This window comes from Candidatus Poribacteria bacterium (genome assembly GCA_026702755.1).
GTDB lineage: Bacteria > Poribacteria > WGA-4E > WGA-4E > WGA-3G > WGA-3G.
Window position 1 is genome coordinate 1 of the sequence record JAPPBX010000059.1, and the last position, 57,671, is coordinate 57,671.

Here is a 57,671-nt window from a genome sequence, read left to right on the forward strand (position 1 = left end):
AAAAAACTTGTCTTAACTTTGCTAAATTGTGGTCTAAATAAACGGTAGCACTTCAGTTTATGGCTGACTTTGGGTTGTTGTAAAGCAACTCTCGCGTAAAGATACATAGAACCATAACTGGTGGCGCATTTAGATTTTGCTTTTGAGAAACCAGTTACGCCCCCAGTTTCCGGTGTAAGTTTTACCTCTACCTCTATACATGATAGTGAATCATCATCAGTTTCTTCATCTGCAAAAACATGGTACGTAAAAACTGAAACCAATGCAATCAATAGGCAAGCGAGAGTTGCACGCATTGTTTTGCTTAACATTTCAATTCCTCCTTTTAGGAATTTATAGAGTGAATTAGTAATTTATTTAGATAGGTATTCATACGGGTTAATGCCCGAAGAATTCATATCTAATATTTGCACACCTGAGGGGAGTTTGCCCTCTTTAACCATATCTGTAGCTTTGTTATCATCACCTCCGGGTCCTAAAATTTTAACTAAATCTTTGTTTTCCCATTTGACATAAACAATATTCGGATATAGTAAATATACCTTGCCATCATCCATACTGAAACCGGTAAAACTTCTATCACCTTCATTCCATTTTTTGACGATAACCAGTCCCAATAATTCGCGTTCGGTTAGATTGTTAATGTTTGCGGTTTTCTTATCAGGCTGTAACCAAACCACCGCGAATGGGAAATCACGCGGTACTTCTGCTTGCCTAACTTCTTTACTACCCATTGTTGAACATCCATATATCACGCATAAGCCAAATATACTCATTAAAAGCCCACCATAATATTTCATTTTATCTTCCTTTCTGGAATTATTGAGATAAGAAACTATGAGGATTTATGCCCGCTGAATCCTGATCAATTATTTCTACTCCTGGCGGAAATACGCCATTTAATAGTTGATCTGAAACAGAATCGTCAACAGTAATAACCTCATTGATAGTCCATTCTCCGGAGTCGCCTGATTTATCCCATTTCACATAGGCAACATCGGAATACGTTGGGTATACCTTTCCGTCTGACATGAAAGCACCTGCAAAATTTTGATCGCCTTCATTCCATAATTTAATCATAACCAAACCCATCAATTCTAATTCCTCAAAAAGTTCTGATGGCATTTGATCTAAATGTTCTTGCGGTGTTTCCCAAACAACAATAAATGGAAATCCTACAGGTACTTCTGGATAGTCATTATCATTTAATTCTGAATCTTCCTCTAAGAAAGAATTATCTTCGGTTTCCTCTAATATTTCACTCAAAAACAATTCATCAATAAAATCGTTAGAATCTTTTGATACCACAGATGCTTCGTTATTAGATTCGGGTAGGTTTGAATCTTGATTAAAGTCAACACCTAATTGTGTCTGTGAATCAGGTTTTACATGTGAATTGCTTTCATTCGCTGGGTTAGGCGAAAATTCCACAGCTTTATATGTGATAATAGTTTCAGGTGGAGATTTACGTGATAAAAGAAAACCAGAAATAGAAACTAAAACCAAAATGATTAGAACACTAATTAAGCGTTTTCTTGTTAACATGACTGCCTCCAATTTGACTATTCTATCAACATTAGGTCTATACATGCTTGCTTGAGTCTGGATTCCACTTGACGCACCAATACGCTTATACGGGCCGGAGTGAGATTCAATATTTCTGCTATATCTTTGTTTCTTTTATCCTCACGAATAAGCAGAAACACCTGCCTTTCTCGATCTGAGAACATGGGTAATATTTCCGGCAACGCTTTCTCAAAATTCGCAATTGTCTCATCCCATATCACGTCTTCCACGAAAGAATCTCCATGAGGATCAATCAAATCAGCTATAAAATCCGTATGTTTATCAGTGTCGTTGTCCATATAATTTTGAAAACGACTCATGTGATTCATTTCCTTAATCTTGGCATTCATCAAACTTGCACATATTCTGGGTCTTATGAAAGTTCCAAAACTGGCATGTGACTCATGCTTCGGATTATACTTGGGTCCTTTTTCAACAAGTGTTATAGTGGCAATCTGTTGTAAATCATCTGCAAAATCTGGCATTTTCGGTGGTGCATAAGCCATACAATTTGCACATTTCTTTAAATCAGGTGACAGACTATTAATAGTTCCATTGTTAGGGTGAAAAACATCGCCAATCTTGTAAGAAGGGCACCTACCCTTGTTTGAATAACATTTTAACTTCATTATTCCCCCTACTTGCGTTGAAATATGCACCAGACTATTGATTGATGCCCATTATATACTATATATGATTTAAAGTAAAGAAGTTAAAAGAAGTTAATAGTAAATACCATTTTTTTGAACAGGATGATTTATTTGTTTAATTTTCTTTGTTCTCGAAGTAACTTACTTAATTTTCTAATTAGGGGCGATGATTCTTCTTCGGATATTTCTTCATCATCAAGAATTGCTTGAATATCATCTAACAATTCTTTTTTAGCTTCTTTTTCAGCTTTCTCTACTAATCCTTGAATTTTTTGTTCCGCTGTCCAAAACATGATTTTCTCCCATATATTTCGTTGATTTTCTTTGCCATGTGTGTTATGATCCAATAAAAATTTTAACATGTGGGGCGTAAAAAATGATTAAAAATGAAAACTGCCAGAATTGTAAAAAACTGGCAAATGAAATTAAAAATAAAATCAAGAAAACGGATTTTAAAGAAATAGTATCAAACATCCAATCAATTGGGCAAAGAGTTTTTGATCTCACTAAGAATCAGCAAAGAAGTTCTTAAATCATCTTCTATGCTTGATATTTGCTGAATCGGTAATACAGTGTCTAAATTCCTAGTTTTACAGATTGCTCTACACTGATGTGCTAATAACAAAGTAACTATTTCAGTTGTATTTTGGATTACGTGATCAAAAATTTGTAGGGCTTCATCAAAGTTTTTTAAATTCATTTGATGAAAACCATTAGCCACCAAATTACTCATTTCTCTTTCAAAATCAGAATCCATTTATCAACCTCTCCTTATATCTGATTAATACTAAATACAATTATACTCTAAATCAAACATATTCGTCAAATTAAAAAGCGAACGATTAAATCTACTCATTAATATCAAGTTTAATCGTTGAATAACGCCCTTCGCATTTTCTACATCTCCAATCTAAAGATTGGAGTTTTGAAAATGAAGAGGATGATAATAAAAGGAGGTTATGACGGATGAAAATCGTAATGGCGAATTCAATGCTTGCGTGTATCGGTTTAATTGTCCTGAGTCTGATGTTTGCGGGCATCAGCAATGCCGAATTTGATATAGAAGCCGTTGCTGGAATGTGGCTCTTCGATGAGGGCAAGGGTGATACAGCGGCGGATTCCTCTGAAAATGGCAAGGATGGGGAACTTGTGAACGGTCCGAAATGGACAAAGAACGGTAAGTTTGGAGCAGCGTTGGAATTTGACGGAAATGAGAGTAAAGGACATGTCGTTGTCGGGGATTTGGGCTTGTCTGGAGAGGTTACGCTGGTCCTCTGGGCAAATCCAGATGGTGCTGTCAATGATGATCGACTGATATCGAATATCAATGGACCGACAAATCCAGCTTTCACAACTCGGTTCCAAGCTGGAGCAGTTGAAATCTGGAGCAGCGCATGGAAACCCGTTATCCCAGAATTTGATGACAATAAATGGGGGCACTATGCGTTTGTATTCGATGGCGAGGGAAATGTGACGGGCTATTACAATGGCAAAGAGGGGGACACAGTTGCTGATTCTTATACGTTTACAGAGATCGGCATTGGTGCGAATTTTTTAGATCAGTGGGGACAATATTTTTCCGGTCAGTTTGACGAGATTGTGTTTTTCAGTGTCGCGCTCACTGAAGATGACATCAAAGTCGTGATGACAAAAGGACTGAAATCTGCGCTATCGGTTTATCCAGCGGGTAAATTAACTACCACGTGGGGAAATATAAAAGTCAGCCGGTAAGGATTAAGTTAAGTGCGAAGCAAAATAATCTTCATCGTTATAGTAATAGCGGTGGGCATCTCAATTTCCTATGCAGAAGACCGCGTTGTGGGGCATTGGGAAGGACATATTGAGATTCCCGGTCAGTCACTCGCTGTGAAGGTCGATCTCACCATCAATGACAGCGATTGGAGCGGGACTATCGACATTCCGACTCAAGGGGCGAAAGACTTGCCACTGTCTGCTATCCATATTGAGGAAAATGGTGCTGACGTGAGCGTCAAGTTCTCCATTCGTGGTGTGCCGGGGAATCCTACCTTCGATGGAAAGCTACACGACGGTGCCATCAGTGGCAAATTCAGCCAAGGTGGTGCCCAATTTAGTTTTCGCCTTTCCCGTGAGGCCATTCCCGGTCCCGCAAGACCACAGGAGCCGAAGCCACCTTTCCCCTACCACATTGAAGAGGTGATGTTTCAAAACGGTGCTGTTAATCTCGCTGGCACTTTGACGTTACCACAAGGTGACGGTCCCTTTCCAGCAGCACTGCTTATCTCCGGCAGCGGTTTGCAGGACCGAGACGAGACGTTGGTCGGACATAAACCGTTTTGGGTGCTCGCCGACCATCTGAGTCGTGCTGGTATTGCTGTCCTCCGTGTGGATGATCCGGGTATCGGTAAGTCAACACCACATCCGAAACCACCAACGACGGCAGACTTCGCAACGGACGTAGAAGCAGGCGTAGCGTTCCTCAAGCAGGATGACCGCATTGGTCGGGTCGGGTTGATTGGCCACAGCGAAGGCGGTCTCATCGCTGCCATCGTCGCCAGTCGCAGCAATGATGTCGATTTCGTGGCGCTGATGGCAGGTCCTGGTGTACCCGGTGCCGAGTTGCTACAGAAACAAAACGAACGCATCTTCGACGCAGCCGGAATCACGGGCGAGCGTAAGCAAAATTTACTCATGCTCCTCGATCGATTGTTTACTATCTTGACTTCAGAAGACATAGCGGAAGACGAGCGGCGGCAAGGTGTCAAGGAAATTGTCCGTAAGCAGCTTGAAATTAATGGTGTTCCGCCTGCGCAACAGGACGAAACCCAAGTGCAGGCACTCGTAGAACAGACGATTACCCCTTGGATGCGCTATTTTCTGGTTTTCGATCCGCGTCCTGCCCTTGAGAAAATCCGTGTTCCTGTCCTCGCGCTCAACGGTGAACTGGATGTACAAGTTGATGCTGAGCAAAACTTGACTGCTATCGCAGCGGCACTTGACAAAGGTGGAAATCAAGATGTCACTGTACATCGCTTACCGGAACATAATCACCTGTTTCAACGTGCCAAAACGGGCTTAGTCAACGAGTACAGTGCCATTGAGGAGACAATCTCACCGATGATATTAGATTTGATTCGAGATTGGGTATTATCAGTTTCCCAGTGAGAAGATGGCACTGTTATACATCAACTATATGGAGAGAACACATGGAATATCAAATATTTATTACTGTTTTTGTCGTGGTTGCACTGGTATTGGCAAATGAACTCAGTAGCACAATGGCAGCTGAACCCGAAGGGCTGGTGGGTCGTTGGGATTTTGACGATGGAACAGGGACTGACCTCTCTGGGAACGACAATCACGCCGTTCTTGGTGGCACAACAATCTATTCACTTGGTGAAGGACGTGCCTGCATCGAAGTGATGCGGAAGACAGAGCCGATACGAATCCCTGTGTCTGAGAATTCTCCACTTGCCATATCGCGTGGCACAATCTGCTTCTGGTTAAATGCAGGGTCGGATAGGTCCAACATTCTCGGGTACAACAACGATGCGATCGAACTTAACAACTATCGTGGCTGTTTCCAAGTGCGTTTCCGAGGTGAGAAGGATTTTGAATACTGGGAAGGGATCCTTGATTACGATTGGCCCAAGTATGACCTGCGCGAATGGGCGTTTTATCCACATGTGAAAGCCTCCGTCGGCGATTCTGAGTGGCATCTGTTCGCGGTCGCCTACGATGACAAAGCGAAGCAGATCGTGGGATGGCGTGATGGTGAGCAGATCGCAACAATTGATTTATCTACAGTGGACATGGAGCCGCTGCGCCGAGAGGGTTTAACCGAGATTAGGACCAGCGAAGATTTTACTGGTTATCTCGACGATCTCCGTATATACAATAAGCCGCTAACCGATGCTGAAGTTCGGCAGATTTACGATGCGACCAAAGCCATCTACGCGGGAAGACGTGATACGAATCCTACCGATAAAAAGCAGAACACTTACAAGTACCAAGAGGTGGACAGGACGCTCTATAAGGCGTGGCTACAGTTCAATCCACCCACAACTGAACACCCGAATCAGGATTTGTTTAAAAACATTGTTGCTGAAGGCACAAATTCGACTGTCCAGACAGCTGCTTCTGAATTGGCACAGGCGGCGGAATCCATGTTCGGTTTCAAGCCTTCTGTTTCAGAGACTGTCACTGGACCGAAGGTTATTCTCGGAACAGCCGAAACTTCCAACTGGATCCGTGACCGCGCTGAAGACCTTCAATTGGATCGCATTGAAAGTGATGGATTCATCATCAAGGCGATGGAAGGAACGGTTGTTGTCGCCGGAGACATACCGGCAGGGGTTATTTTTGGGGCATTCGATCTGATTCGTCGCATTCAGATCGGGCAGGATCCGCTTGAACTTGATGTCCTGGAGAATCCACAGGTACCTATCCGTATGGTGGCACACTGGTCCTACTTCCGTGGACTCTTCGGAGACAGATGGCGGGGTGGAGGCAGAGATAATTCAATTTTCAGTTGGGAAGAGTTGCGCACCGGCGATACCAAACGCATCCGCGATTGGGTGCGTATGCTGGCATCGTGCGGTTGGAATGCACTCTGTCCGAGTGAAATTAACTGGCATTATCGAAACAATTTTCTCGAACATCTTGACGAAGTCGAGAAACTTGGCGACATCTGCCGAGACTACGGCATCAAACTCTATTGGAGTCCGAATTATCTCCTTGCACTCGACCAAAAAACCGCAGACGCACTCTATGAACGGGTACCTGACTTCGGTGGATACCTGATGAAACTCGGTTCGGAGAAACAGAACGGCGACCCGCGTCCGCCGATGGCGAACCGGATTGCGGACACACTGAAACCGTACGGTGGAAAGGTGCTTGTGCGTGGTTTCGTTTATGGGAACCTTCGCTATACACAGGAACCGTATCGGAACCTGATTCCGCATGATCTGTTCGCACACGAAGACGGCAACTTCCGGGACAATGTCATTATAGTTCCGAAAGGCAGCCCTTTGGATTGGGACCTGTGGGCACCAATCCCAGCACTTGATGGCGCAATGCAGAAAAATCTATCCGGCAGTGAACTCGTCATTGACAAGAGTTGGCCCGTTTCCTGGGTCAAAAAGTGGAAATGGTGGTTTGAACAGGATACCTATCGCAACGGACCGGGAAGTTTGAACAAATTCAGTGTCGATTGCATCATGGGTGTGTCTATGATCTCACCTGCACCCGCATGGACAAAATCTCCATTGAATGCAGTGAACTACTACGGATTGGGACGACTCTCTTGGAATCCAGACCTGACGGTGGATGAGATTTACATGGAATGGATTCAGCAAACATTTGGCGATGATCCAGAGGTACTCGGAACGATCAAGACCATTCTGATGATGCTTGAGGAAGTGACACGTAAGACCTACAATTATCGCGGTTACCGCGGTATATGGCTTGATTCCTCCGACCCCGGTATGGCACAAGTCAAAACCCCGTATATCGTCAATAAAGAAGGCGCAGGCGTTATCACACCGGCGTTGCGTGAGCGTGTGTTGGCACAGTACGCGCCAGGACTTCGTGAGATATATGGAGACAGGTTACGCGGAGAAGCACACCTCACTGCCTTCCACTTCACAGAACACGATCAGCGACTCTCCATCGGTAGAACCCTCATACAAGACATCTATGCCAACATGGAAGAAGGCGTTGAGATGGCTGAACAAGCAGCCGAGTTGTGGAAAACGCTTGAAGGCAAGGTAGACCCGCACAGATATGAATACACGCTGAAAACGCTGGTAGACTATGCCACGTCCGAACGCAGCCGCACCCTTAAGAAATGGGTGACAAACTTTGAAGCACATACAGGCAGAACACGCTTGGAGACGCTTGCAGGATTGACTGCTGAGGCACTCGCTGAGGTTGGTACGTACAATGTACGGCATTTCGGTGCGGTTGCCGATGGCAAATCGAACGATGCGGGCGCGATAAACGAGGCAATCACTGCTTGCCACGCCGCGGGAGGTGGCACAGTCTTTGTACCGTCTGGGGTCTATGCAACGGGTTCTATTCATCTGAAAAGCAACGTTACCCTCGCGGTTGATGCGGGTGCTGTTCTTCAGTTTTCCTCCACTGATGCAGGTCTCCTTATCGGAGAGGACTTGGAAAACGTGAAAATCTACGGTCCCGGTCCCCTTGATGGAACGGGCAACACATGTATTGTCCTAAAACACTGCAAAGACGTGGAAATCCGCAATTTGAACGTCTATAGAGGTGATGATTCCGCTGTTCTGGCTGCGGGTTGTGATGGATTGCTCATCGACAACGTTAACATCAAAACCGACAACGATGGGCTTCATTTTTCTGAGTGTCACAACGTGACAGTCGCCGCCTCCCGTATCGACACTGTGCGCCGCGAATACGGAAGACCGATAGGTGGCGGTGAGGCAATCAAAGTTGATGGTAAAGCACTTCCATCAGAGAGTATCACTGTTCAAGACTGCTTCCTCGTCAATGGAGTGGATACCCTTCAATGAAGATCACAGAGATTGAAATTCACGAGATTACCCTCGAATACGAAGATTTTCTCGCCTATCAACTGAATCATTACTACGGTCCGATCCGGCGTACCGTCTATGTCGCCCATACAGACACAGGCTTGGAAGGGTTAGGTGAAAGCGGAAGACGCGAACCTCAAGATGTGATTGACCAGTACATCAACACGAATCCGTTTGACTGGGTAGGGGACGAAACCTCACTCGGACTTGGCACGGCGATGTACGATCTGATGGGAAAGGTAGCAGGCGTACCTGTCTATAAACTCTTCGGACAAAAGTATCGCTCATGGGTACCTGTGGGGTGTTGGACTGTCTCGACGGACCCTTCACGTATGGCAGATACCGTCGCCACCTACGCAGCGCAAGGGTACACATGGATGAAATATCATCTCTCACCCTTTGAGAATGTGCTTGATCAGACCGAGGCGATGGAAGCCGTTGCTCCGGAGGGGTTCAAGATTCACTACGACTTTACGATGGGTGGTACAGACGACCATATTCCTGAGTTGGTTGACGCATTGTCTCAATACAGGATTGCTGGTTGCTTTGAAGATCCGTTACCTGGGGAGGACATACAGGGCTACATTGAACTCCGCCAACGCTCACGCCTTCCGATTGTGCTACACCATTTCCCGATGGGTGCGACTTACGAGGTGTTCATGAAACCCGCTGACATTTACATGCTCGGTCATGCCAAGATCGGTGATGCGATCCGGCGTGCCGGGCTTTTTGCTGCGAACGAGAGTCCGTTTATGCTTCAGAATGTCGGTGGCAATATCACGCGTGCGATGACAACCCACATGATGGCGGCGTTCCCAACGGCGACCTTCCATTTCCATTCGGATACCGAGACATGGAAGACGGATGTGGTCAACGAGAAGTTGACACCCATTAACGGGTTTGTCCGCGTTCCCGAATCCCCCGGACTCGGTGTGACGCTGAATCGCGATGAATTAGAGCGTCTGAAGTCTTTAAAACTTCCTGAACAGAAACGGTGGATTCTCAAGTCTCAATTCAAAAACGGTACACGTATGTATAACATCGCGGATCCCCAAAACTCGCTCTTCATGGTCCGTCCAGATCGGAGTCGTCTGATTCCGATGCGTTATACCTCCCCCATTTCCACGACGTATTGGGATAACGACAACACCCCTGAATACAGAAAAATGTTTGAACGGATTGAACAAGAAGGTGTAGTTTTGGAGAGAGGTGTGTAAGATCCATTGTCTGAATCAGGATTTATATTGATTTGTGGCGATCACTCCTACAAGGTAATGCGTTACAGCAAGTCGAGTGTTTGTCCACCTTCCGTCTGCCAGTTAATGAGATCCTCCAATGGAATTGTCCGCAACCCGACCTGAGCGTTTCCGGTGTAAAAAACGTAGCCAACGCCATCTTTGATGTACATACGGGGCCAGCCGACCCAGTTGCTGTCGAATTGGTCGGCACTGATGCCGAGACCGGGTAAAGCAGGATTTCTCGGATAGTACTCCCAGTTGACGAGGTCTTTCGAGCGAGCGAGTCCCACCGTATCCCACCAGCCGTGATGAGACACACCCTCCGGTTTCCACGTGTTGCACCCCTCATACCACAGATACCATGTATCACCGACCTTGTTCAGAGACCTCGGTCGCACGTGGATCGCGTCCCAGTTATCCAGCGTTCCAGGACCAAAAACCGGGTTCCGTTCGTCGACGTGCCAGTTCACCAGATCGTCGCTGTAGAGTAGATACCCCCTATCTCCTGCCAGTCCGTGCTGAGGCTCCGGCGTAAATCCAGCGTAGAACAGGAGATAGCGATGCGGTAGTCCTTCAGCGCGTATCAAATCGAATTCGTGCGCATGCGTGAAATGTTTGTAAACTGGGTTGTCCGTATACTGAGTGAATGGACCCATCGGATGCTCCGCTGTGGCTAACATGAATCCCTGCCACTCTGGGAACTTCTGTGCAGAGAACATAATCGCGACGCGTCCGTCATCTGTGACGACAGCACCGCTGACGTACAGATTATCGTACGGTGTATCGCGGTAGGAGATGAGCGGTTCTGGATGCACCTCCCACTGCTTTAGGTCCGAACTCACAGCCACACCAATCGACCGTCTTGAAGACCCTTCCTCCTCGCCCGCCATTCCCGCCATCACATACATGTAATACAAGCCGTCGTATTCAATGATCGCGCCTGGGATAATCTGTTTTTCATAGAAGGAACCTTTGGGACCACGCGATATGACGGGTTTGGTAATTTCTTGAAGCCATGGAAGAGTTGTCACTGTCCACGATTGAAGACGGATGCCTGCTGGCGTTTCAACACCGAGACTGTTGTCCATCGGTTCGTAAACATTCTCCCACTCCCCCAACGGACCCCGAATCCAGCCGGTCGTCTCGTTAACTGAGAATCTGAAAAAATTCCCCTTCTTCAGAATCCTGACATTCCACGGTGGTGTACCGATGTTATTGTATGTTTTCCAAGTTTGCGTGTCGGTGTTGGTTTCTCGGATAACCTTGAGCTCATCCGCGGAAATCGCAAGATACGCCCGCTTGCCTAATGCCGTGTCTCCAGAGAAGAAGACTTTGAGCTCTCCTGTGGATAACTCTCCGGTCAACATCAGATTCATTTCATAGTTTCCAGTAACGCGTTTCTCCATCAATTGTTTTTGTCCTTTGAAGGGTTGCGGGTAAGAGAAGGGCAAGCACAAGACGATCAAAACAAGAACTGTGAGTGCTTTAAGGTATTTCATTTTTAGGTTGTAGGGGTTGGGTCACCCAATCCTATAGGTGACGGTCGAATCGAGTGGATAAATTGGACGCCTTAACTTCTGGTAGTCATAACTGAACAGGTTAGGACTGTGAACACCGGGGGTATCCACATCCAAAATCTGATGTGCAATCGGTGTGTAGTCCGCGCGGAAATGGACAGCCGATTTAAGCGCGATGAGTTTACGTGTCTGTGGTTCAATCCCAACGCTCCGAAGCACTTCAGTGTCATAAGGTTGAATCCGTCTTTCCGTCAAGATAATCTCAATTCCACCGACTTGGATGACGGCTGTCGTGCCCATCTGTCCGAGGGTGCCGCGTCCCATTGGACCCTTGAGGATAAATCTGCCGTCAGAGAGGGTTTTGACGTACCCTGTGAGCGGAACAGGTGCCCCGTGTTGTGCGTCTGTTTTACCACCGACATCCAATTGAACGCTGTTTCCAACACCCGCCTCAACTGATCGGGCAACCGATTCGGGGTCGGCAATCACCGCGATGACAGCGTCCTGAACGTCTGCTTCCATGAATTTCTGTAAAATCGTTGTGCCATCACAGGGACCGCCACCACCGGGATTATCCGCGCCGTCAGCGAGAACAATCGGTTTACCGTCTGTTTGATTGGCGATTTCGATTGCCGATTCGACGGTGTGCAAATTAAACGTGAATTGCTCGCGCATCTCCCAGATGTACGAGGCGAACTGGTCAGCGTAGTCTTCAGCGAGTGCCATATCTCCATTGGTCGTAACGAGGATCGAAACCCCTGCGTCCGTTATATCGGCAAATGGGAAACCCATAGAGAGGGTCGCAGTCACAACACCACGCTCGGTTTCAAGGGCATGGAGTGCCTTGAGCACCTCCGTCATTGGGGTTTTCATTGTGCATTGTGCCGGAGGAGCAGTCAGTAAAGGGAGTTGACGGTATGCCATCGTCGGCTGAATCTTTCCCTCGTTCATACCGAAGAGCAATTGTCCCGCCTCAAACCCGCGTTCATAGCAGTCTACGTGTGGATAGGTATCAAACCCGATGATAACGTCGGAGTAGCGCGCCATTTTAGCGGTGATATTCGCGTGCAAGTCAAGCGTTGTGGCAATCCACGTCGCGCCTACCTGTTCGCGCACCGCCTGAATCAAATCGCCTTCTACATCTTCAAGTTCATCTGTTACCATCGCACCGTGTAAATCAAGGAGTACCCCGTCGAGTGTTCCAGCGTTCTGCAAAAGCGTTAGAAACTCCGCCTTAAGTGCCTCGTAAGCAGCATGCTCTACCATGCCGGACGGTGTCGCAAACGTCCACAACAGCGGCACAGGTTGTAAATTGAGTTGTCCGGCGACATCAAGGAAGCCACCGGTAATCGTTCGAGTCTCTCGAAACGCAGCGATGATTTCATCACCACGATGGTAACTCCCTTTTTTGAAATTATCGATGGTTGTCGTGACAGGTGAAAATGTGTTGGTTTCGTGTCCGATACAACCGACTGCGATTCGCATAGGGTGCCCCTTTCACGTTTAGATGCTCATTCAATTTAGAACAACTATACCACACCATTGTCAACCTGGCAAGCAAAATAGGTTAATGGACCTAATTATCAAACGATTCGCAGGTAAGTCTACTTCCTTATCAACATTTTGCGCGTGGCGGTGAAATCGCCTGTTGTTAACGTATAGAAATACACACCACTTGCCACAGGTTCACCGAGTGCATTTTTACCATCCCAATGTAAAGCACGGCTCCGGCTACGGTAGACACCTGCAGGTTGGTGACCCAACGCCAATGTCCGGACCAACTTCCCATCCACGGAATAGATGGACACCGTCACATTTGATGCCTCTGATAGCTGATACGGTATCCACGTCTCTGGGTTAAATGGATTGGGATAGTTGGCGTGCAAGGCAGTTTCATCAGGAACAACCATAACTGTTGCAGGTGCGGCAATCATCGCGCCGCTTCGGACAATGCCCAAGGCTATTCCTCCTGGGTTTCCCAATCCTGTGACGAGGTCCTCAACAGCGGTGCCATCTAAGTTAGCGCGCTGAATCTTAAACTGATAGACATCTGTCCAGTATATCTTACCACCGACTACATCAAGAGCGATGTCCCAAGTGCCTCCCAATCCTGTGACGAGGTCCTCAACAGCGGTGCCATCTAAGTTGGCGCGCTGAATCCTATTTTTGTTTGCGTCTGTCCAGTATATCTTACCACCGACTACATCAAGAGCGATACCGCGTGGGGCACTGAGTCCCGTAGTGGCGAGGTCTTCAACGTTGGTCCCATCAAGATTTGCGCGCTGAATCTTAGACGTGAATCCTTCTATCCAGTACATCTTTCTGTTATCCACGTCTAAGGCAATATCCCAGGCGTTACCCCACTCAACGGTAACGAGGACTTCGGGGTTGGTACCATCTAAGTTGGCGCGCCGGATAATATCCGTACCCTGGTTTGTCCAGTACATCTTGCCCCCATCTACATCCAAGGCGATGCTGGTTGGATACAATCCCGCGGTGGTCAGAGTCTCGACTTTACTACCGTCAAGATTGGCACGCTGAATCTTAGCTGGGCGCGCGTCCACGAAATATATCTTACTTCCAGTGTCATCTAAGGCAATACCGTATGGAGTGCTTAATCCGGTGGCGATAAGATTTTGGACATTTGACGAACCATCAAGGTTTCCATATTGAATCTTACCCGTGCCATTGTCTGTCCAGTAAATCGTCGGGCTCCCGATGTCAACTATATTTGAAAGGGTCTGGTGTTCGTAATCTACACTAACGCCTCTGTCTAAGAGGACTGGAATATGGGTGTTGATTGATACAGAACTCAAAGGGTTTCTTCTGAGATTAACCTCATCTCCATCACTCATTCCCGAACTTTCCACAAGGGGCGAGACTTCTGATATTGCGTTGTTTTCAAGATTTAAATCTGTCAATTTTGTTAATTCCACCAAAGATGAGATATCCGATATTGCGTTGAAACGAAGGTTCAGCGATGTTAGATTGGTTAATCCCGCCAGAGCGGAAATATCCGATATCTGGTCATTTTCGGAAAGAGTTAGGTCTGTAAGATTAGTTAAGCTCTCCAAGGCTGATAGGTCCCACGCTGAATCGTGTTGCCCAAGTTGCAAGGACCTCAGATTCGTTAATTTTCCCAAGGGCGAGATGTCCGATATTGGGTTGCCCCAAAGACGCAATTTTGTCAGGCTGGTTAATCCTTCCAATCCCGAGAGGTCCGCTATCGGGTTATAGAAAAGCCATAACTCTGTTAGTTTTGTTAATCCTGCCAAAGGTAGGATATCCGATATGTTGTTGCTGTCAAGAAGCATCCATATTAGGTTAGTCAATCCACCCAAAGGCGAGATGTCCGATATTGTGTTCACCCGAAGATTCAGCGATGTCAGTTTTTTCAAATTCTTCAATGGCGATATATCCGATATTGAGTTCTTCTCAAGCTCCAGTACTGTTAGATTAGTTAGACCCTCTAAAGGCGATATATCTGATATTGCGTTATAATTAAGATTCAGCCATGTCAGATTCGTTAGACCCGCCAAAGGCGATATATCTGTCAATGACGAAACATCAACAAATGATTTTCCGCGAAGGTCAAGGTGTGTCAGGTTAGTTAATGCCGCCAAAGGCGATATATCCGGTATTGCGTTGCCGTTAAGGTCTAAGTGTGTGAGGTTGGTCGCAAATTCAAGTCCAGTCAAATCGCTAATACCTACGCCCCATGCGCCGCGCTCGGTATTGGTTAAAGTCGCCATCTCAGCAGGAGATATCGGGTCGCCGGGTGCTTTACTGAGAATTCTTTCAATGGCACTGCGGAGATTGTGATCGGGAATGTCCACCGGATCTCCTGCTACAGCACTAAAAGTTACGGTAGTCCCCGCGGCAGACACCTTAACAGTATACCTGCCCTGATTGGGCCCCAGCGTAAGTGTACTCTCGGCTCTGCCCTTGGAGTCTGTCTGGACACTCTTTACACTGAGTGTCCCACCTCTCGTTTTGGCGGTAAATGTAACCCAAACCCCTTGACGGGGAGAACCATTGTTCACATCCCGTACATCAATAACAAATGGAACAGGTAAAGTTGCATTGGGTAATCCGTGTTGGTTATCACCTGAGATTTTCGTCAGTGCCCGAAGTGTTTTAGGAAACAGACGAAAAGATTCGCTGCTGACATTTCCAAAAATATCAACTGCTACGGCCCGAATCGGATGCACATGAGGATTCAAAAGACTTGTGCTTCTGCTATAAGAGGGATCATGGGCAGATGGAATAATGCCATCATAATCGAATTGAACATTGACATTTTTTTTACCTGCCAATCCGCGATACTCCTTCACTGTAGTTCTGTTGTAGGGCGGTGTAACATGTAAGATGACTTGGTGAAGCCCATCCGAATCGTTGAGTCTAAGCCGAATTGGGATGTTATCTGAGTTGGCGGGGTAGGTACGTGGCGATCTGAGTTCGATTCTTGTCCTCTGTGTGTCTCTATCTGCAATATCAGGATTGAAATAGGGATGGACGGCTAAAAATTCGGCACTACATGCTGATAACTGATGTTCGTTGCGCGGTCCGTACGACATGATGTAATCCCCATTCCTGAAATCGTGCTGTAATCCGAAAGCGTGTCCAAGTTCATGTGCCACCAGTGTCCAGTGAGATTGGACTGGAAGATACGCGTAGCCTCCACTGCTTCTCCCTCCAACTCTAGATACAAATCCGCTAGATACAAATCCACGGGCATCTATACGATGATCAACGAAAATGAGGTAAACGTTGTTCGCGGGATGAAACGCCTTGAAGACCTCTCTATTGACAAAATTTACTTTACCGCTTTCGTCAAGATAGTGACTATCAGGGTGTTCTCCATCTACACGATGAACTATCAACTCGCCTTGGTCATCGGTTTCAACACGGAAAATTATGTTTCCGTGTCCATGCGCTTTCATCTGCTCGGCATAGAAGGTTTGAATAGTGTGAACCCCATCTTTTATCCACTGAATTGCTTCGGAGCGAAATGGACGGTCATTGGGCAGAAAGTAGATTATCCGCACAGTGAGAGGTTCGCCCACATCTAAATCCGCGCCGTAAATGGTTGCTTTCATGCCAAAGATTAGTAGGAAAGTAAGAAAAACAAATACAAAACATTTTTGATTTGGTGCTTGTGTTTTCAAATTACAAACTCCTTATAAGAATTTAAGTTGTGTTTACATTTTATGGTAAAGCCCGCAATTATTTGCACTTTGGGGGAAGGCGAGGATGCTAGTGGAAATCCGCAGAAATACCTAAAATCTTGTCCATAGCAACTTGGATTCGGTATAATTACTCTTGCAGTTTCAAATCGCTCCACCTTGTCGTAAGTTTGCCGCTCGCCGACACAAGTCCTCTCATACGAACCGTGGCTAACTGCTTCCGACCCCCTGCATGTGACACATCCTCTATGCGATAATAGTAGACAGTGTTCGGTTTGGCAGTGGCATCTGTCCATGTATACTCATTACGTTCCGCTGTAGTGCCAGCACCTGGAATCATGGTCGGGTTGACCCTCTTGAAATCACCATCCTTTGTTTTACTACGATAGATGTAGAACCCTGCGTTGTCTACCTCTGATTCGGTTATCCATCTTAGGAGAACACCTGCATTGGTGTGTTCTGCTCGAAAACTGGACAATGTAACAGGCAATGGTTCGCCACTTTCGGACAAGTAGATTTTCATATCTGGGTTCTGCCGTAACATCTCAAGCAGCGGTTTTCGGTCCTGAATCCGGTTATGTTGGAGGTATAAATATCTTAACGTCGCCACATTCATAAGCGGTGTAACATCACTGATTTTGTTGACCTGAAGGTTTGCGCTCCACAAGTATTGCAATTCCGCTAATGGGGTGAGGTCGCTAATTTGATTCGTAGAAAGGTTTATTTGCCATAAGTATGTCAATCCTGCTAATACGGTGAGATCACTGATGCCAGTATTAGCAAGAGTTAATGTCTCCAAGGGCGTCAATCCTGTCAGAAATGTGAAGTCGCTGATTGGATGGGCAGCGTGCCCAAAAAGGTGTAATATCTCCAAGTGTGTTAATCCTGCCAAGGGTGTGAGATCGCTGGTCTCCAACCTGCGGATACTTAACTCTTTTAGAGAAACGGCGTGTTCAAGTCCTGTAAGATCTGCTATTTGAGAGTTTTCGGCATCAAGTTTAGTGAGGGAAATCATGTCCAGCTGCGTGATAGGAGCACTGGCATTCAAGTTAAGGGCCTCTCGTGCCGCTGCTGCTAAATCCGGGTCAAGAAATAATACAGGTTCGGGGTTCGGTACTAAAACGGTAATATCAATTGGATAAGCGATAGACCAAGTTAAGTTCCCGTAAAGGTCAATAACACTGAGTGCTACATCACTCTTTCGTTCAATTGGATTAAAGATAAATTCAACAGTGTTGCTTGAACTTCCATTAACACTTTTACAGGCGATTAAACCCGGAGCCCCGTTTTGCAAATGCGTCGATCCGATGAGTTGAACCTGCTGGACACCATCAAGATCAGTTACCTCAAAACGGAGGCGAATGACATTGGGAAGAGACTCTAAACGTGGTGGGAGCATGTTAACCGTTAACGGAGCATCGGCATCCGGTTTGGCCGGATTGAAAGCGCGATGGACATCCAACCATTCCGCTGCACATTTAGACAGTTCACCGTCACCGATCCTGCCGTAAGTCATAATGTCGTGCCTATTTCGCCAATCGTGACTCAAACCAAAGGCATGCCCGAGTTCATGGGCAGCAAGGGGGACCGAAAGAAAATGCACTATTGCGTTTCCACCGAGATTATCGAAGTAGGGACTACCGGTACCGCTTATACCTTCTTCCAGGGTTTCTGTTAATTCTGTAAAAATGTAATGGAAATTCCTGCGATCAAACTGTTGTTGAGGCAACTCACTATGAATATCGCGTTCACCTCTTCCGAGAAGATAATCTGTCGTATTGAACTTCCCCCGAACCTGATGCACCACTATCTCTCCATTTGTATCAGTTTCAAGTTGAAAGGCTTTTCTCCCATACCCGTGGCGTTGCATCTCGTCAGCATAAAACTGCTGAGTACCCTTTATGACCTGGCGTATCTCTACTTCGCGGGCAGGGTTGGGTGTACTGTCAGCAGGAATAAAATAGATACACCGGACAAGAGGTCGGTGTAATTGTGCAAAACTATTAGGTAAAACGATGAGCGTTACAAAAGTGAATAGGGCGAGTGTGGAATATAGTGTTGTTTTCATAGGTAGTTTTCCTTATTATAAATCGGCTTTCATATTACGTGCCAACTCGTACATTGCAGATGTTTCACGGGTTTCTGTCTGTTGGATATCGGCTTGCTCTAATACATCATACCCAGTTTTTGCCAATTCTAAAGCAATACGACCAGACAAGATTTCAGCCGAGGCACCCCCTGTCTCAGTAGCACCGCTGTACATCATGCCACCTAACTGATTCCCACCAGATTCACGGGATGCGACAATTATCGTGTTATACTTACTAAAGTTTGGACAATTTTTAGATAATAGACATGCCGCCCCTACGGGGCTTAGCTGTGCGGGGGACAACGTTTCTATAGACATCTCGCCCCTACGGGGCTGCGCATAGCTGCATCTACGTTTATTTTTCTCTGAGTTGCGTTTGTGGCTATAATGCGAAGAAAATACGCAAAATGCGATTGAAACAGCCCTTGATCTGGATAAAACCTGTCCAAATTTTAGGAATTTATAGTAAATCCAAAAATAAATAGACCCTTCATCACCCGATAGGTTCGGTTTTGCGGCGCACCATAAGTGTCAATTTTAGCCCAAATAACCGTTGTAGTCCCAGGTCCGGTAGGGTTTTTGCTTGGGTATTTCTTCACTGTTTCTAACTGCGCCGGATTTTAGTCATAAACTTTGTACACGCCAGAATACCTCTTTAGTCCCGTAGGGTTTATTTCCTCGGGTATTTCTGCAGCATCTGTGTAGAAACTCTTTGCATGACCATACTTGTCTTAACTTTTCTAATTTTTGGTGTAAATAAACGTTGGCACTTCAGAATATCCCCTACGCAAATATCGCGCGCGAGATGAGATGTCTGTCAAAATAGCTGCACACCTGGAATGTCTGATTCGCTCAAAAACGTCTCAAGGCGGGTATGTAGTCGGTTCAGCAGGACATCCTCAACACCAGGGATAGCTCTGAGTGACTCCACCATCGGCGCGGTATCAACGCAATCCCCAACATGTATAAGTATAGCCCTATACTTGGAATTCAGCTCCGTAAATTTCGGAGTGTATCCTCTTTCTTGGAAGAAAGCGTTAACCGCTGTTGCCGCTGTGTATTGCTCATCGTGCCGCACGATCATCGTGCCGAACTCATATAATGATCCGTCTTCCAATACACCGACCTCAATAATCGCGTTGTTGACGAACGGCAATTCCGGCAATTCGTCATCATCCCACACGATGATCTCATCATCGACGCCGGAAAGAGCGGACAACAATTCTGAAGTTTTACTCATAAAGTGGAGATACACCTGCTCGACACCTGGGAGATCCATCAGATCATCTATCATCGGAAGTGTATCAACATCGCTGTCAAGATACACAACTTCGTAACCGAGAATATATCCTCTTACCGTCGAAGTGTATCCTTTTTTCGCAAAAAAATCACGCACAGCCGCAGCAGGGGGTCTATCCATCAGACCTACCTTCCACCGAGTGTCTGTTTCATAGAGTATCAGCACCGACCCGAGTTCATACAGCAGATTCGCTTTTGTCCTGCCTATCTTTGCGGTAACAAGATTGTCCGGGCAGGTTATCATCTCCGGAGAATCACTACATCCGATTAACGGGATAAGTATTCCAAATATTGCAACAAACACAAGTACTATTTGCAATCTCACTATCAGTCTCTCCTGTCACATCAAAAGATGCTATTGATTAGACGTTATAATGATTTAGTTGTAAGTTTAGTATACTTAGCAACTTGGGCGGAATTATACGAAGGTGTTTTTGCAACACTGATATTTCCATGATCAGATTCTCTATGCTGTTCAAGTGCTACTTGAGCTACACCACAACCGATAAACATTATTAAAATGTTAACTGGCACAAGGCGTATAATTAGGGAAAATGTTCTTGTAATTTTCACAATATCCTCCTATTTAAAGAGTGTTAAGGTGTTGTTGGATATAAGGGCTGTGTCCTGTTTATTTCGGAACAACGAATGCAAAACGACCTCCGAGGTCAGTCCCCACAGGATCGGATGCATTAAACAGTCTGTCAGGGTGTCCCACAGCTTCAGCCTCAACGGTCCCATTTGCAATCAGCCATAGACCGATATCGGTTTCAACGTGCGGGCTTTCATCATCCCGTATGACACTGAAAATCTTCGGGAAGCCATCATCCGTAAGAACAAACGGTTCACTCGCGACGAAAAATTCGCCCAGCCGCTCCCGAGTTGTCCAGTCTGGCTGGTCGAGAAATTGCAGACGAAGCTGCGCGGCAGTCTCAACCGAGCACGCTTCAAGTCCCATCTGTTTTGCGCGATCATAAATGGTATCAAGGGTGGCGAGCTCACCCTCAGCAAATCCCATCTCCAGCATAGAAACAACAACGACATCAACCGTTGTTTCCTCTGCCACCACCGGAAAACCCGGATTTCCAAGGGCTTGCCTGGACCATAGGCTGATCTGGCATTTTTTTTCGATCAGTGCACCTAAAAGAGCAGCACCACTCCTATGAGTTCCGAGTGTTATGGTAAAATCAGCAGTGAAACCCTTTTCATCTTTTGCGTTTTCATCATTGCGTGCAAAGAAAATAAAGTGTTGGTTGCTGACACTGAGAATCAATAGGATTGCCACAACCAAAGCAGTTCCAACAGCTACCCACGGCAAGGATGGGTTCATCTTCGGAGAAGGTGTCGGTGTCATGTCAACAATTTTTCGCATGATGTTCTGCTTTATACTTGCTGATATTTGCACGCCACCGAGAACTTCTTGGATCAAGAGCTCCTCTTCTTCTTGTAACCGTTTTCGGGCGCGCGAGAGTCGAGTCCATACTGCCTTCGGCGACACCCCCAAGAATTTGCCAATCTCCTTCGCTGTCATTTCGTCGAGATAATGGAGCGTCACCACTATTTGCTCACCCTCCGGCAATTTTTCCAAAAGTTTGTTGACGATCTCAAAACGATGTTCCGTTGCTTCTGTCTCCCGCTGTTCCACTTCGTAACGCGCATAAGCAGATGCCCCGATTTCTTCCATAGGTGTGTCCTCCAAGGATTGCACTTGCTTCTCAGGTTCTTGTTTGCGCAGCCAATTCAGACAAATCCGATTCGCAATGACATGCAACCACCCAAGAAACTGGCTCGGATTTCTCAACGTTGAGAGGTTTTGATATGCGCGGAGGAAGGTATCTTGTGTAATATCTTCTGCATAGTGAAAATCCCCGATTTTCCGCCACGCGAGGGCGTGAACACTTTTTTGGTATTTTTCAACCAAAATATCGAATGCTGAGTCGTCGCCTGATAAAACGGCATGAATCAATTGAACATCGTCTTCTCTCTCCACGGAGTTCTCTCCTCATAAATAGATTCGGCTGCATTGACATCCACTGAAACATCTAAGTAAACACTGAGTCTCGGACGTTGTGCCATGCAATACAGTCCACACAATTATGTTATGACAATATTAAAGACACATTTTTTTCCCAAAACCTTACATCACGTGAAAAAAATATCTTGTTAGGCATTTTTCAAAGATGGGGAAAATTGTAAAATTCAATTTAACTGATCCCAAAACTACTAATTGCGTTTAGTTTTATAGTTCGGTTTCCTCGTAGAGGCGGTATCTATGTAGAACTGCGGATTCTCTCCTGTCCGCGTCGGGACAAGTGAGCGGTTGACACGGCGGGGGTCGGACGACAGGGTTCATGCGCGGCACGTGTAAGGTGCAGCGCGACGTTGAGTGTCGCCACGACGAAGAAAAGCGCGATGGGGACCCACCGCAAGAGGTGTGTTTTCATGTTAGGCACTCCTTTTTTAGGGGCTGGTCCCTACAAATAACATCCAACGGAAACCCGTTAGCTGCTACAATAGAAACCAGCGCTGCTATACTCATATTATGGCAGTGTTACGCGTGGCAGGTGGTAGTACACCTGCTGCGCACCCCGAAAACGGGGAGCTGCCCCTGACGCGATCCACGCGGTGTTAGCGAATGTGCTTCAGCATGAAATCAGCGTCATATAAAGTTTACCATAAAATGCAAAAATTGTCAAATTTTTTAAATAGAACTTTAAATATGCCTTACTATAACCGTTACAGTGCAGCAGGCGAACACCTTCCAAATCCTGCCCAATTTTACCACTTTTTCAGGGGTCCCTAATGAAGTCTGCCAAAGTAAATCAGTCCTGCAGTGAAGCCCAAACTGCACACCGACAGCCGACAACTGACTGCTGACGGCTAATCGCCAGTTTTTTGTTAATCAAAAAGCAAAGATTTGATAGAATAGTTATCGGTTACTGGTTGTCAGTTATCGGTTAAGAGGTTTCTGGTAACAATCGGTCCCACTTGGAATATTTCAAGATTGCGTGAATTGTTAAGTAGCACCTCTCTAACTCTCACTGCAAGGCACACCGAAAACCAAAGACCGATAACCACTTCAAGAATTACCAACACACACAGGAGCATTTGCTATGGAATATACCTATCTCGGTCGGATTGGGCTACAGGTGAGCCGTCTCTGTCTCGGCACGGTCAATTTTGGTAGACACGTGTCCGAAGAGGATACGTTACCGGTGTTGAGTCGGGCACTGCAAGCCGGAATCAACTTTTTCGATACCGCGAATTCCTATAACGACGGTTTAACAGAGACAATTATTGGAAACTGGTTAGCACAGGATAAAAGTCGACGCAATCAGATCGTGCTGGCAACCAAAGTATATAGTCAGACAGGTGAGGGACCGAATGAGGGTCGTCTGTCGGCGTATCATATTCGTCGAGCATGTGAGGACAGTCTGCGCCGTTTGCAAACTGATCATATAGACCTGTACCAGATGCACCATGTTGATCGCCAGACACCGTGGGATGAAATGTGGCAAGCGATGGAGCAATTGGTACGTGAAGGGAAAATTTCTTATGTCGGCAGTAGCAACTTCGCGGCATGGCACATCGCCCAAGCGCAAGGTATCGCTGCCCAACGCAATTTTCTTGGGCTGGTCTCAGAGCAGAGCCTGTATAATCTCCGCAGCCGAAAAATTGAACTTGAAGTCCTTCCGTGTTGTCGGGAACTCGGTTTGGCGGTGATCCCGTACAGTCCGATGGGTGGAGGATTGCTCTGTGGAGTCCTTGACAACCCAACCACTGGACGACGGGGCAGGGAATCGCTCAGACAAACGATTGAGACGCATCGAACCCAGTTACAGGCGTATGAGGAACTCTGCGCGTCAATAGGGCAACCCCCGGCTAACGTTGCTTTGGCGTGGGTGCTCAACAACCCGGACATTACGACACCAATTATCGGACCACGGACGGTTGAACAACTTGAAGAGAATTTATCTGTCTTGGAATTGAAATTGGACGATGATATACTCGCAAGACTCAATGAGATTTGGACGGGTCCGGGTGGTGAAGCACCAGAGGCGTATGCGTGGTAAGGTACCAATGGAACACACGTCGTCACAACTGATGCTGCACTCAGTGAAATAGTGGGATAATTAACTATCAACCGTCAGCCGTCAGCAAGAGGACTCTCCTTTATGAGGAAACCTCTTTACTGATTGCTGATAGCCGATTGCCGATAGCCCTTCTTGCCGACAGCCGAAGGTTTCCGATGGCTGACAACCACTAAAAAAGGAGCAAAGTATGGAAAAACGCCCAAATATTTTATGGTACTGCACAGACCAACAACGTTTCGATACTATCGGAGCGCTGGGAAATTCACATATCAACACCCCAAGACTCGACGAATTTGTCAGTCAATCAGTCACATTCACCCACGCCTATTGCCAATCTCCCATCTGCACACCATCCCGTGCGAGTTTTATGACCGGTATGTATCCTTCAGCTGTGAGCGTCACCGGCAATGGTAACCCGGCTTTCCCCGAATACTACGAAGACCGACTGATTACACATGCGCTCACACAAGATGGTTACGACTGTGGGTTGATTGGTAAACTCCATCTCGCCAGTGCCTTCGATGCGCAAGAACACCGCGTAGATGATGGATACCGCTACTTCCAATATAGCCACGACCACGGAAAGCCAAATGCCCTTGGACACGAATACGCAGATTGGCAACGCACACAGGGTGTTGATCCTGAAGCATTGATAGCGGGGAAGGCAATCTCTCAAAAGTATCCGAACAGGACCGGACGCGTGAAAGAACCGACACAGGATATTGACAACGTCCCGCCACATCTCCACCAGACCCATTGGTGCACCGAGAAAACAATAGAGTTTGTTGAGAAAAATCGCCGAGAAAATCAGCCATGGATGCTCAGCATCAATCCGTTCGATCCACACCCGCCGTTTGATGCCCCTTGGGAGTATTACCGACGGTACGATCCAGAAACGCTGCCCGGTCCGTACTTTCAAGAGAGCGACATTGCCTTTCAATCGAAATTGACGGATGCCGGTATTGATTTTCAATCTCAGGCGAAGCCTCCTTCAGAGTGGGACGACAAGCGGATGCAAGCGTCTTATTACGCTATGATTGAACAACTCGACCATGAGTTCGGACGCATCCTCGACTACCTTGATGCCGAAGGACTTCGCGAAGACACAATCGTTATCTTCACTTCCGACCACGGAGAGGCACTCGGAGACCACGGACTCGTCTACAAAGGGTGTCGTTTTTACGAAGGATCCGTGCGGGTACCGCTCATCATTTCATGGCCGGGGTCCCCACCCGTTACTGGGAAGGGGCGACACTTTTTACAGGACGTTCAAAGCGAAGCACTCGTTGAACTGCTTGACATTGTTCCCACCTTGTACGATGCGTTAGGTATGGACATCCCCTATTACGTGCAAGGCAAATCGCTCGCACCACTCTTACGTGGTGAGGTCTCTGCCTCTGACCATCGAGAGGCGGTACGTAGCGAATTTTTCGGAGCAATCGCGTTCCCAGACCAGACGCACGCAACGATGTATCGGGACCGACGCTGGAAACTTGTCGTCTACCATCAGAAAGGGATTTGTGAACTCTACGACCTCGACAACGACCCGTGGGAACACAACGACCTTTCCGAGCATCCTGATTACCAAGCCGTCAAGTGGGAACTGATGCAAAAGAGTTTCGATGCCGCCGTTTATGCGCACCCGCAGATGATACCACGTGTCGCTTCGCACTAACGAAACCACTTCCTTGTAAACGTAATTAACATGAGTTCTGTTTAAGGATTTAGTGGAAACTCTCGAACGGAAGCCGCGGTTTGGAAAAGACATGCAAAAGATTGTTCCTGAATAAGTTCCCTCAGCAGTACAAATGATTGGTTGCGTTTGCCCTATTTGGTGCAGGTGGATATAGGGGCTGCCCCGTTTTGTGCAGTTCCTCTCGGTATTTCACAAAGAATCTGGCTGGTGTGGTATTGCTTGGACTGGCACGAAACTTGCTCCCTATTATGATAAAATGAATTGGTGTTTAAGGTTTATAGGCAATCTGCAGACGGGCTTAGGCACGATTTTCTCTCAGATTCTGCAACCTTTCCACTGCAAAAGTGTGTCACTATAATTGAGTGAGACCCTATACAGCATTTAACCAATGAGCAACGCTTAACTCTCAGAATTGACTTCTAACGCGAGATTTGTGGACAATGTATCGCTATAAAAAAATGGTGTTTCTGCTTCTGGGCAGTATCATTTTCTAAAATTATGCACCTTTTTCGATGCCAAAATGCGTCACTAATAATCGAAAGGGATCATATCCCGTATTGATTTGAAGAAAACGTTAATGTGTGCCACTCAAATTAAGAGACATTTCACATTGGTTATCAGTTTTTAGTCGTCAGTTTGCCTCGCAGTGAGAGTTAAAGATGTTTGTCGTGGAACACAGTTAACTGGACTGCCACAAGAAATTAACTGATAACTGATAACTGATTACCGATAACCGATTACGAAAGGGAACTTTATGACAACTACTCCAAACAACGACGGAATGCATGCCGACGACGTTGCCGCAATTGACGAACTTCGCAATGTCTACGATCAATTGAAGGTAGCACTTGCAAAGATTATCATCGGTCAGGAACAGGTCATCGAGCATTTAGCGATTTGTCTATTTTCTCAAGGGCACGCACTCTTGATGGGCGTTCCCGGCTTGGCAAAGACACTATTAGTGAGTCGGTTCGCTGAGACGATGGCATTGCAGTTCAGTCGAATTCAGTTCACACCTGACCTGATGCCGATGGACATCACCGGAACCGACATTCTTCAAGAGATTCCGGGCGGTAAGCGGGAATTTGAATTTGTGAAGGGTCCACTCTTTGCCAATCTTATTTTAGCGGACGAGATTAACCGGGCACCTTCAAAAACGCAGGCTGCCATGCTTGAGGCGATGCAGGAATACAAAATCACAGTAATTGGCAGAACATACTCTCTGGATCCCCCCTTTTTCGTGTTGGCAACACAAAATCCAATTGAACAGGAAGGAACATATCCCTTACCGGAAGCGCAATTAGACCGATTTATGTTCAGGATCGAAGTGGATTACCCGGCACGGTTTGAAGAGATAGAGATCGCCCGCACAACGACAGGTGTGGCACTTCCTACACTTGAACACGTTCTGACGGGTGAGCGGGTACGCGCCTTTCAAGACCTCGTCCGTCGCGTTCCAGTCGCTGATCACATCTACGAATTCGCGGTTGACCTCGCGCGTGGTACGCGTCCGAAAGACGACGCAGCCCCTGACTGGCTCAAGCCACTGGTGGCGTGGGGTGCCGGTCCACGGGCTGTTCAATACTTGATTCTCGGTGCGAAGGCACGCGCCGCACTCAGCGGAAGCTACATGGCGCGACTCGAAGATGTAACTGCCGTAGCGGAACCCGTACTCGCGCATCGCGTCATTACCTCCTTTGCCGCGGAATCCGAAAACATCACAAGCAAGGACATTGTCAGCCGACTCATTGAAGAATTATCAAAGGAATAGTTATCGGTCTTCGGTTAAAGAATCTCCTGTAGCTGCCACAGTCCCTCTTTAACCGAAAACTGACAACTATCCCTCCGATAACTGACAACTGACAACCGATAACTATAAAAAAATATGCTGCAACTTAAACGAGATTATCTTGACCAGAAAGTTTTGGAACGCCTTTCGACACTTCAACTACACGCTCGATTGCCCATGATCGGAAACGTATCAGGCAAGCATCGGAGCCCGATTCGCGGCTCCAGTCTTGAGTTTGCCGAGTACCGCAAGTACGTTCCCGGCGATGACACCCGGCGGCTCGATTGGCGGGCTTACGCACGAAATGATCGCTATTACATCAAAGAATTTGAGGCGGATACCAACCTGCGGATGTGTTTGGTTATTGATACCAGCGGTTCCATGGATTTCGCATACAACGGTACGAGTAAACTTGACTATGCCCGTCGGGTCGCAGGCACATTGGCGTATATAGCCGCTCAACAGGGTGATGCTGTTGGACTCTACTGTGCAGGCACGGAATTCCACAAAGAAATTCCACCCAAACGCAGCGCGACCCACCTGAGCACAGTACTTGATGAATTAGGGGCGATGGAGGCATCTGGTGAGACCGGATTGGCGAACGTTCTCCACAAGACAGCTGAACGCGTCCCACAGAGAGCATTAATCGTTATCGTTTCCGATCTCTTCATCGAACCGGAAGTCGTGCGTAACTGTTTTGAGCATCTGCGATTTCGTAAACATGATGTTGCCGTCTTTCATCTGTTAGACCGGATTGAGTTGGAATTGGAATTTGATCGTCCAATACGTTTTGTTGACATGGAGGGTGGCGAACCTGTGTTGGCAGACCCAACCGTCATCGGCGCACAGTACCAACGTGCACTCGAAGCGTACCTCGAAGGTATGAACGATGTCGTTCGCGACACCGAGATTGACTACCACCGTGTCTACATCAATGAGAACTATGACGACATATTGGCACGCTTCTTATTAGGACGTACACCAAAGCGACATAAGTGAGGATCTGAACGATGAATTTTTTGCAACCGTTGGCATTAATCGCACTCCCTTTGGTGGCACTCCCCATCCTCATCCACCTCATCAATCAACATCGGCACCGCACCATTCCTTGGGCAGCGATGATGTTTCTCATGACTGCGAAGCGTATGAGTAAAGGGATGGCACGCCTTCGGCATTTTTTCATTCTGCTGATGCGTGTACTCGCAATAGCAGCACTAATTTTCGTCGTCAGTCGTCCGCTTTCCGGTGGATGGTTGGGCAGTATCGGACTCGGTAAACCCGATGCGACTTTGATTCTCCTCGATCGGTCTCCGAGTATGGAAATGCAAGATTTACAAGTAGGTCAGTCAAAGAGATCCATGGCACTGCAGAAACTCGCGGAATTATTGGAACAAGGCGATTATGGAACACACTTGGTTCTCATTGATAGTGCCACCGGTCAGCTGCAGGAAGTAGATTCACCGAAAGCACTCTTGAATTTGCCCATGACTGGATCGACCGCCACGAGTGCAGATATTCCGGCGATGCTTGAAACCGCCTTGGCATATCTCAAGGCAAATGAATCGGGAAGAGCCGACTTATGGTTCTGCTCGGATTTAAATGAGAATGATTGGGATGTTGACAGCGGGCGTTGGAACGCGATACGCGAGGAGTTTGCGCAGTTAGAAGGCATACATCATTTCTTGCTCGCATATACGGATTCACCCTCGGGCAACTTGTCTGTAAGGGTAGAAAACGTACAACGATGGACGCGTGGGAACGATGCGGAACTCATTCTTGATGTCGTGGTTCGGGCAACAGATAACAGCGGTGGCACACGGCAGGGGGTTCCGATTGAGTTTGAAGTCAACAATGTTCGCTCCGTCGTCGAAGTAGATATTGATAGGCAGGGTGCCTCTTTGCGAGGACACCGTATCCCTATCGATGCCAAACTCAGTTCAGGTTGGGGTTCGGTTGGATTGCCCGGTGATGCGAACCCCTTGGACAATCGGTTTTTCTTTGTATTTTCGGAATCACCTGTCCGAAAGGCTGTCGTCGTCAGTGATGACGCGAAGATTGGTGAAACGTTTCGTCGGGCACTTGCTATTCCGCCTGATCCACGGCTCCAACACCAGACCACTGTGATTTCGGTGGATCGCACTGCTGAAATTGACTGGGAAAATACAAGCCTATTGATTTGGCAAGCAGCACTGCCACAAGGGTTGGTAGCATCACAAATTGAACAGTTCGTCGACGCGGGGCGTGTGGTTATGTTCTTCCCGCCGAGTCAAAGTGCAAGTGAGGAATTATTTGCTTCACGTTGGGGCAACTGGCAGACCTCTGAAGGTCAGCAGGTTTCCAAGATTTCATGGTGGCGTGGGGACGCAGATCTACTCGCACATGTAGAGAGTGGGGACGCTTTGCCATTGAACCAACTGTTCACTTATCGCTACCGCGCCTTTGAAAGCACCGGGACACCTTTGGCAAGGTTTCAGGACGAGGCTTCACTACTAACCCGTGTCGCTACAGACCAGGGCGCGGTTTATTTCTGTAGCACCCTGCCCACGGCGCAATTTTCTTCTCTTGAACGTGAGGGTGTGGTCTTTTATGTAATGTTGCAGCGGGCGTTGGCCGAAGGCAGCCGTTCGTTGGCTGTTGCCTCCCAACGCAACGCGGGACCTGACGTACTCGCTGACCGCAATCAATGGCAACCGGTCGCTCCGACAGACGACGCACCACACTTTTCACAAAGGGGGCTACATGCTGGGGTATACAAAGATGGTGAGTATTGGGCAGCCATTAACCGCAGCCAAGTTGAAGACATGGCACAGACTGTACCCGTCGCTACAGTAGACGCGCTATTTGATGGCATATCGTATCGACGAATTGATGCTGATGTCGGCGATACATCTGCCTTGGCAAGTGAGTTGTGGCGAATTTTCCTTATTGCAATGGCGGTGGCTCTCGTTGCCGAAGCAGTGCTGAGTTTGCCAAATAGACGATCAGGAAGTTTACAAACAAAGTGAGTAGTTATCGGAGGGAATGGTCTTCGGTCTTCGGTCTTCGGTTAAGGGAGTGTTGTGGGGATTACACACGTTTGCAACCGCCACACGTCTTAACCGATAGCCAATAACCGATAGCCGATAACCATAAAAAAATGCAAGAACAACAGGGAAATCTTGAGTTTTTTTCAAGCGGATCCGTCCTGTTTTTCGGACTGATTCTCATTGCTGCGGCTGGCGTATTGTGCTGGCTGGCGTGGCATCGCAGCGGTTATAGCAAGAAGACCGGAGCACTTGAGGTGCTGCGTTTTGTGTTGATCTGTTTAGTCGTTGTAACCCTGAATCAACCGGAATGGCTACGGACGCAGTTGCCGGATCAACGCTCTACGCTTGCTGTACTTTGGGATGAATCCAACAGTATGAAAACGCGGGATGTTGTTGACACGCAAAATATCTCTAACAAGCCCAAAAGTCGCGCCGAGACGATTCAACCGCTGATGGCTGAGAAAGTTTGGAAACCATCGGATACCAGCGATCTCAGTGTCGTTTTTGAACCGTTTTCTTCGCAGTTAGATCCAGCAGAGGAAGCAACAGATTTAAACGCTGGACTCTCGCATGTTCTGGACAGTCACGAAAACCTTCGCGGGGTCGTGCTACTGTCGGACGGTGATTGGAATATCGGGAACTCTCCAATTGAGGCGGCTACACGGTTTCGGATGAAAGGAATTCCCGTTTTCGCGGTTGGCGTGGGGAGTAAAGTGCCGTTACCTGACATTGAGTTGGTTAGCATGGATGCACCAACGTATGCAGTTGTGAACAAGCAACTTCGCATTCCATTTGTTGTTCGCAATACTTTGGGACAGGATCGGGATGTAAGTGTCACTTTGAGTGTCAACAAAAAACCAACGGCTACCAAGCTTATCCGTGTTCCTGCTATGAGCCAAGCACAGGAGAACATGGTGTGGACACCGCCAGCGACCAGTGATTACACCCTAACGATGCGCATTCCGCTGGATACACAGGAGTTAATACCAGAAAACAACGAGATATCCGCGCCTATCTCCGTGCGCGAGGAGCAATTGAAAGTCCTTGTTGTCGAATCCTACCCACGGTGGGAATACCGATATCTACGCAACGCGTTGGAACGAGATGCGGGGGTCGAATTAACGTGCCTTCTCTTTCATCCCAAATTACCCAAAGTGGGCGGCGGTCGTGGTTATATCAAGGTCTTTCCAACGGCGAACGAACTGAGTCGCTATGATGTGGTGTTCCTCGGTGATGTCGGTATCGGAAAGGAACAATTGACGGTTGAACAAGCACGAGACCTGCGGCAGCTCGTCAGTGCTCAAGCGGCGGGTCTCGTCTTTATGCCGGGACGGACCGGGAAGCATGAATCATTGATGTCTGGCCCACTTGCGGATCTTTATCCAGTAGTTCTGGACGCGGCTACGCCTTATGGTACTGGATCAAGCACACAAGGATACTTCTCGCTCACACAGCTGGGGCAACGGAGTTTGCTAACCCGCCTCGGAGAGAACGATGAGAGCAATCGCAGGGTGTGGCGCATGTTACCCGGCTTTTACTGGTACGCAGGTGTCAAACGAACCAAGGTTGGAACAGAGACTTTGGCAGTACACGATCAGGTTGCAACGGCTGCCGGACGGGTGCCGCTAATCGTAACCAAGACTTATGGTGCTGGTAAAGTCTTATTTATGGGGACAGACAGTGCATGGCGTTGGCGACAAGGTGTTGAAGACAAGTACCACTACCGGTTTTGGAGCCAAGTCGCACGATGGATGGCATATCGCCGACAGATGGCACAGGGCGAGTCAATGCGGTTGTTTTATGCACCAGACCGACCGCACGTTGATGATGTAGTGATGTTGAATGCCAACGTAAATGATACCTTGGGTGCCCCATTGGATAAAGGGACGGTTATTGTACAGGCGATTTCACCTTCAGGTAAAACACAGGCGATCCGGCTTCAGCCAGGTGAAGGGGATGCCGTGGGCTTGTTCACAGGCGCATTTACACCGGAAGAATCTGGTAATTACAGCCTTGTTGCCAGTAGCACCGAAACCGGGGCATCGGTACAAACCGATCTGTCAGTCCAAGGGTTAAACCGAGAGCAACAAGGACGCTTGGCACGTTTTGATGTCTTAGATGAAATCGCTAAGATTACCGATGGCGAATTGGTAACAGTTTCTGAGGTTGGGAGTCTGCTGGATTCTCTCGCAGCTTTGCCAGAACCTGAACCTACAGTGCATCGCACACGGATTTGGGCGCATCCGCTTTGGGCAGGACTTCTCATCTTACTTTTAGGCGTGTTCTGGGTTGCAAGAAAATTGACGGGAGCGATATAATAGTTTTCAGTTATCAGTACGGATTACTACGTAATCCTTTCAGTCGTCAGTTAATGCCTTGTGGCAGCAGTTGCTGTTATCTCCACAAAAACCTCTTAACTGACAACCGACAACCGATAACTAATAACCATTCCAAGGAGATTTTTGATGGACCAAATACAAGCAAAAAAACAATCACAAAAGGGCGCAGTCAACCTACCGCCGCGCATGAAAGCAGCACTCGAACAGTACCAAAAACGGGTATGGGTGATCAAACTATCTGAAGGTGTACTGGCGGCGATTTTTGGTCTCCTTGTTTCGTATGTCGTCGTGTTTTGTCTGGATCGGGTGTTCGATACACCCGCGCTCTTGCGGGCACTCATTTTGGCGATTGGTATGGCCGGGATGGTACTTCTCTTACCCCTGAAGTACTACAATTGGGTTTGGAAACATCGACAATTAGATGGGGTCGCTCGGCTATTGCAGCACAAGTTCCCACGCTTTGGAGATCACGTACTCGGTATCATAGAATTAGCGCGTAATAGAGAGACGCAATCCTCAGATTCCCCCGCGCTGGTTGAAGCAGCCATGCGTCAGGTTGATGCCGAGGTCGCCAGACATAATCTATCAGAGGCTGTTCCCAACCCACAACACCGTCGCTGGGGCTGGACAGTGGCACTGCCGTTGGTGCTGGTCGTAATTGGAGCCGTTGTAATCCCTGCAACGAGTCGGAACGCGCTCGTTCGGTGGTTGACTCCGTGGCGTGACACCGCGCGTTACACTTTTGCGCAATTAGAAGACACGCCGGAACTACGCGTGGTGCCGTATGCCGAACCCTTTGATGTCGAAGCACACCTAAAAGACAATTCACCGTGGAAGCCTGAATCGGGTGAGGCGCGGTACGCAGACCAAGTTCCGGTGGTTGCCGAACGGGATGGCGCGACTTACCTATTTCAAATACCCCCGCAAACAAAAGACGGACACCTCACTCTTCGAGTCGGAGATGCTCAACATTCCATCCCAATTGAACCCAAGTTACGTCCCGCGCTGACGGAACTTATCGCCAAAGTCCAACTGCCTGCCTATTTGCAACGCAGTGAGCCGCTGGTAGAGGATGTACGCGGTGGAACACTCAGTTTATTAGAGGGGAGCACCGCTGTCTTGGAAGCCACCGCAACACGCGAACTCGCTGAAGCAACGCTGAACGGTCGTCCACAAGGTGTCACTGGTACTCGTATGACAACTGAACCAATCAGTGTAGAGACACAGACTGAGATGCAGCTGGCGTGGCGCGATCGTTTTGGGCTTGTCGCACGTGAACCACAGGTACTACAATTAGAGGTCCAAGAGGATGAGTCCCCGACCGTCAGCTTTAACAAACTCAAGAACAATCAAGTCCTTCTTTCTACTGAAGTCCTTACCTTCGAGATTCAAGCAGGGGACGACTTTGGTGTGAAGGAAGTGGGTTTGGAGTGGGAAGGCATCGAGCATGCGATTCACAATCCAAATCCTACCAACGGCGAGAAAACAGTAGCCTCCGGTAGACCGACCACGGACAACATGACAGTTGCTGCCACATTTTCTGCGGAGCGTGAAGACGTACGTCCACAGAGCCTACGCCTGCGCGCCTTTGCCGAGGATTATTTGCCCGGTCGCGAACGCGTCCGTTCACCCGCCCTTGTACTACATGTGCTTACCCCGGCAGAACATTTCAGGTGGCTCGTGGAGCAGATGGAACTCTTCATCGGCGCGGCACAGGAGGTCCACGACAAAGAATTACAATTGTATCAAACCAATCGTGAGCTGCGGAACCTACCACCTGAAGCACTTGACGATCCAGCGCAGCGGAAAAGAATACAAGAGCAAGCGGCTGCGGAACGTGCCAATGCAGCAAGACTTGATAGCCTGGTTCAACTTGGAACAGGGTTAGTGAAAGAAGCAACAAAAAATGATGAATTCGATCCTGACCAACTTGAGTCGTGGGCAGAAATACTACAACAACTTGAGGAAATCGCCGGACAGAGAATGCCCTCTGTTGCGGATTTACTCGCCCAGGCAGCCGAAGCCCCCGGTCAGTCGCCTGAATCTCCTCCCGCAAGTGAGCCTTCGGGTGCCACAGCACAAGGAGATCAGGCAGCCCAGGGACCCACGTCCCCTTCCGCAGGTGAACCTAATAACTTGGAAAAGGTGGAGAAGTACGGACCCGATAGCGAAAAACCTCCTGAAGGGTTAGATGAAATTCCAGAAGATCCAAATACTCCCGGTGAGAGTGTCGTCGTGAATCGGAGCAAACAACCAGAGGGTGAACCCGGTTATGCACCTGCCAACCCTACGCCGCTCGTCGTTGATGTTGAATCAGGTTTCAACGAGGCTGAAGACGCGTCAGGGCAGGCACCACAAACCGTCGGTGGTCTCGGAATTCCAAGGACGACTCTCAAAGGGAGTGGTAGAGAAAGCGATGATGAAGAGGAACCACCAGCACCTCAGACAGCGGAACTCGTCCTGGAGGCGGTCAAAGAACAGCAGGAATTGTTGGATGCCTTTGGAAATCTGGCGGAAGAAATGAACAGATTGCTCACCGGTTTTGAGAACAGCACATTCGTGAAACGTTTGAAAGCCGCATCGCGACGACAGATTGACATCGCAGTAGACTTGAACAATCTGGATGGGTTCGGTCTCGTAGGCAGCGCAGTAGCAGAGACGGAGAAGCAGGTCCACCGGGAGCACTTGAAAGCCTCATTGCGAAGGCAGCTCGACATCGCGGCAGACGCAAACAACAATCTGGAGGGTTTCCGTCCTGAAGACAGCACCATGCCGGATCATCCCAATCGGGAGCGGTTGGCGAAACGGGAGATCGCTGAGTCTGAAGCCACGTCTACGCTCCTGCAAGACATGGTCGCTTACACCGACCGGCGTCCTTCTGAAAATCTCTCGCGTGTGCTGTCGGAGATGCAGGACGCTGTTGTATCAAACGAGCTGCAGGATATGGCAAAAGCGATTAGGAACAATTTTATCGGTGAATCGACGATTGAAGCGGAATTCTGGGCGGATACATTGGATCGCTGGGCAGAGCAGTTGGTGGACCCCTTACCCGAAGGGGGACCCTCTGGGGAGGCGGAAATGCGGACGATGCCGAACCTACCGCCAGAAATCGTTGTGGAAGTGATGCGCATTATCAATCGCGAGATTCAATTGCGGGAAGAGACACGGGAACTTGAGCAGGCGAAAGAAGCACTCAGTGCTGATGAATACAGTGAGCGCAGCATGGAACTATACGACACCCAAATCACGCTCACTGAGGATACCCGTGAAGTCGCAGCCCAGATTAGCTTCTTGCCGAATGCCCACGAATCCTTGATTCAGCGGCAGCTTAGGCAGGTAATGCAAGCCGCCGAGGTTATGGACGAAGTAGAAGACATCCTCGCAGAGCCAGACACCGGTCCCAGAGCGATTGCAGCGATAACGGAAGTGATTGAAATCCTACTCCAAACCGGGCGGGTTCCGAATGCACCCATGACAATAACTGCGCCACCACCCACCGCTTCTGCCTTGATGCTCGTTGGTGTCGGTGACGACAGTAGCGGTGCCTTTATCGAAAATCGCTCACCAAGGCAGGCAACCGGCAAAGCAGGACGCGTATTGCCGGAAGAGTTCCGCCAAGGACTGGACGCTTATTTCGACACTTTGGAAGGAAGGTAGTAGGGACAGAATGTGCCGTAAAACAGAGGAGAAACCGATGACCGATAAGCCAGAGGGTGCTATTCCGTTTGAGGTATTCGCCAGTTTCAAGAGGATTGAGGTAGGCAACCCGATCATTTCCCTGCCGCCACCGCTCTGGGCGGCAGCAACCCACGCGACTATCGTTGATGAGGTGGTCCACTACATCTGGTGTAAGCGCGACCTTGGGGTTCGTTGGTTGATAATGCATGCGACAGCTCCTGTTAGCGACCTCACCGACATCACGCAGGATGCCCGGAACCCTATTCTTGAGCCTTCAGCGGAAGGTTTCAATAACGCAGCCGTTGAGTATCCTTTCCCGTTCCTAAATCCTGCTGACGGCAAGTTCTACATGTACTATCGGGGTAAGGGGGAAAAGACACCTGAACAGACGGGTTTACTTGTAAGCGATGGAGACTTGGGTGATTGGCGGCGTGTCCAACACACTCCTGTCATTCCTGCAGATACCGAACACGAACGGCACGGCTCAACGCACCCTTCAGTTGCTATAGAGGATGACACGATTCATATCGTTTATACCGGGAAGGCGACGCGTTCGTTCGGAGAGGGTTTGACGATGTGTCATGCGACAGCACCGACAAGCAATCCGGCATCCGTCACAAAAAATCCTGCCAATCCTGTTTTCAAGGGCAGTGGGCAAGCGTGGGACAGTCGAGCCGTTCGTGAAACCGAGTTGTTCAAGGGACCACAGTACTTCCATATCCTCTACGGTGGATACGACGGCGAAGTCTGGCGGATCGGGCATGTACGGACTCGTGATTTCCAGACCTTCGAGCCGAACCCTTACAACCCTATATTTACGCCATCGGACGACCCTGATGCGTTTGATTGCGATGGTGTATTGACCGGACAAATCTTTGAAGTCGGCGACATCTACGCCATGCTTTATGCGGGTAAGAAAGGTCAGGAGTGGCAGACCGGTTTAGCTACAATAGGAAAAAGTAATCACAAGGAGGATTGAGCAGATGAATTATTTACGATTCATGTTAATATTGTTTGCTTGTGGCAGTCTGTCGTTCGGTATTGCCTTTGCACAGGACGACGCTACGAATGGTGGAACCGTTCGAGGACAGATTACTGACATAACGCCAGCGCAGAACCCGATTGAAGGTGTTGAAGTTAAAATTGTTGCCCAAGATGGCGGCAAGGAATGGACAACAAAAACAGATGCAGACGGGAATTACAAACACGCTGGACTTCCTGCCGGACGCTACTTGATTAGCATATCTAAAGACGGATACGACAGGCGCGTTGGGAAACCTGTTACCGTTGTTGATGGTGGTGACCATTTTGTCCCGCTCAAAATGGCACCAAAGGGCAATATTGGTCAATTCTTTGAAATGCAACCAATCTTTGAAGTACAACCGATTATGTCCTTACCCTTAGGTGTCGTTGGAAGTGTCAGCAGGCGTTACAATCTGGGCGAGGCGGTTGTTATAGCACTTTATCAATCAATGCTCGATTCAACCAAGAATGCATTAGAGCAGGATGGCAGTCAGCACGCCTTCGCAAAGGCCGTAAAAGAAGGAAGTATGTCTTTGCTTGAAGTGCTATTGTCGCATCCGGACTTCAAGGCGGCATTGGCTAAACATCTGAGCGAGGCGCAGCTTCAGGATTATTTGGACTTCACAGAAGCACGACGACAGCGGGAACAACAGGTGGTCGCTCGTCGACTAACAATGTTAATCGACAAAGAGCTCAGTTTGACGGCAGAGCAACGCGAAAAAATTGCGAAGGTGCTACGCGGCGCAGCGTGGAACGAAGCCTTTCCGATCTCAATGAGTACCTTACGGATCAGTTCGCATCAAGCGATACATTTGGTGCACTATAGGTTGAAAGTCTCTCTGGATGCCCTCTTGAGTGAGACACAGTCCAAGGTTTGGCAAGGATTAGTTAACACAAACGCGAACAGAGCGCGTAACGTTTTTTTCATGCCCGGACCCGAGGTCAAGGTGGAAGTCGAGAATGAGAAGGTAGATAAGGGAAAAGTTGAGGGACCGGACAAAAAGCGTGCGTTTATCCGCAGGGAGCCAGCCAAGCATGTCAACATAGAGGAAGGGGTTAAAGTAGTGATTAACGAGGTAATAATTGACCCGCCAGGGAAACTGCAACCTTGGATTGAACTTAACCCAGCAGGCACAGCGGCATCTCCAGAGCAAATGATGGAAATCGCCGAAGCCAAACTTGTTGCGCATACCGAGTTGTTAGGTTCTCTTGATGAACGCGCCGCTCGACGCTTGGCACTCGTTGCTAAAGGTGTGGCACAACAGTACACTGAAGCCCAAGACAAAACTCACGACGCGATGGATGAATTGTGGGGAGATGAAGGGATGAATATTGACATTACGGATCATCCGATGTACCAACAGGCAATCAAAGATGTGCTGTCTGAAGAGGCATTTGCACAGTATAGCACGTACCGAGCGGAAAGAGAAGTTTGGCATCAACAGGTGCTGCGTGATGTGGTGGTAGCGTGCATGGATACGCAACTGCTTTTGGGCGACACACAGCGGGAAGCGTTAGAAACGGCAGCATCGCAATTGATACCCGGTCCGCTTAAGGAGGAGAAACCAGCGGAGTTTATGTTTTTCCAACTTTTCCCACAGACGGTAAACTTTGAAATCCTGACACTTTGGCAGCAGAATGAATTTAAACGTGTGTTCGGTCCAATGATGTGGCGGAGATGATTAAAAGGAGGATCAAAACAGATGATTCGCTTGTGTTTCGTGTTAATAGCAGCTGTTTGTGTCAGTATTACGTCTGTTGGTGTTATCTTTGCAGAAGATAAACCCACGACTGGTGGGACGCTCCGAGGCAAGATTACTGACGCAACCGCAGCACAGAACCCAATTGAGGGTGTTGAGGTCAAAATTGTCGGGCACACTGGCAAAGAATTTACAGTAAAAACGGATGCTGACGGCAATTATGAATGCACCGGTATCCCCACAGACCGCTATCTCATCAGTACATCCAAAGAAAGCTATCAAGGAACATCTGGTAAACCTATAATGATTCTTAATGGGGGTGCCTATTTCCTCCCGCTCAAAATGGCTGAAAAAGGAAACCATGTTGAACCATTGCCGGAAAGACGACCGAAAATAATAGAAACTACTATCACGCAAATTAAATCAGTGCCCCAGCGCGTTGCTGAAAGTGTCGGTGAACGTTATGATCTGGACGAGGCAAAGGTAAAGGCATTTCATCGGTCAATTCTTGATTCAGTTGAAAGGACACTGTGGCAGGCTGGAGGTCTGAATGATTTCGCGAAGGCATTGAAGGTAGGGAACACAGTATTCCTTGAAATGTTAGTGTCGCATCCCATTTACCAAGCGGCATTCGCCGAACATTTGAGTGGGACGCAGTTTCAAGATTATCTGAACTTCACAGCAGCGCGGCGACAACGAGATCAGCAGGCGGTTGCTCGTCGAATAACGGTCGCACTCGACAAGGAGCTCAGTTTAACATTAGACCAGCGCGAGAAGGTTGTGCAATCGCTGCTTGACGCAGCAGAGAACAGACCCTTCCCGATTTCAATGAGCATCTTAGGGATCGGTTCACAGGAAGCGATAAATCTTACGCACTCTAAATTGAAAGTCTCGTTGGATGGCATCTTGAGCGATACCCAGTCCAAACTTTGGTGGGAATTGGTTGATAAATTGGACCCCCAAAAAAGACCTGCGTTTATCCGCAAGAAGGCAGTCGAGGTTGACAAGATAGATGAAAAAGCAGATGATGTGAGAAAGAAAAGCATTCAGATCGAAGATAGCACGGCGAAATCTCAGGAACGAATGAAATGGATCGCTGAAGCTAAGTTGACAGCGCATACCGAATTGTTGGGGTCTCTCGACGAGCGTGCTGCTCGGCGTTTGGTACTTGCCGCTAAAGGTACAGTGCAACAGGACTTTGAATTTGAAGAAGAAGCTCATGAGCAAATGTTACGAGAACTTGAAGCGAGATTCATGAAGGAGGTTGAAGCTGGCAAAATGACTCGCGAGCAAGCTGCTGTAAGACTCCAAGTTATGAGAAAGGATTTATGGAAAGAGGAAGACATAAACAAAAGGCATGAGACCAGTGCTTCCGACATTACGAATCATTCACTGTACCAACAGGCTATCAAGGATGTACTTTCTGAAGAGGCGTTTAACCGGTATAAGGCACACCAAGCGGAAAGGGAGGCTTTACGTCTACAGGCTCTGCGTGATATAACGGTGGCGTGCATGGATACGCAGCTCCTTTTAAGCGATTCACAACGGGAACAGTTAGAGACGGCAGTCTCACACTTGGCTCCTGTTCCGTATGCCGGGAGTAAACCGGCGGAGTTTATGTTTTTTCAACTTTTCCGACGGGCGAGAAACTTTGAAATCCTGACACCTTGGCAGCAGGGTGAGTTTGAACGCGTGTTTGTTCCAATTATGTGGGGGAAATAATGATGAAATACAGAGCAATTATAGGTTTCCTGATTGGGTTTTCCAGTTTTCTAATCATGCTGACCACGTTTTCAATTGAGTCGGCTTATGCCCAAGAGGCGGACCTTCGCTATGGAACCGGTGTACCTGCGGCGGTCCGTATCATCAACGATCGTGGTTTACGCTATCTTACTAACACACAAATGAACGACGGGAGCTGGTCGGGATCAGGGAATGGACCCGGCGTAACAGGGATTTGTATCATGGCGTTGATGGCGAGTGGTGAAGACCCAGACTTTGGTCCCTATGCCACTAATATTCGTAAAGCGTTACGTAATATCATTATTAATCAGGATGCTAAAACGGGATATATCGGTGGACGCTGGGGTGGACACGGATCCATGTACCAACACGGTTTTGCACTGTTAGCACTGTCCGAGGCGTATGGTGCAGTCAGCGGGCGACTACTTTGGGAAGGCAGCGACGCTCCGCCCGAACGGCGGCGTACGCTCGGCGAGGCGTTGGAATTAGCGGTGCGTTCTTCGTTGACCGCACAAAAAAAGAATCCGTGGGGGGCTTGGCGTTACTCCCCAGAATCCCAAGATGCCGACACAACCGTGGCTGGAACTGTACTGATGGGCTTACTCGGCGCACGAAACGCTGGTATTGAAATCCCTAACGAAGCAGTTGACAAAGCGGTGAGTTTTTTCCAGACCCACACGATGGCAGATGGAAGTGTAACGTATCAGATGACGAGCAGTCACGGCGGTGGACTCACTCGCTCAGCAATCGGAGTCCTGATTTATGCGATTGCGAAAAGAAAAGACACCCCTGAATACAAAGCTGCTTCTGAATTCATCAAGCGTCGAATGGATCATCGCGGCACTGGACACCCGTTCTATAATCTTTACTATATGGCTCAGGCACTGTTTCAAAGTGACTTTGAGGCGTGGAAGGCTTGGAACCAAAGAACTATTGAGCGGCTTCAACAAATGCAGGCAGAAGACGGCAGTTTCGCGAGTTCCCATGGCAGAGCCTATGGGACAGGAATGGCTATCCTCGCCTTGGCATTAAATTATCGTCTCTTGCCTATCTACGAAAGGTGAATGACAACCCTAAAAAAAGGAAAATACCATGCAATGGAATCTGAAAAGGCTATTTGTTGCTGTCGCTGCATTGGCGGTGTTGTGGACTTCCATGACACAGGCTCAGGAACCAGAAACTTCGCAAGACTATACACAAAAATTGCGCTGGAAAAATGGTGATATTCTTCCGGGTAAACTGTTGGAAAGTACCTCTGGAGCGATCCGCTGGGCATCACCGCATTTTTCGGATGATCTGGTTATTGATATTGGTGTCTTGGATTCGATTATCTTTCCCGAACAGTCCGTACCCGCAACGGAAGCTTTTCGCGTTGGCACCGTATCAGGAGATATCTGGATGGCTGACATCATTGATTCGGATGACGACACCTTTCTCTTTTCCAGTAAGCGACACGGTTTGTTTCGGGTGAATCGTGCAGCGATTTATACCCTTGAACGTCGTGTACACCCTAATCTTGTCTTCGACGGTTCCCAACTGACGAATTGGAAATTGCCCAAGGAGGATGCGAAGGAACCCGTGCTTCTATTTGGTGGTGATGCACGCTCCGATTGGTATGCAGATCGCAGCGGTCATCCGCGGACAGATAAAGTCAAAGCAAAAATCTTCCACGCACTTAATTGGCCCCAGTACTTTGAGATTGACCTAGAGTTAGCATCTGCTGCGCGTCCCCCCGGTTTTGTTTTCGCGCTTGGTAAAAACCTATACGAGGCGTTACGGTTGGAAACATGGGTCAACGAGTTGGTGGTCGTTCAAGGCACGCTGTTTGAGCCAGTATTGACGATTGAGCCTGATCGGCGAAGCTTTCGTTTGCGTCTCGCTTATGATGGTGACACCGATGTACTGGAGGTTTTTGATTTTGCTGGCAATTTGTTGTTGAAATTGGACGGTGTCGAGCAGACGGTTGAGGAAGCCGGTGTGTATATCTTTAACCGAGGTCAAAATCTGACGGTGCGGCGGTTGAGAGTTTATCAGCAGTCTATTGGTGCTGCAAAGCAGCAAATCGATTCTTCTAAACCGAGGATCCACATGATGAACGGGCAGGTCTTTTATGGTAAACTGTTTGTTGAGAAAGAAAGGACCTATGTCGTTGATGACTTCAGTAAAAATGGGCGGATTCGACATGACATTGATATTCAACAGATTGACCGCGTTATTCAATCGGGGACTGCGTTAGCCGAAATAGACCATTCCGTTGGCTTGGCATACCCAGACGGTGCGATTTTGCGAGGCAAGATTGCACAAGTAAATTCAGATGGTGTGGGACTACAGACCGCGTTCGCAGATGAACCAGTAAACTGCGCGTTTGCGGGTGCATCAGTGCTTCGTGTGGAACCAACAGGTGCTAAGACTCGTGAACAGGTTGAAAATGAAGACAGATTGTTTCATCCATCCGGGAGTCTCCGGGGTCGCGCCTCATTCGGAGGGGAAGAGGGATCGCTCATTCGATGGCAACCGGTCGGTGCCTCGGAGGCAGTACGACTGGCAAACACTCGATCAGCCTACATAGAACGGAACAATAGACGTGCCTCGAAAATGTGGCCCATTGACACATCGCGCTTCCGTCATGTATTGCATCTCAGGAATGGAGAGATTCTTCCGTGTCAAATCTCGTCATACAGTGAAGCGACTATCGGTTTCCGGTCCCCTTTTATCAGCACACAACGCATTGATTCAGCGTCCGTAAAAGCACTTGAGTTCTCCGGCAGAACACATGCAACATACTTCAACAGGAGACATCCGACAAGCAACAAGGGTTCTCATATCGTTTTGACACAGAAAGAAAATGGGGTCAGAAACGTCGAAATCCGGGGGATCGAATGGGAAGGAAGGGGTAACCTGGAGAAGATTCTGGTAGAGGGTGGCAATATAAACTTGGAAAATGGGGAAATAAGATTCATAGTGGATGGCAAAGAAGTAAACGTTCGTCCGGGTCAGAATTTGGCTGACTGGGCACTTAATCATGACGCGTCCTCCAAATTAGACGTGAAGTTGGAGCGTGCGCTAACCGTGCCGCGTTTCAGTCGCGATAATCCGCCGAGCCACATCTTAGTGGCAGAGAACGGTGATATGAAGCGGGGGAAGCTACTGGGCTTCAATGGGCAGACAATTCAGTTTGATTCAAAGTTACGGCAGTTTTCTGTTCCTATCGAACGTGTGGCGCGGGTGGTCAACGTCAGCGTTGATAACGATCAGCAACCGGAGGTCAGCAGTCAAAAAGAACAAACCGCTCTTTCTCTGACGGTTTCCGACAGCCAACGGTCTCCGACACCCTCTCAGTCTGAAATCTCCGTCAGATTAACCGATGGTTCGATTCTGGTTTTTGAGCCACTTGAGGTTAGAGATGGCACGCTATTGGGACGCTCGTCAATCTACGGAGAGGTAGTACTTCCGGTTGACAGTATCCAGCATCTCTACTTCGGTGACACAACAGGATCGTTTAAAGCTGCCTTTGAGGAGTGGGTAGTCCGCCCAGCGAAAGAACCGACGTTCGGCGATAGTCCATAAGTAGTTATCAGTTTTAACCATCAACGCGAAGAAACACCCAAGCAAAACCCTCCGATATAAATGTTAAGGCACGAGTTGATGGTTAAAGTCACAAGATAGAGCCATTTATGGCAAAATAACGTGGGTCCCGTATTTGTAGTGCAGACTTTTAGTTTGCGCGCATCACAACACCACACCACGATTGACGGCTATTTTTGTGAGTTCCGTATTTGTAGCGCAAACTTTTAGTTTGCGCCTTACCCTGTAAATCCTGATTCAGACAATTGACACATACACTCTGATAACTTTGAAAATTAACAACCTATCCTCTAACAATTATTCCTCTTCAGGTGGCCCAATGGTCTCCCATTCGGGCCAAATTTCTATCGTAGATTCCGGTAAAACGCGCAATTCCATCTCTGGGTTCACCTGTCCATCTCGGACTTGGTTTTGACGTACCCGAATCAAGTTAGCCAGCGGACCAAGCGTAGTCGTGTCGCTCACTTGGATGCGTACTTGGTTTTGCCCTTCCTCTCTCTGCAGCGGTAATAACCAATAGGCGTGATACATATCTCCATTGACATAACCACCGACACAAATATCTTCAATGCGCTGATAGATAATGTGTTCGTCTCCTTTCAACTCATGAAGTATCTCTCCGTTTTGATGGATCCGAAGCATAAGCGAAGATGAAATTGAATTCGACCAATCTGCGCGGAGAAAGAGAATTGGCTGACCGTCCCCATCGGCTAAATTGAAGGTTGCTTCAACCGCGTTTCCCTCTTTTGCCTTCAGAGATATCGGGGTTTCAACCAAAGAATGCTTGGCAAAAACCGACTGAGCGTCCCCTTGATGTAGGCGAGCAAAAGGTGTCCCATAGGCGTGCCATTGTAGGAAGGTCATCAGGTGCGTCCCCATATCTCCATCAACGTTGATAGTTTCTGTCCGTTCAAGTTCCAATAATATTTCGGGCAGACGCGCCACACGGGCATATCTGGCACGTGCTACGGTGAGTAGTTTCGCCAGAGTCCATTCCGGGTGTGCTTCATAAGCGTCCAGAAAGTGCATCACTAACTGATTGGTGTAACGCGCCGGAATCATTCCCCAGACGGTCGCGGTACTACCAAGATAAGCACGACCACCATTGTTCAAAAACGCACGTAACAACGCTGAACCGGGTGGTGTAGTCGCGCATCCGTCAACAATCGCAATCGGATGGCGCGGCAACATCGGCATACTCTTCGCTGACACAAAAGATTCACCAAATCGATTGCTCAGCCGTTTAGGGCTTCCATGCCCGAAGTGAATGATTAGATCAGACTGCGGTAGAAGTTCCGCGCCACCTCTTCCAAGTACAGCGACCTCGTGCCCTTGTTGAGCAAGTGCATCGAGAAACCGCTGAGTTTCCAGATGTATACGTGTATCCTCCGAACAGAGAATCGTCGCCTCCGGTCCGCCATTTTCGGCAGTCTCGCTGAGTTGTCGCTGCATTGCCTCAGGATTTCCAAGCACCCGTGTTGTGGCAACCTCTGGAAGACCGTCACCGTCTAAATCCGCGTAGAAAGAATCAGTGTGCAGGGGTGTCCCATCTAAATTAACTTCCCACATTGGAATAACGGATTCATCTCCTACCAATATGAGCATATCCAGCTGTCCGCTGATTCGTGAGGTGATTTCATTTTTGATTTCCTTTGCGATTGCTGTCAGTCTGGCGTTGGGATACGCTGGTACTGAAATGTGCTCTCCGGTCTTCATCAGATAAACCTGATCGATGTCAATGATTCCAGCGTTATGTACACGGGCAAACGCTGCGATCGCCTGTTGAATACCCAACACTTCTTGAGGATAGGCTGCTGTAAGTGCTCTCATATTGGTTAGTAACAGCGTTTTCATTGGAGGCCCCGTGTTTTTCTTTTCACTATTTGAAATAATTTGTGAGTAAAGAGCGTTATTGGCAACGACCAGTCCGGCTAACGCGGTACTGCCATTAATTAAAAAATCTCTACGACGCATAGAATCTCCTTGTCATAGTGTTATTCGCATTCCGTTTTTCATACGCAAGAAAAAAGTCGTCTATTTCACAGAAAAGTGTTAGGATATTCATTAGAGAACTCCTTTTGGTTGGAGAATGTGGATAATCTCATTATACCAAAAGGGTTCTCTTTATACAAAAGCTTTCAATTATTTATCAAACTCATGTTAATGACAGTGAAACGTTATTCGTTTCTCACTTTAACACTAAGCATGGGTTGATAACGCTGCGACTGCAGCATCCTCATTCTCAAAATGCTCAAAGATATGAATCAATCGATTCTGGACGACCAAGCTTTTGATGTTTCTGCCAACATTGATGATACCGATACGGCCTTTCTTTCGCTTCGCCGCGATGTACGCGCTGACCAAGGTACCAAGACCCGAGCTATCTATCTTGTTAACGCCCTTGAAATTGATGAGGAGCGTTGATGTATTAGAAGCATCTATTTGTGAAACAAGTTTTTCTTCCAACTCCGATGCTGCAGTTCCGATGATTTTTCCATTTGGTTCCAAGATCGGAACGCCGTCTTTCAGTCGCGTTGTAGTTTTCATGAATTTTCTCCTTTTGTATTTGGAAAGTTGAAACGTGAATGTTTTGTGAATTTTATTCCCAAAATATGTGAACACTAATCAAAAAAATTGGGGATTTATCTGTTAGATACGCTGTGGAGAAAAAAGGATAGTAAAAACTGCGCGGGATAGTGAAATGGGGAAATTTTACTATTGGTAACACAAGTTGCCATCTTGTAGCATAGGAGACTGTTGGTTTCCTGTGAAAAGACTATGCTCAACCTAACAGGATACGCTACAAAACCTTGCGGTGATTACCTCTCAAGATTTTCCTTAAGCGAAAAGGAAAGATTTGATAGAATGATTCGCAAGGATTCTTAGCTGCCAGAAGGGAAACGAGGTGGACTTTTCTATGGCAAGTTTTGGCTTGCAAGCTACGCCAAAAATGATGAGCGTGAGGGCTTTTCTAATTGGTTTGGCACTCGTCATTTTACAAACAGCGATTACTCCGTATAACGACTACTACCTCCAAGGAACAGATATCTCCGGTAATCATTTCCCTTTAGGGGCAGTGTTTACACTGATTTTTCTCACCTTAATCGTCAACCCCATTTTAAAAAAGACATTTCCGCGGGCGGTACTAAATCCAGGCGAGTTAATTGTGGTGTGGGTGATGATGGGAGTCAGTTCAGCGATCCCATCGAAAGGAATGATCGGGTATTTACTTCCCTATCTGGCGGCACCAGTCTATTTTGCGACGCCCGAAAACGAATGGGCTGAAACGCTTCATCCATACTTTCCTGAATGGTTAATTGTGTGGGATACGCGCGCCGTTACCGATTTCTATGAGGGAGAATCGTTTGTCCCTTGGGCGGTCTGGGTAAAGCCGCTTTTCGTCTGGACGGTTTTCATCCTGCTACTCTATTTTCTGACAATCTGTGTCTCAATTGTGCTGCGGAAACAGTGGGTTGAACGTGAGAGATTTATATTTCCACTCGTTACTGTTCCCGTAGAGATGGTTCAACAAACCTCAATGCACGCTGGTCTGAACAGTTTGTTCAGGAATCGACTTATCTGGATGGGATTTGGGATCGCTGCCTTTTTTCATCTACTCAACGGACTGCACGAGTATGTCCCTGCACTCCCACGCATTCCGAATCGGTATGACCTGTACACCCCCTTCACGGAGCGTCCGTGGATTGTGATGGGTTGGTGGCCCCAATTTCGGTTCTTCCTCTATTTCTCCGTTATCGGTATAACATACTTCCTCGCTATGGAGGTATCGTTTAGTTGCTGGTTTTTCTTTCTATTCTTCAAACTCCAATACATAATTATCAACGCTTTTGCTATCCCTATAAGTCCATGGATTTCCGCCAGAGGACAGACAATGGCTGCTTATGTTGTTATGGTTCTCGCTTTCCTGCTTAACAGTCGTTCTCACATAAAGGACCTTTTGAAACGAACGTTTCTGGAGTCCGCTGCTTCCACTGCGATCGACGATTCGGATGAGGTGTTACCGTATAGATGGGCGGTTCTCGGAACGATTTTCAGTTTTTTACTGCTGGTGGGACTCTGTGTCTATGCGGGGATGTCGTTTTGGATTGCGTGTAGTATTATCGTACTGTTTCTGATTGCTTCTACGGCGTTGTCGTGGATGGTGGTCAACGGCGGGATGCTATTGATCCAGGCACCGATGTATCCTGTAGAGTACTTTGAGATTATTGCCGGTTCAAGAATCGTTGACGCAAACAGTTTGGCACTTCTGGGATTTCAGCGGGTAATGATGCGCGACTGGGGCGGTATTTTGATGCCGAGCGTTCTGCACGGATTCAAAGCGGCAGACCCAGTTCGATTAAGTCGAAGGAGCATCCTCGGCGCGATGCTACTTGCTATTGTTGTGGCTATCGGTGTTTCCTATGCTGCATCGTTGCCTCTGATTTATGAAAAAGGCGGCTTGAATCTACAAAGGGGTCCCTTCATCGGCTCACCGAGATACTTCAATCACATGGTTTCCCTTATTCAGTATCCGAAAGACCCGAAATTAGGGGAGGCGTACAGCATGATTTTGGGAGCTGGTATCACCGGTTTTCTACTGATCATGCAACGTCAATTTATGTGGTGGCATCTTCACCCCATCGGATATGTAATGGGTGCGGTCTACTCCTCCTATTTCCTCTGGTCCTGTATGTTTGTCGGCTGGTTTTTGAAGTATTTGGCACTGAAATCAGGCGGCATCGGATACTATCGAAGGTTCCGTCCGATATTTATGGGCTTTATTATTGGTGAGTTTGGCATCGTCGGCTTTTGGATGGTGATTGGGATGTTTACCGGTGTGAATTATCAGGGGGCCTTACCGGGATGATTTTTTATTTCCACCATAAATAGAGATTGTCCACCGTGAAGATAGTAATATAGGACTTACCCAATTTTTTAATAACCACGGACATCCCACACGCCACTGGCGAGGTTTGAAACCTCGCCAGCGAAGGGAGCTGCGTAAGTCCTATAATATTTAGGGATCAATTTTCCAAAGAAGCACGGAACCATCATCACTGCCGCTAACAAGGGTTTTACCATCCGAACTGAACGCGATGCTTCTGACCCAATTACCATGACCGGTCAGTGTTTTCTTATGTTTACCTGTGTGCGGATCCCATAGACGGATGTCGCTGTCCACACTCCCACTTGCGAGGGTTTTACCATCCGGGCTGAACGCCAGACTGAACACCCAATGTGTATGTCCAACGAGTGTCATCTTCCTTTTACCTGTCCCTATATCCCATAGATGAATAACGTTATCACCACCGCCACTTGCGAGGGTTTTACCATCAGGACTAAACGCTACACTCTTGACGCCTTCGACACTGGATGGCCCGTTATCGACACCTTCAAACTCACCGGCATGTCCGGTAAGTATTCGCTCGGTCTCACCAGTGTCAACATTCCACAATCGGATCGTATTGTCATCGCTGCCACTTGCGAGGGTTTTACCATCAGGACTAAACGCCACACTATAGACTCTGTGCTTATGTCCGTTGAGTGTTTTCTTATGTTCACCCGTATGCATGTCCCACAAGCGGATGGTAGTGTCCTCGCTTCCACTCGCGAGTGTATCCCCATCTGGACTGAGTGCCATGCTATGAATACCCCACGTATGCCCGGTAAGTAGCATTTTTTCTTCCGCGGTACGTGGATCCTGTAGGCGAATGTTTAATTCATCAGCACAAGCGAGTATTCTACCATCTGCAGTGAATACCAAACCGCCGTATGCGTCCTTATTTAACCCTTTTAGTGTTCTCAAGTATAGTCCTGTGTCCGCGTCCCAGAACCGAATAGCACCGCCGCTATACCCACTTGCGACAAATTTTCCATCGGGATTGAATGCTACACTATAGACGTGATCCGTATGCCCAGTAACTGCATATTTTTCATCGCCTGTGTGGACATCCCAGAAGCGGATGGTACCATCGTAACTTCCGCTACTTGCGAGGGTTTTACCATCCGGACTGAAAGCTAACCCCTCAATATCCCCCGTGTGTTCAGTGAGCGTTCGTCTGTGTTCGCCTGTGCTGACATCCCAGATACGGATTGTTTCGTCTAAATATGATGAACTTGCGAGTGTTTTTCCATCCGGACTAAATACGACCCTTTGAACGTCCTCCGAATGGCCAGTGAGTGTTCGCTTAAGTTTACCTGTATTTAAATCTGAGAGGTAGATGTTACCATCGAAACTGCCAAGAGCGACTATTTTTCCATCCGGACTGAAGGCTTCGCTAAATACACCATCTGTTGTAGACACGGTAAATGCTTTCTTAGGTTTACCAGTGATCGTATCCGATATACAGATTTCGCTACCCCAAGTTACACTCACAATTGTTTTTCCATCCGGACTGAATGATAAATTACGGATACCCTTTGGAAGTCCTGTGAACTTCTGTTTCTGTTCTCCAGTGATGGTATCCCAAAATCGAATAGTACCGTCACTGCCACCAGTACCGTCACCGCCACTGGCAATTGTTTTTCCATCCGGACTGAATGCCAAGTTTGAGACCGATTCTGTACTTTTAGTGAGCATTTTTTCGGCACCTGTGCTTCTATGCCACAGTAGAATGGTGCCATCCTCGCCTCCACTCGCAAGGATGTGTCCATCAGGACTGAAGGCAAGGCACTTGACTTCACTTGTATGTGCTGTAAGAAGCGCAACCTCTTGATATGTTGTTGTATCGTAGATCCAAATACCGATACCCGTCGCAACAACGAGAATTGCTCCATCGGAAGAATACTGGATTTCACTTATCTTACCTTTACCGAGGCGTGCTTTAGCATCTTCTGGTAGATTCCATTGTGTGGGTTCTTGTGCTGTATTATTTTTCATAGACTTAGTTCCTGTTGGTAGACCTTTGTTGCTGTTTTTACCGGGTATCGTATCGTTCCCAACCCGATTTTGTAAATTGGGTTTTGATTGAATATCAAGAACAATTGACGCATCAACAATTTCAATCGTAGGTTCTGATTGGGCATCAAGGCTATAAGGCTGCTGAGAACGTGCAATGAATTGATTGCTCGCACCCATCAACAAAATGACCAAAATAACAGATGAACCTAAAGCCGCCAACGGTAGAAACGGCTTACCTCCTGAAGGAGATGTCTGCTTGATTGCATCAATGTTCCGCATGATGTTTTCGATGAGATTTGGACTTAATGGGATGCTGCCAAGTGTCTCTTGGATTATTGGTTCTTCGTTCTTTAATCGTTCTCGCGCACGGTGAAGTCGACTTCTAACTGTGTTCGAGGACACCCCTAAAAATCTGCTAATTTCTTCACAAGTCATCTCTCCGAGGTAGTAAAGGACCATCACCGTCCGTTCACTTTCCGGTAGTTTTTCCATGAGCCCTTGCACAATTTGACGGCGATGCTCAACGGCTGTATCTTCACGTTGTTCGCGGACATAGTTCGAGTAATCGATTTCTTCAAGTGTTTCTTCACTGGTAGTTTCCAAGGATTGCATTTTCAGTTGCCGCTGCCGTAACCATGACCTGCAAAGCCGATCTGTGATTACATAAAGCCATCCGGCAAACTGACTCGGATTTTTCAACGAAGCGAGTTTCTTGTGTGCTTGCAGGAAGGTGTCTTGGGTGATTTCTTCAGCGATATGGAAATCTCCGATTTTCCGCCATGCCAAAGCGTGAACGCTTTTTTGGTATTTTTTTACTAAAATACTGAAAGCATGCTCGTCGCCTAACAATATACTGTGAATCAGTTCAACATCACTTTTTTCCATCAGAAGTCTCCCATAACTAATAGGGCGGACGCAACGCGCAATACATTGCGCGGCTACGAACCGGGATCCCCATAGTGCTCAATGTATGAGGTACCGCTTTTGAAAAACACACGCCCTTCCAAGGTCCAGCTGTTTGTAGCAAGGAAATCCTTTATCGGCTGTTTGCGTAAGTCAGCCAATTTAGGCTTACAATTAGTAGTGACGCAATTTTACAGCGGATATGTTGCATAGTTGTCATAATTGGAAAAAAATCTGAATTTTTAATCAGAAATTTCCAATTCGCTTCCGCTATATTGCCAACACTCTCAATCCCTATTTATGAACTTACTTCGCTATAAATCGCGGGAAGTTTAAGATGTGCCAAAGTGGTCAGATCCGGGCATTAGATGTTCTTGCGCGACTTCTGCATTAATTTCGACACCCAATCCGGGCTGCTCTGGCACCACAAATATGTTATCTTGAAGGAGGGGTTCATCGGAGATAGCAAAGTCCCACCGCCACTCGACCTGATCGGCGTGATACGGGAGTTCCATGACGATGAAATTCCGCACAGCGGCACAAACGTGTGCTGTCGCTGTCATACCGATTGGGGACGTGATGTTGTGTGCGGCAAACGGCATATAATATAGGTCTGCAAGATCCGCAATCTTCTTTGCCTCAAGTATCCCACCTGTGCCGGAGACATCGACATGGAGCATATCACAGGCTTGCGTCTGGATCAATTCTCTGAAACCATCCCTACGAAATAGGAACTCACCGGTACAGATCGGGATAGAAGTCGCGGTGCTGACCTTCGCCATCGCTTCAACATTATCGTTTGGGACAGGGTCTTCCAAGAACATTAAATCGAACGGCTCTAAAAGTTCCGCAAGCTTCATTGCCGAGTGGACGCTGAATAGGCTATGGCAGTCGATACTGATGTCAATTTCATCACCAGCGGCTTCCCGTGCGGCGGCAACCAACGCTGTCATTTTCTGCAACTCTGCCGTACTTAATTCCCGATTGACTGCATCCTGCTTGAGTTCATTTGCGGAGTTATCAATGTCAAACTTAATCGCTTGGTAGCCGTCTGCAACACCTTCTCTGGCTCGCTGTGCCCAACCTTCTGGAGTATTCCCTTTTCCGTGTCCTACGTCGGCATAGAGTCGAATGCGGTCGCGATATTTCCCACCTAACAACTGATAGACCGGTACGCCGAGACTTTTTCCGAGCAGATCCCACAGTGCGGTTTCTATCCCGCCAATCGCCGATAAGCCCATCGCATATCGATTGCTCGCTGCACCAATCATGCGGTTATAGAGCGGTTCTATATTTCTTGGATCTGCGTCAATGAGTATCCGCTTGAATTGCAGGATAATTTCAGCGATTCCCGCCCCAGGGTGCGCCTCGCCTATCCCTGTCAATCCGGTATCGGTTTCAATCTGGACGTAGTTCCACTGTTTGTATCCCTTTAGCGTCATTGCTTTCACATCGGTAATTTTCATGTCTGTTCCCCATTGTTTATGAAATCGGTTGAAAAAATCAATTGGTATTGCGTCCGCTGCGCATTCATGATAACATATCCTTTGAGATTCTACAATAGTGATGGAAGGAGTTTGGCTGATGACTGACCAAGAAATCAAGACCGCTTATGAACGTGATGGTTACGTGGTGCTCAGAGACATTATTGACAACCAAAATTTAGATCCGATCCGCGACTTCATCAAGGCAAAGGTAGATGCCTATAGTGATGAATTGTATGCGGAAGGCAAACTGTCGTCGCGCTATGAAAATGAATCTTTTGAGCGACGTTATGCCGCGATCTGCGAAGAGTTAGATATACTCCCTCGCAACTGGGCTTTTGGTATGTTCGGACGTGAGTTTTATGATCTTTACAACCTCCCCGGTGTTCTCAATGTGCTCCGCCTGCTCTTGGGTCCTGAAGTCTCGAATATCGGCACGCCTGCGCTACGGACGAAACTCCCCAGAAGCGCGATTACCTCATTTCCATGGCATCAAGACAGCCAATACCTTGACCAATCAACGATTGGTAAGAAGGAGAAACATACAGGTGGGCTTCACATGGTTACGGTGTGGGTGCCGCTGGTCGAAGCGACAGTCGAAAATGGGTGTTGCTGGGTTATTCCGGGCAGTCACCGCTGGGGTTTATTGGACGGTGCGCGCGGTGCGGACTCAAACGTCCGGATGGAGGAAGATGTTGAGACGCGCGGTACCCCCACGCCTATTCCGCTTAAACCGGGTGGTGCGTTGTTCATGTCGAATCTCTGCGTCCATACCAGCAAGGTGAACACGACACGGAAATCCCGTTGGAGTATCGACTTCCGCTATTTCCCAACACCCGATCGCGCTGATTTGACTGCCGAGCAGCGTGAAGCCGCCGAGTTCGTGAAAGACAAGGCACTGTCAGGTGGGAGGGTGCCACTTGTCGTGGTTACTGAAGGCGAAAAACCAACGTGGCAAGAGTGGGAGGCACAGGTCTCAGCACAGCAAGCGCATCGGTCAGGTTGAACAGTAGACTACTGATGATCACGTGGAAAAGAAAGGAAGGCAAGCGTGGAACCGTTTGACTGGCGGTTGGAAGATTGGAGGATGGAAAAGGACTTCCCACCTTCCAATCTTTCAGCGTTTCATCTTGCAAGTTCTCATATCAAATTTACGTTAGAAATAGGCATGTATGCCCATTCCTACGTACACACCAGCGAGTCCTTTAGATTCGGAGTCGATTTTTTCTCTGCCAAATCCTTGACCGACTTCCACGTTCAAACCGAGTGGAATCCCGCCAAGTGAAAACACAAGTTCGCCACCAAAGGCGATTCCACCGCCTAATGTTGTGGTAGTGTAGTCTCTCGTTTTTTCGTGCTGCGTGGTAATTTCGGATTCCGGGGTAATGGAGTCCATCCTTCTTTCGTACCGCCAAGCACCTTCTAAGGTAAAATAGAGTCGGGATAGATGCCACCTGCTTCGGTGTTCAAATATAGCATACGAAACACCGGCACCTAACATGTGGTCGCTATTCTGATCACTGAGAATAAAACGTCCGACGGTTTGAAGATACACAGGTGCCAGTCCAGTATAGCGAAAACTGACCCCACCAAATTCAGGGGTCGCTCCCTGAAGTCCAATGCCAAAATTTTTTCCAATACCAAAATCTTTGGTGAGATTCGATTCTTGTGCCTGAACTGAGAAACTGAAGGTTATTCCTACAAAAATACAGATCAGACAAAACATTTTGCGTGTCATTGTTTTTCTCCTTTTTGTTTATTGGGCGATCAATAGTGTCACCCGGTGTGGTTCAGTAGTGGATGGATAATGTATGAGGATATCTTGCTTGTTGTCTTTGTTGAGGTCCACCAGTCGAGCGTTTCGCTCGTCATTAGGCATAGTGACCGCCACTTTTTGAGGTGTCCGCGCGAACAGTTTCGGTCCCGGTATGCCGGGAAAGACGTGCAGCTCTTCCCAGTGCTTTCCGACCAACAGGTCTGAGCGTCCGTCCCCGTTCACATCACCAAGCAGGACCACTGGGAAGAAGACCCTATCTTTCTCAAAGATATCTAAGTCCGGTCTGATTTTACGCCTGGTAGTCGGTTTATCGGGATAAGTACCATCTCCGATACGATAGAACTCGAGATCTATTGCAATCGACTTGCCGAGCATTGCGCGGCTCATCCCGATAAGCCCAGTCTTTACGTCTTTGAACAGAATGTCGGCCTTACCATCTCCATCGAGGTCTTGGAACCACTGTGACGAATAGCCCCAGGGCTGCAAACCCCCAGCGGTCCCTCGCGGTCGGATTGTCATACCGACATCCCGTGCGAACTCGATTCCGTCGGGTGTTGGTGTGCCAAAATGCACCTCGTATAGGCTGCGTTGTTTCCCAAGACTCCGTCCCTCTAACGAATGGATCACCATGTCGGCGATGTTATCACCGTTCATATCTTGAAACGTGTGCAGCACTCTCCGCTTCGTGTTTTCCCTGAAGCCAAAGATGAGCGAGAACATATTTTCGCTGCTGAATCCAAAGGCGATTGAGTAGGCACCGTCAGTGTCGAATGGAATATCAACAGTGAAGGTCTCTGCTACCGCGGAAAACATCCCGCGAGCATCTTGGCGATAAACGTCGAAATGGTCGGCGTTCCAGAACACGAGATCGCTGCGTCCATCTTGATCGTAGTCCATCTGGTGAAAGCGACTCAGATACCAGTGGACAGTTAAGGGTGTTATCCCTACCTCGCGGTAGCTGCGAGTATCGTCCATGGCAATCTCATTGAGGAACGGATCGGGCGGTCCAAGTTTTATCGGGTCGGTGAATGAACCGTCGCGCGATTGCGTGGCTATCCAGAAACCGTCAATGTCCGGCACTATCAAATCGTCGAGGCTGTCGCGGTTTATATCTCGAGTGATATCGATGTGGGGGATTCCACCTTCACCCGTCGCGTTGTAGTTTGTCGTAACTTGGACCAGTGTCCGTTCAACCGCCGAGTCGGGATCGAACCAATTCAGACGACCGTGCTCATAAGTAATCAACCGATCGCGCCCACCAATGTTAGCAAGGTCTACGAACAGCACTTCAGGACGCAGCTTTGCGTCAAGTCCCAACACCCAAGTGCCATCGTTAAACGTGTAGATGCGCAAGTCCTGATTGTCGTTTTCGTCAACGTTCACCACAGCAATTTCGGCGAAATCGTTACCGAGAATAAATCCTGCCAAAACAGTCTGGTGTTTCGCAGTGCCGGTTTCGACTTTGTGCTGTTCAAAAGTGAGTTCCTTGGGAGCGGACATCGTTATCGGCACAACCTCTTGTTTAGATCGTCCTGAACAACTCGACAGGAACACACCAAAAACCAGCATGAAAAACAGACCTCGTTGATAACGTTTTATACACTCAACTCTGGGAAAAAAGCGTTTATGGAATGGGTTTCGCTTTTTCATTTTATTCTCCTTTTGGATGCCCTTATGTTAACATAGATAAATAAATGAACAGTGTTAACATGAAATCAAAAAAATAGACACGATGGGTTTATCGGGCGATTAGTATTGTTACCCGATGTGGCTCGGTTCCCGGAGGTTGTATCGGTGCCCCATGAGCGTCTCGTAGTGTGAATGGATGATGCATAAGAATATC

40 protein-coding genes (1 of these 40 running past the window's edge) are annotated in these 57,671 nt (G+C 47.8%); 18 read left to right on the plus strand and 22 right to left on the minus strand.

Translation table 11 applies throughout. From position 1 onward, the window contains the following. The 6 genes from OXH39_10680 to OXH39_10705 all read right to left on the minus strand — a co-directional run. The coding region (locus tag OXH39_10680; protein MCY3550911.1) for a hypothetical protein at positions 1–311 on the minus strand (311 nt) is incomplete at its 3' end. A gap of 42 nt (positions 312–353) precedes the next feature. Beyond that, a complete protein-coding gene (locus OXH39_10685) occupies positions 354–800 on the minus strand; it encodes a hypothetical protein (protein MCY3550912.1) in 447 nt (148 codons plus the stop codon). A 19-nt stretch (positions 801–819) separates the two neighbouring features. Then, positions 820–1,545: a hypothetical protein gene (locus tag OXH39_10690; GenBank protein ID MCY3550913.1), complete on the minus strand. Its 726-nt coding sequence runs from the start codon at positions 1,543–1,545 to the stop codon at positions 820–822. Between the two features lie 17 nt (positions 1,546–1,562). Next, on the minus strand, positions 1,563–2,195 hold the full coding sequence (locus OXH39_10695) for a sigma-70 family RNA polymerase sigma factor (GenBank protein MCY3550914.1): 633 nt from the start codon (positions 2,193–2,195) through the stop codon (positions 1,563–1,565). Positions 2,196–2,323: 128 nt separating this feature from the next. Continuing rightward, positions 2,324–2,509 carry a hypothetical protein gene (locus OXH39_10700; protein ID MCY3550915.1) on the minus strand — a complete coding sequence of 62 codons (186 nt, stop codon included), beginning with the start codon at positions 2,507–2,509 and terminating at the stop codon, positions 2,324–2,326. Positions 2,510–2,694: 185 nt separating this feature from the next. Next, on the minus strand, positions 2,695–2,973 hold the full coding sequence (locus tag OXH39_10705) for a hypothetical protein (protein MCY3550916.1): 279 nt from the start codon (positions 2,971–2,973) through the stop codon (positions 2,695–2,697). Positions 2,974–3,182: 209 nt separating this feature from the next. Between OXH39_10705 and OXH39_10710 the strand changes: the two genes are divergently transcribed. From OXH39_10710 to OXH39_10725, 4 genes are read left to right on the plus strand one after another with little or no spacing between them, the layout of a single operon-like run. Next, on the plus strand, positions 3,183–3,947 hold the full coding sequence (locus OXH39_10710; GenBank protein ID MCY3550917.1) for a LamG domain-containing protein: 765 nt from the start codon (positions 3,183–3,185) through the stop codon (positions 3,945–3,947). A 12-nt stretch (positions 3,948–3,959) separates the two neighbouring features. Beyond that, on the plus strand, positions 3,960–5,360 hold the full coding sequence (locus tag OXH39_10715; GenBank protein MCY3550918.1) for an alpha/beta fold hydrolase: 1,401 nt from the start codon (positions 3,960–3,962) through the stop codon (positions 5,358–5,360). Between the two features lie 41 nt (positions 5,361–5,401). Further along, positions 5,402–8,740 carry an alpha-glucuronidase family glycosyl hydrolase gene (locus tag OXH39_10720; GenBank protein MCY3550919.1) on the plus strand — a complete coding sequence of 1,113 codons (3,339 nt, stop codon included), beginning with the start codon at positions 5,402–5,404 and terminating at the stop codon, positions 8,738–8,740. Further along, positions 8,737–9,978 carry a hypothetical protein gene (locus tag OXH39_10725; GenBank protein MCY3550920.1) on the plus strand — a complete coding sequence of 414 codons (1,242 nt, stop codon included), beginning with the start codon at positions 8,737–8,739 and terminating at the stop codon, positions 9,976–9,978. Before OXH39_10720 ends, OXH39_10725 begins: the two co-directional genes overlap by 4 nt. Positions 9,979–10,040: 62 nt before the next feature. Here OXH39_10725 and OXH39_10730 read toward each other — a convergent pair whose 3' ends face one another. From OXH39_10730 to OXH39_10770, 9 genes are all read right to left on the minus strand, one after another. Further along, the gene (locus OXH39_10730) at positions 10,041–11,405 is read right to left on the minus strand and encodes a hypothetical protein (protein MCY3550921.1); all 1,365 of its coding nucleotides are present in this window, start codon (positions 11,403–11,405) and stop codon (positions 10,041–10,043) included. A gap of 114 nt (positions 11,406–11,519) precedes the next feature. Beyond that, a complete protein-coding gene (locus tag OXH39_10735; GenBank protein MCY3550922.1) occupies positions 11,520–13,001 on the minus strand; it encodes a M81 family metallopeptidase in 1,482 nt (493 codons plus the stop codon). A 119-nt stretch (positions 13,002–13,120) separates the two neighbouring features. Beyond that, positions 13,121–16,615, minus strand: a complete 3,495-nt coding sequence (locus tag OXH39_10740) for a leucine-rich repeat domain-containing protein (GenBank protein MCY3550923.1) — start codon at positions 16,613–16,615, stop codon at positions 13,121–13,123. 217 nt (positions 16,616–16,832) lie between these two features. After that, complete coding sequence (locus tag OXH39_10745) at positions 16,833–18,770, minus strand: hypothetical protein (protein MCY3550924.1); 1,938 nt, start codon at positions 18,768–18,770, stop codon at positions 16,833–16,835. Between the two features lie 15 nt (positions 18,771–18,785). Then, positions 18,786–19,109 carry a hypothetical protein gene (locus tag OXH39_10750; protein MCY3550925.1) on the minus strand — a complete coding sequence of 108 codons (324 nt, stop codon included), beginning with the start codon at positions 19,107–19,109 and terminating at the stop codon, positions 18,786–18,788. A gap of 499 nt (positions 19,110–19,608) precedes the next feature. Further along, a complete protein-coding gene (locus tag OXH39_10755; protein MCY3550926.1) occupies positions 19,609–20,415 on the minus strand; it encodes a hypothetical protein in 807 nt (268 codons plus the stop codon). 44 nt (positions 20,416–20,459) lie between these two features. Continuing rightward, on the minus strand, positions 20,460–20,663 hold the full coding sequence (locus OXH39_10760) for a hypothetical protein (protein MCY3550927.1): 204 nt from the start codon (positions 20,661–20,663) through the stop codon (positions 20,460–20,462). Positions 20,664–20,721: 58 nt separating this feature from the next. Continuing rightward, on the minus strand, positions 20,722–22,080 hold the full coding sequence (locus OXH39_10765; GenBank protein MCY3550928.1) for an RNA polymerase sigma factor: 1,359 nt from the start codon (positions 22,078–22,080) through the stop codon (positions 20,722–20,724). Between the two features lie 280 nt (positions 22,081–22,360). Then, positions 22,361–22,534 (minus strand): hypothetical protein, encoded by a 174-nt coding sequence (locus OXH39_10770; protein MCY3550929.1) that lies wholly within the window; start codon positions 22,532–22,534, stop codon positions 22,361–22,363. A gap of 669 nt (positions 22,535–23,203) precedes the next feature. Between OXH39_10770 and OXH39_10775 the strand changes: the two genes are divergently transcribed. The 12 genes from OXH39_10775 (at position 23,204) to OXH39_10830 (ending at position 44,745) form a co-directional block, all read left to right on the plus strand. Beyond that, positions 23,204–24,163, plus strand: coding sequence for an aldo/keto reductase (locus tag OXH39_10775; protein ID MCY3550930.1), 960 nt, complete (start codon positions 23,204–23,206; stop codon positions 24,161–24,163). Positions 24,164–24,371: 208 nt separating this feature from the next. Next, positions 24,372–25,859: a sulfatase-like hydrolase/transferase gene (locus OXH39_10780; GenBank protein ID MCY3550931.1), complete on the plus strand. Its 1,488-nt coding sequence runs from the start codon at positions 24,372–24,374 to the stop codon at positions 25,857–25,859. A 775-nt stretch (positions 25,860–26,634) separates the two neighbouring features. Further along, positions 26,635–27,651, plus strand: coding sequence for a MoxR family ATPase (locus tag OXH39_10785; protein MCY3550932.1), 1,017 nt, complete (start codon positions 26,635–26,637; stop codon positions 27,649–27,651). Positions 27,652–27,765: 114 nt separating this feature from the next. Then, complete coding sequence (locus OXH39_10790) at positions 27,766–28,668, plus strand: DUF58 domain-containing protein (protein ID MCY3550933.1); 903 nt, start codon at positions 27,766–27,768, stop codon at positions 28,666–28,668. An 11-nt stretch (positions 28,669–28,679) separates the two neighbouring features. Further along, on the plus strand, positions 28,680–30,674 hold the full coding sequence (locus tag OXH39_10795) for a BatA domain-containing protein (GenBank protein MCY3550934.1): 1,995 nt from the start codon (positions 28,680–28,682) through the stop codon (positions 30,672–30,674). Between the two features lie 131 nt (positions 30,675–30,805). Next, entirely contained in the window at positions 30,806–33,013 is a 2,208-nt protein-coding gene (locus OXH39_10800; protein ID MCY3550935.1) for a VWA domain-containing protein, read from the plus strand. Positions 33,014–33,160: 147 nt separating this feature from the next. Next, entirely contained in the window at positions 33,161–36,691 is a 3,531-nt protein-coding gene (locus OXH39_10805) for a hypothetical protein (protein MCY3550936.1), read from the plus strand. 10 nt (positions 36,692–36,701) lie between these two features. Further along, a complete protein-coding gene (locus OXH39_10810) occupies positions 36,702–37,691 on the plus strand; it encodes a hypothetical protein (GenBank protein MCY3550937.1) in 990 nt (329 codons plus the stop codon). A gap of 4 nt (positions 37,692–37,695) precedes the next feature. Beyond that, complete coding sequence (locus OXH39_10815; GenBank protein ID MCY3550938.1) at positions 37,696–39,417, plus strand: carboxypeptidase-like regulatory domain-containing protein; 1,722 nt, start codon at positions 37,696–37,698, stop codon at positions 39,415–39,417. 21 nt (positions 39,418–39,438) lie between these two features. Beyond that, a complete protein-coding gene (locus OXH39_10820) occupies positions 39,439–41,157 on the plus strand; it encodes a carboxypeptidase-like regulatory domain-containing protein (GenBank protein ID MCY3550939.1) in 1,719 nt (572 codons plus the stop codon). Further along, the gene (locus OXH39_10825) at positions 41,157–42,242 is read left to right on the plus strand and encodes a terpene cyclase/mutase family protein (GenBank protein MCY3550940.1); all 1,086 of its coding nucleotides are present in this window, start codon (positions 41,157–41,159) and stop codon (positions 42,240–42,242) included. Before OXH39_10820 ends, OXH39_10825 begins: the two co-directional genes overlap by 1 nt. 28 nt (positions 42,243–42,270) lie before the next feature. Then, positions 42,271–44,745 carry a hypothetical protein gene (locus OXH39_10830; GenBank protein MCY3550941.1) on the plus strand — a complete coding sequence of 825 codons (2,475 nt, stop codon included), beginning with the start codon at positions 42,271–42,273 and terminating at the stop codon, positions 44,743–44,745. A gap of 315 nt (positions 44,746–45,060) precedes the next feature. Here the strand turns inward: OXH39_10830 and OXH39_10835 are convergent, their stop codons facing one another. Together OXH39_10835 and OXH39_10840 are read right to left on the minus strand one after the other, a co-directional pair. After that, positions 45,061–46,737 (minus strand): C25 family cysteine peptidase, encoded by a 1,677-nt coding sequence (locus tag OXH39_10835; protein MCY3550942.1) that lies wholly within the window; start codon positions 46,735–46,737, stop codon positions 45,061–45,063. Positions 46,738–46,962: 225 nt separating this feature from the next. Further along, complete coding sequence (locus OXH39_10840; GenBank protein ID MCY3550943.1) at positions 46,963–47,310, minus strand: STAS domain-containing protein; 348 nt, start codon at positions 47,308–47,310, stop codon at positions 46,963–46,965. A 370-nt stretch (positions 47,311–47,680) separates the two neighbouring features. On the opposite strand from OXH39_10840, the gene OXH39_10845 reads away from it, so the two are divergent. Beyond that, positions 47,681–49,630 carry a hypothetical protein gene (locus OXH39_10845; protein MCY3550944.1) on the plus strand — a complete coding sequence of 650 codons (1,950 nt, stop codon included), beginning with the start codon at positions 47,681–47,683 and terminating at the stop codon, positions 49,628–49,630. A gap of 150 nt (positions 49,631–49,780) precedes the next feature. Here OXH39_10845 and OXH39_10850 read toward each other — a convergent pair whose 3' ends face one another. Both OXH39_10850 and OXH39_10855 read right to left on the minus strand, forming a co-directional pair. Beyond that, a complete protein-coding gene (locus OXH39_10850) occupies positions 49,781–52,549 on the minus strand; it encodes a sigma-70 family RNA polymerase sigma factor (protein ID MCY3550945.1) in 2,769 nt (922 codons plus the stop codon). 350 nt (positions 52,550–52,899) lie between these two features. After that, positions 52,900–54,033, minus strand: coding sequence for a mandelate racemase/muconate lactonizing enzyme family protein (locus OXH39_10855; GenBank protein ID MCY3550946.1), 1,134 nt, complete (start codon positions 54,031–54,033; stop codon positions 52,900–52,902). A 118-nt stretch (positions 54,034–54,151) separates the two neighbouring features. Here OXH39_10855 and OXH39_10860 point away from each other — a divergent pair, with 118 nt between their 5' ends. Then, positions 54,152–55,057: a phytanoyl-CoA dioxygenase family protein gene (locus tag OXH39_10860; GenBank protein MCY3550947.1), complete on the plus strand. Its 906-nt coding sequence runs from the start codon at positions 54,152–54,154 to the stop codon at positions 55,055–55,057. Positions 55,058–55,207: 150 nt separating this feature from the next. On the opposite strand, the gene OXH39_10865 is transcribed toward OXH39_10860, so the two are convergent. From OXH39_10865 to OXH39_10875, 3 genes are all read right to left on the minus strand, one after another. After that, positions 55,208–55,789 carry a hypothetical protein gene (locus OXH39_10865; protein ID MCY3550948.1) on the minus strand — a complete coding sequence of 194 codons (582 nt, stop codon included), beginning with the start codon at positions 55,787–55,789 and terminating at the stop codon, positions 55,208–55,210. Positions 55,790–55,807: 18 nt separating this feature from the next. Continuing rightward, entirely contained in the window at positions 55,808–57,478 is a 1,671-nt protein-coding gene (locus tag OXH39_10870; GenBank protein MCY3550949.1) for a VCBS repeat-containing protein, read from the minus strand. 88 nt (positions 57,479–57,566) lie between these two features. Then, a protein-coding gene (locus OXH39_10875; protein ID MCY3550950.1) for a VCBS repeat-containing protein crosses the window boundary here: on the minus strand, positions 57,567–57,671 show its 3' end. It continues 1,491 nt past the right edge of the window; only the last 105 of its 1,596 coding nucleotides appear in the window; its start codon lies beyond the right edge, outside the window — the gene reads right to left on this strand; it ends in the stop codon at positions 57,567–57,569.

Excerpts from the sequence above, each read along its gene's own strand:
- OXH39_10685 (MCY3550912.1), bottom strand. The coding sequence starts at position 800 with ATGAAATATTATGGTGGGCTTTTAATGAGTATATTTGGCTTATGCGTG.
- OXH39_10690 (MCY3550913.1), bottom strand. The coding sequence starts at position 1,545 with ATGTTAACAAGAAAACGCTTAATTAGTGTTCTAATCATTTTGGTTTTA.
- OXH39_10695 (MCY3550914.1), bottom strand. The coding sequence starts at position 2,195 with ATGAAGTTAAAATGTTATTCAAACAAGGGTAGGTGCCCTTCTTACAAG.
- OXH39_10700 (MCY3550915.1), bottom strand. The coding sequence starts at position 2,509 with ATGTTTTGGACAGCGGAACAAAAAATTCAAGGATTAGTAGAGAAAGCT.
- OXH39_10705 (MCY3550916.1), bottom strand. The coding sequence starts at position 2,973 with ATGGATTCTGATTTTGAAAGAGAAATGAGTAATTTGGTGGCTAATGGT.
- OXH39_10710 (MCY3550917.1), top strand. The coding sequence starts at position 3,183 with ATGAAAATCGTAATGGCGAATTCAATGCTTGCGTGTATCGGTTTAATT.
- OXH39_10720 (MCY3550919.1), top strand. The coding sequence starts at position 5,402 with ATGGAATATCAAATATTTATTACTGTTTTTGTCGTGGTTGCACTGGTA.
- OXH39_10725 (MCY3550920.1), top strand. The coding sequence starts at position 8,737 with ATGAAGATCACAGAGATTGAAATTCACGAGATTACCCTCGAATACGAA.
- OXH39_10730 (MCY3550921.1), bottom strand. The coding sequence starts at position 11,405 with ATGGAGAAACGCGTTACTGGAAACTATGAAATGAATCTGATGTTGACC.
- OXH39_10735 (MCY3550922.1), bottom strand. The coding sequence starts at position 13,001 with ATGCGAATCGCAGTCGGTTGTATCGGACACGAAACCAACACATTTTCA.
- OXH39_10740 (MCY3550923.1), bottom strand. The coding sequence starts at position 16,615 with ATGAAAGCAACCATTTACGGCGCGGATTTAGATGTGGGCGAACCTCTC.
- OXH39_10745 (MCY3550924.1), bottom strand. The coding sequence starts at position 18,770 with ATGAAAACAACACTATATTCCACACTCGCCCTATTCACTTTTGTAACG.
- OXH39_10750 (MCY3550925.1), bottom strand. The coding sequence starts at position 19,109 with ATGTCTATAGAAACGTTGTCCCCCGCACAGCTAAGCCCCGTAGGGGCG.
- OXH39_10770 (MCY3550929.1), bottom strand. The coding sequence starts at position 22,534 with ATGAAAACACACCTCTTGCGGTGGGTCCCCATCGCGCTTTTCTTCGTC.
- OXH39_10775 (MCY3550930.1), top strand. The coding sequence starts at position 23,204 with ATGGAATATACCTATCTCGGTCGGATTGGGCTACAGGTGAGCCGTCTC.
- OXH39_10780 (MCY3550931.1), top strand. The coding sequence starts at position 24,372 with ATGGAAAAACGCCCAAATATTTTATGGTACTGCACAGACCAACAACGT.
- OXH39_10785 (MCY3550932.1), top strand. The coding sequence starts at position 26,635 with ATGACAACTACTCCAAACAACGACGGAATGCATGCCGACGACGTTGCC.
- OXH39_10790 (MCY3550933.1), top strand. The coding sequence starts at position 27,766 with ATGCTGCAACTTAAACGAGATTATCTTGACCAGAAAGTTTTGGAACGC.
- OXH39_10795 (MCY3550934.1), top strand. The coding sequence starts at position 28,680 with ATGAATTTTTTGCAACCGTTGGCATTAATCGCACTCCCTTTGGTGGCA.
- OXH39_10800 (MCY3550935.1), top strand. The coding sequence starts at position 30,806 with ATGCAAGAACAACAGGGAAATCTTGAGTTTTTTTCAAGCGGATCCGTC.
- OXH39_10805 (MCY3550936.1), top strand. The coding sequence starts at position 33,161 with ATGGACCAAATACAAGCAAAAAAACAATCACAAAAGGGCGCAGTCAAC.
- OXH39_10810 (MCY3550937.1), top strand. The coding sequence starts at position 36,702 with ATGTGCCGTAAAACAGAGGAGAAACCGATGACCGATAAGCCAGAGGGT.
- OXH39_10815 (MCY3550938.1), top strand. The coding sequence starts at position 37,696 with ATGAATTATTTACGATTCATGTTAATATTGTTTGCTTGTGGCAGTCTG.
- OXH39_10820 (MCY3550939.1), top strand. The coding sequence starts at position 39,439 with ATGATTCGCTTGTGTTTCGTGTTAATAGCAGCTGTTTGTGTCAGTATT.
- OXH39_10825 (MCY3550940.1), top strand. The coding sequence starts at position 41,157 with ATGATGAAATACAGAGCAATTATAGGTTTCCTGATTGGGTTTTCCAGT.
- OXH39_10830 (MCY3550941.1), top strand. The coding sequence starts at position 42,271 with ATGCAATGGAATCTGAAAAGGCTATTTGTTGCTGTCGCTGCATTGGCG.
- OXH39_10835 (MCY3550942.1), bottom strand. The coding sequence starts at position 46,737 with ATGCGTCGTAGAGATTTTTTAATTAATGGCAGTACCGCGTTAGCCGGA.
- OXH39_10840 (MCY3550943.1), bottom strand. The coding sequence starts at position 47,310 with ATGAAAACTACAACGCGACTGAAAGACGGCGTTCCGATCTTGGAACCA.
- OXH39_10845 (MCY3550944.1), top strand. The coding sequence starts at position 47,681 with ATGGCAAGTTTTGGCTTGCAAGCTACGCCAAAAATGATGAGCGTGAGG.
- OXH39_10850 (MCY3550945.1), bottom strand. The coding sequence starts at position 52,549 with ATGGAAAAAAGTGATGTTGAACTGATTCACAGTATATTGTTAGGCGAC.
- OXH39_10855 (MCY3550946.1), bottom strand. The coding sequence starts at position 54,033 with ATGAAAATTACCGATGTGAAAGCAATGACGCTAAAGGGATACAAACAG.
- OXH39_10860 (MCY3550947.1), top strand. The coding sequence starts at position 54,152 with ATGACTGACCAAGAAATCAAGACCGCTTATGAACGTGATGGTTACGTG.
- OXH39_10865 (MCY3550948.1), bottom strand. The coding sequence starts at position 55,789 with ATGACACGCAAAATGTTTTGTCTGATCTGTATTTTTGTAGGAATAACC.
- OXH39_10870 (MCY3550949.1), bottom strand. The coding sequence starts at position 57,478 with ATGAAAAAGCGAAACCCATTCCATAAACGCTTTTTTCCCAGAGTTGAG.